Below are 57491 nucleotides of genomic sequence, written 5' to 3'. Positions count from 1 at the left end.
GGGCAAGAACACGGTGAGCATCAACGTGCGCCAGAACCTGCCACTCATTATCAACCCGCCTGGCCTGGCCAGCAAAAGCGACCCCTGGACCCTGCTCAAGTGGACGGTGCAGGGCCGCGCCCTGACCGTCAGCAACGACAGCCGCTACGTCGTACGTCTCAACGACCAGTTGCAGCTGCTGCCCGAGAAGCTGGCGCTGAAGCTGTCGCGCACCTACCTGCTGCCCGGCGAGACCTACCGCCTCGAGCTGCCGGCTAACAAGACCGTGACGGCCAAGGACAAGGTGCGGATCTATCCGGCCAGCCTGTATGGCGCCGAGATCGAACCCTACGACGCCCCGCTCACCTTCTAGTGAACCTGCTTCGGCAATCCGGATAAGGCGCTCTGCATGCCCTGCCCAAACGATACCTGCACACCTGTCAGCCCGGTGACGCGACTGCCACCGCGGATGCTGATCGCCGCCTTGTTCGTCTGCGGCACAAGCGCCGCGAACGCGAACGACGCGCGCACGCCCGCTGCCAAAGAAGCGCTGGCCAGCTTCAACCCGAGCCTGCTGAAAAGCCGCGGCATCGACTCGCGGGTCGCCGACTACTTCAGCCACACGCCTCGGTTCGCCGCCGGTACCCGCCGCATCTCGCTGCAGGTCAATGGCAATCCGCGCGGCACCCTCGACGCCCGCTTCGACAGCGATGGCCAGCTGTGCTTCGACAAGGCGCTGCTCGAACAAGCCGGGCTCAAGCTGCCCGAGGCCGGGTTACCCAACGCTGGCTGCGACGACTTCCTGGCCCGCTACCCCCAGACCCAGAGCACCCTGCGGCCCGCACGCCAGGAGGTGGAGCTGGTGGTGCCCGCCGCAGCACTGCGCGCGCCCGACGACGACAGCGGCCTGTATCACCGCGGGGGCGTGGGCGGGCTGGTCAACTATGACCTGCTCGGTCAAGCCAGCGAGTTCTCCGGCGACCGCAGACGCTACTACTCCAGCAGCACCGAGCTTGGCTTTAACGCCGACGACTGGATCGTGCGCAGCCGCCAGAGCTACACCGTGCAAAACGGAACACGCAATTTCCAGAACCTGTACACCTATGTGCAGAGAACCTTCGTCGAACACAAGGTGCTGGCCCAGGCCGGTGAGATCAACACTGCCAACTCGGTGTTTCCAGGCGCGTCGATCACCGGGCTCCAGGTGTTTCCGGAGCAGGCCCTGTATGGCAAGAGCAAGCAAGGCGCCACGGTGACAGGTATCGCCCAGGGCCAGGCCCGCGTGGAAGTGCGCCAGGCCGGTGCGCTGATCTACACCACGCTGGTGCCCCCCGGGCCGTTCAGCCTGACCGACATACCGTTGCTCAACAGCAATACCGACCTCGACGTACAGGTGATCGAAACCAACGGCGAGCGCCGCCGCTTCAACGTTCCGGCCGCCTCGTTGGTGCAGTTCAACAGCAGCGCGCCGGGCTACTCGTTCGCGGCGGGCAAACTGCGCACCTTCAACGCCAAGGGCATGCTCGCGCCGATGATGGCCACCGGTTCCGGCAGTTGGCGAGTGTCGCCCGCCAACCTGCTCTCCGCCGGAGTGATGCTGGCCGACAACGACTACTCGGCCGTTGCCTGGTCGTTGGGTTCACAGCTGACTGCGGACACCAGCCTCAACCTTCGCAACACCTTGTCCCACGCCGGGCAGCAGCAGCTCAAAGGCCATGAAGTCAGCGCCGCGCTGTCGACCCAGTTCACCGAGAGGTTCGCCGGTAACGTCAACGCCACCCGCCGCTCGACGGGTTACCGGGAACTGCTGGACACCACCTACACCCAAACCAGCCGGTATCGCCATGACCGGCGCGTCGACCAATACGGTCTCGGCCTGTCCTGGAGCAACCCGCTGCTGGGCGGATTCGGTCTGGGCTACAGCACCTCGCTGTCCGCCGGGAGCCATAAGTCCGAACGCCTCACCGCCTCGTGGAACAAAAACTTCGAGCACTTCAGTGTCAGCACCAACGTCGAGCACTCCCTGGGCCACCAGGCCCAGTCGGCCAAGGACCGCCGTGACAACCGCAACTACCGCGACTACCGCGACGACACAGCGGTGTACCTGAGCGTCAGCGTTCCCCTGGGCGGCAGTCGCAGCCTGCGCAGCTATGCCAACAAACGCGACGGCATCACCCGCCTGGGCGCGAGCTTCAACGACAACAGCAACGAGTTCGCCAGCTACAGCGTCTCGGCGGAACGCAACCAGCAGGGCAAGCGCGACGACCTTTCGGCCAACGCCAACCTGCTGCCGCGCTACACCAGCGTGAGCCTGGGCTATTCGCAGAGCGGCAACGACAGCACCAGCTACAACGGCCAGCTGCGCGGCGGCGTCGCGCTGCACGGTGACGGCGTGACCTTCTCGCCCTACCCGCTGAACGACACCTTTGCCGTAGCCAAGGTGGGAGATGTCCCGGGGGTCAGGCTCGACACCCCGAGCGGGCCGGTGTGGACCGACGGCACGGGCCGCGCCGTGGTCGCCCAGGTGCCCGCCTACCAACGCACCAACGTGGAGGTGCGCACCACCAGCCTGCCACGCAACCTCGATATCCAGAACGGCTACAAGACGGTAATGGCCGGGCGCGGCTCGGTGCAGGCGCTGGACTTCCCGGTGGTGACCTCGCGCCGCGTGCTGTTGACGATCGCCGCGTTGGACGGGGCCCCGCTGGGAAAAGGCTTACCGGTATTCGGCGCGGCCAATCGCTTCGTCACCACGACCGTCGAGGGCGGCAAAGCCTTCATCACCAACCACGACATCGAAGCCCCCCTGACGATGCACATGGCCAACGGCGGCGCTTGCCGTCTTGATTTCAGCCTGCCGGACAAGCCCGACCTGGAAGTCTATTTCGAGAAGGCGCAGGCCCGATGCACACCCCTCTGATCCCACGCCAAGGTGCTCCCTACATGACCACTACCACACGCGTCCCCCGTTCGACCTGGCTGGCCTGCGTGCTGCTGGCCTGCGCCGGCACAGCCCTGGCAGAACCGTGCGCCCTGTCGGTGTCGCAATCCAGGGTAGACCTGGGCGACCTCCTCTATCCCCAACGTGCGCCCGGCCACGCCACCGATGCGCCGCACGTGCTCGGCACCCGCCAGGTCGCCGTCCAGGTCCACTGCCCCACTGAGTCTTCGATCAGCGTAATGCTGCGCGGCATCCCCCAGGACAACGGTGTGCTCTTCGCCCAGCGCGGCGAGCTGGAGGTGCAGATGCACGATGCCGTGCTCGACGGCCGCCCGGTGATGCTGCAGGCCACGGACATGCTGCCAGCCGCACCGAATGCGGGCGCGGAGCGTACCCGGGTACTGCCGGGGCAGAAGGTGGTGCCGATGACCGCCGGGCAACCTGCCCGGGGCAGCAACCTGACCTTGCAGATGAGCCTCACCAGCACGGTACCGCTGGACGAACTGGTGGCGCGGGACAGCAAGACCTTGAGCGCGAGCATCAATCTTGAGGTGATCGGCCAATGAATGACAACTTGGAACCCAGCAAGGAACAGGCATGTGAACAGATCGAAAGCGGCATGCCTTGAAAATGCCACCGCACTGGTCATCGAGACCGATGGCACGTTGCGCGCTCAGGCCGTGGCACTGTTGAGGCAGGTGGGTTTCAGCAGCATCATCGAGCGTGCTGGCAGCCGAGGGGTACGCGCGTTGCCAATGCCAGCGTCCCTGACGCTGGTGCTCTGCGAGGCCGCCTCGCTGGTCGGTCTCGACGGTTTGCGGCTGATGCGCTGGATGGGCTCGCTGGAGATCTTCTGCGCAGTCACGCACCACGGCAAACTGCCCGCCGATACCTTGGGCAATATCCTTTCGACAGGCAGCCGGATGGGGCTGCACATGTTCGGCGAGTTACCCTCCCCGCCCAGCCAGACAGACCTGCATGTACTCATCGACGAATACCTGACTCATCGCCGCCGTGCGCGTGCCATGAACAACGCGGTCCTCTTCGATCCGCAGGAAATAGACGATGCGCTGGAAAAAAGACAGTTCATCGCCCACTACCGCCCACAATTCGGTATTGCCTTCACAGACAGACTGCGTGTCGACGCGGAGATGCAATGGCGCCGTGCAGACCGTACGTTGATGGCACAGGCCGAGTTCCTCAAATACTTTGACGCGCCCCAGCACTTCGACAAACTTTTTGTCAGCATGCTCAACCAGGTATTCTCGCTACAGCGCACCTTGAAAGATGAGCGCCATGATGTAACGATTACGTTGGCACTTTTTCCGCTGGCACTTTGTAGCGCCGACCTGCTTCGTACCGTTGCCGGCCTGGCCCTGCGTTATGGCATATCCCCCTTCGCCATCACCTTCGAAATCCAGGCCCGGGCGCTCGACGCCTGCACTGCCTCGGCACATCTGAACTTGCTGAAACTCAGGCGGATAGGCTTTGGCGTCTGCCTCAGGTGCGACGGGGTGGATGCCGCCATTGCAAAGGAGCGCATGGCGTGTCTGCCGGTCAGCGAAATCACCATCGACCTTCACTGCGCGACCAATCCTGCACGCCCGCCCGCCGTCTATGTGCACACCCTGAACAGCTGGAGCATTGTCAGTTACGCCCGGGCGCTGGGCCTGACTGTCGTTGGCGTGGTCGACGCTGTTCCGCGCGATATTTCTCAACTTTCCGAGCTGGGTTGCGACTTTATAAAGGACTCGGGGCGGACTAGAGCAAAGAGCGCCATCGACCTGATCGACACCTGCTGCCGGCTGCGCGATCAGCGCCGAGGGCGGACGTTCCTCGGCCCAGATCAATCCTGACTCACACTGTCGACTCAAGCGAGGTAACAACATGCAACGTGCCATTATCATCGACGATCATCCGGTCATTCGCATGGCGGTGAAAACCGTACTGCAGAACAGTGGATTTGAAGTGGTCGGTGAAGCCAGCAATGGCAAGGAGGGCATCCAGCTGGTTCGTGACTTGGCGCCGGACTTGTTGATACTCGATATCGGCATCCCCGAGATCGATGGCCTTGCCGTCATCCAGCGCCTGAAGCTGCAAGGCAGCCTGGCCAAGACCCTGGTCTTCACCTCGCAGCCGGCCGCCGTGTTTTCGCCGCGCTGCATGTGGGCGGGCGCCGCCGGCTTCGTCTGCAAGGCAGGCGACATGAGCGAGTTCAGCGGCGCCCTGGCGGCGATCAAGGCCGGTTACTCGTACTTCCCCAACCTGCCCTTGAGCAACCTGGTCACCAGCCCGAAGGCAAGGATCGGCACCAGTTGCCTCACCGCCCGCGAAATCGAAGTGCTGCGGCAGCTGGCCGCGGGCGCGACCAACAAGGAAATCGCCGATGCGATGATGCTCAGCAACAAGACCATCAGCAGCTACAAGCACCGGATCATGGACAAGCTCCAGGTCAATACCTTCGTGGACCTGCTCGATGTCGCCAGGCGGGACCTGATCGCATGATGCCCGCCCCGTCCTGGTTTAGCCTGCTGGTGGCCGTCGCAGGCTGCTCGACCGCCAGTACCGGTGCCCTTGCTGAAGAACCCCTGCGCTCTGCCCAATCCTTGAAGCTGGTCGAGCGTGCCTATGTCTCCGCCGCCGTGCCGCTGAGCGCTGAAGATCGCGCGTGGTTGAGCCGTAAGGCCGTCCTGCACATCGGCGTGTCCGCGCCAGACTACCCACCGCTGGACATCAGCATCAATGGCCTGATGTATGACGGCATCACCGCCGAGTACGCCGGCCTGATCGCCAAGATCCTGAAGATCGCCGTGCAGGTACGCCAGTACCCCTCGCGCGCCCGAGCGATCGAAGCGCTCAAGCACGGCGAAATCGACCTGCTGGGCAGCGCGAACAGCTTCGAGTCGGCCGACCCCGAACTGCTGCTGAGCCTGCCCTACCTGGACGACCAGCCCGTGCTGCTGACCCGGGTAGGTGAGGAAGTGTCGGTCAACACCCGCCTGGCGGGCAAGCGCATCGCCATGCTCAACCATTACCTTCCCGCGGCGGCCGTGCATGCGTTCTACCCGGAGGCCACCTTGCAATTGTTCCCGTCGACGGCAAGCGGGATCGGCGCCGTGGCCTTCGGCCAGGCCGACGTCTACCTGGGCGATCTGGTCAGCACCGGGCACTGGGCGGGCAACAGCTCGTTCAGGCAATTGCGCGCCGCCAACTTCTCCGCCATCCACGTGAGCAACTTCTCCTTTGCCATGAAAAGGGCCGACACCCCCTTGAAACGCCTGGTGGATACGGCACTGCTGTCGATCGCGACCAGTGACAGCATGCCCATCATCAGGCGCTGGGACGTCAATGGCAGTTACATCTTCGGCGCGCAGCGGGTCCAGTATTCGCAGACCGAACTGCAATGGATCGCCAACAACCCGGTGGTCCGGGTCATGGTCGAGGCCGATGACCTGCCCTTTTCCAAGGTCGTCAAGCGCGGCCAGGTCGAGGGTATCGTCAACGACTTGCTGGCGGTCATCAGCGCCCAGTCGGGCCTGTCGTTCAAGCTGCTGCCAGCCAGCGGGCTGACCGAACAACAACTGGTCGACGCCCTGGCCAGGCGCGAGTTCGACCTGGTCGGCGCGTTGAACCCCGACCTGATGCAAAACCCCAAGGTATCGTTCTCGCGACCGTACCTGGTGAGCACGCTGGTACTGGTGGCGCGCAAGGACAACACGGCCATCACCTCGGTATCGTCGCTGGCCGGCAAGACGCTCGCGACGGTACACGACAGCCGGGCGAGCACGCATATCCTCAAGGACATCCCGGACGTGAAACTGGTCCAGGTCGACACGATCGGCGAAGCCTTCGAGCGGGTGGCAATGGGCAAGGCCGACGCCGCCATCGACGTGCTGGTGTCGGCGCAGTACAAGATCCGCAACGGCTTCGACGGACTGCGGGTCGCCTCGGTGATCGGCGACACCTCCGAGACTGTCTCGTTCGCCAGCCTGCACGACAATGACATCCTCGCCTCCATCCTCGACAAGTCGCTGCTGGCCACACCGGCCCAGAAAATCGACGCCATCAATGATCACTGGACCGACGGGCCCCACACCGGGCCGTCGTTCTGGGTGCGCAACAAGACAATACTGCTGCAACTGGGCTCGCTCTTCACCTTGCTGCTGGTCGTGTCGCTCGGCTGGGCGCTGCATCTCAGGCGGCAGATCATCAAGCGCAGAAGTGCCGAACGCGCCCTGGGCGACCAGCTCGGGTTCATGAACAGCCTGATCGATGGCACGCCCAACCCCATTTACATCCGCGACAAGGCCGGCATCATGCTGCATTGCAATGCCTCCTACCTCGAAGCCCTGTCGCTGAAGCGCGACGAGGTCATCGGCAACAACCTCGACCAGGCCCCCTCCGCGACGCCCGCCGAGGAAGAACGCTACCTGCAGGATTACGCGCGGGTGATCCGCGAGGGTGCCCGCATCATTTCAGACCGGCGCATACGCTTGAGAGACAGCGGGGAAACACGTGATATCTACCACTGGATCCTGCCCTACCGCGACATCCAGGGGGAGATCCAGGGCGTCGTCGGCGGTTGGGTCGACATCACTGCGCGAAAGGTCCTGGAAGTCAGCCTGATCGCCGCCAAGGAACAGGCCGACATCGCCAACAAAGCCAAGACCACCTTCCTGGCCACGATGAGCCATGAGATCCGCACCCCGCTGAACGCGGTCATCGGCATGCTGGAAATGTCGTTGAAACAAGCTGACCAGGGCAATCTTGACCGCTTCGCCATCGAAGTGGCCTACGACTCGGCCAACGGGCTGCTCGAACTGATCGGCAACATCCTCGATGTAATCAAGGTCGAGTCCGGCCATCTGTCACTGGCACCCTCACGCGGCAATCTGGGCGCCATCGCCACGTCGGTGTTCCGGGTGTTCGAAGGGCTCGCCCGGCAGAAGAGCCTGGCCATCAGGCTGGAGCTGGACCCAGCGATCCAGGCCGATGTACTGGTCGATACCCTGCGGTTCAAGCAGATTCTCTCCAATCTGGTGGCCAACGCCATCAAATTCACCGAAAAAGGCAGTGTGCTGATCCGCCTGCAAGCGGTTTCCCTCCCCGAAGCACCGCACAACCAACTGACAGTGGCACTCAGTGTCAGCGACACCGGTATCGGCATACGCGCCGCCGACCAGCAACGCATCTTCGCGCCCTTCGTGCAGGTGGCCGATGGCCAGGGCACCCGCAAGCAAGGCACCGGGCTGGGGCTGGCGATCTGCAAGACCCTGGCCGAACTGATGGGCGGCAGGCTGACCATCAGCAGCGAACCGCACAAGGGCACGTGCGTCACCATCTGCCTGGTCTTGCCGACCCTCGAACAACTTCCGCTGATCCCCCAGGCATCCGAGTTGTTCGCCCAGCCGGCCAGGCGCGCGCTCACCGTGTTGATCGTCGACGACCACCCGGCGAACCTGACCTTGCTCGATCGCCAGCTCAGCTACCTGGGCCACCGAGTGCTGCAGGCCAGCACCTGCGCCCAGGCCTTCGCCGCCTGGAATGCGCAGCGGGTGGATGTCGTGATCACCGATTGCAACATGCCCGAAATGAGCGGCTACGACCTGGTGCGCGCCATCCGTTCGGCCGAAACCGCCCAGCAACGCCCCCGCTGCACGGTGTTCGGCTTCACCGCCAATGCCCTTGCCGATGAACGCGAGCGCTGCCTGGAGGCGGGCATGGACGACTGCCTGTTCAAACCTGCCCGGCTGGTCGACCTGGGCGAAAAGCTCGACACCATCGACACCCGTGTTGCCTGCCCTGCGCCTTGCGCGGATGCTCGCGAGCCGGCCCAGGCCGACTTCATCACCGACGAACTGTTGCACAAGCTGATCCTGGAAAACGAGAAGGACATCTGCGAGTTGCACGCCAGCCTCCACGGTGACCGCACGCAGCTTGAGAACATCGCGCACAAGATCAAGGGTGGGGCCAGGATCATCTGCGCGCAGGCGATCGTCCGGCAGTGCGAGTGCTTCGAGGACGCCTGTCGGTCAGGGGCTTCGAACGAGCAACTGGCGGCCCTTGCCGCCCAGATGGAGGAAGCGATCATGACCCTGCATGATGCCCTGCTCATCCAGCTCGGCGCCCGCGCCCGGGTCGATAGCTGACGGCCCGACCGTCCACGTTCCAGCCGTGCGCATCAGGGCGCCACCAACCGATACCCCACCCCCGCCTCGGTGATGATGAATCGCGGCGCGGTGGGGTCGTCGCCCAGCTTCTGCCGCAGATGCCCCACCACGATGCGCAGGTAGTGGGTGTCATCGACATGGGTCGGCCCCCAGATGTCCTTGAGCAGTTGCTGCTGGGTGATCACCCGCCCGGGATGCCCGGCCAGTTGCGCCAGCAGCGCGTACTCCTTGCGTGTAAGCGCCACTTCGACGCCCTCCAGGGTCACCTTGCGATAGGCAAAATCCACCACTAATGGCCCAAAGCTCGCCGCCGACGTGGCTGCACCCACCTGGGGCGCCTGGCGCAGCAACGCCCGCACCCGGGCGAGGAACTCCTGGATACCGAACGGCTTGGTCACGTAGTCGTTGGCCCCGCCGTCCAGCGCATCGACCTTCTGCACTTCGCTGGCACGCACCGACAGCACCATCACCGGCACCGTGCTCCATTCACGCAGCTCGCGCAGCACCTGCTGGCCGTCCATGTCCGGCAGGCCGAGGTCGAGCACCACCAGGTCGGGTTTGTTCAGGGCGGCCTGGGCCAGGCCCTCGCTACCGGTGCCGGCCTCGATCACCTTGTAGCCCTGGGACGCCAGGCTGATACGCAGGAACTTGCGGATCTGCGGCTCGTCGTCGATGACCAGCAGGGTGGCGGCTTGGCTCATGGGGCTTCACTTTCAGTGTCGGGTTGGGTCGGCAGCGGCAAGCATAGAGTGATGCGGGTGCCGTGGCCATCGATGCCATCGTCGACCAGGATGCGCCCGCCATGGGCACCGATCATGCCCTGGCAGATCGCCAGGCCCAGGCCGGTGCCCTGCCCGCCCCGATCGCCGCGGGCGGCGGTGTAGAACATGTCGAAGATCTTTTCGCGCTCGTCCTGGGGGATGCCGGGGCCCTCGTCGGCAACCGTGAGGCACAGCTGTTCGTCCTGCACCGAGACCTGCAATTGCAGCCGGCCATTGGCCGGGGAAAAGCGCGCGGCGTTTTCCAGCACGTTGATCAACGCCTGCTCGATCAACGCCGCATGCACGAACAGCAGCGGCAGCTCGGGCGGCACTTCGGTGTGCACCCGCAGGGGCGCCAGCACCACGCGCAGGCGGTTCAGGGCGCTGCCAACGATATCGGCCGGGGCTACCCAGTCGCGGGCCAGCTTGAGCGTGCCGTGGCCCAGGCGGGTCATGTCCAGCAAATTCTGGATGTAGCGATCCAGGCGCTCGGCTTCGTTGCGCGTGCCTTCCAGCAACTCGCGGCGGTCGTCTGGGGGAATCGCGTCGCCCAGCGCCAGCAGGCTGTCGATGCTGCCGCGCATCGACGTCAGCGGCGTGCGCAGGTCGTGGGACACCGAGGCGAGCAATGCGCTGCGCAGTTGCTCGGTTTCACCGTGCAGGCGGGCGGCTTCCAGTTGCTCGCCCAGGCGGGCGCGGGCCAGGGCCTGGGCCAGGGGCTGCGCCAGGGCCATCAACAACCGGCGGCGCGGGTCACTCAGTGGTTCGCCTTCGCGTGGGCGGATGCCGAGCAGGGCCAGGGGCTGTTCCTCCACGGCCAGCGGCCACCACCACCAGCGGCCGTGGGGCAAGGTGTCACTGCCGAAGCCCGCGGCCTGGCCATGTTGCCAGGCCCATTCGGCGGCGGCGCGTTCGTTGTCGGTGAAGGCTGGCGAGCCACCGCTGGCCACCTGCAGCAGGCCGTCGGCGCTGCGTTCGAGCAGACACACCTGCACACCCTGCCAGCCATCCATATGCTGGCCGGCAGCGTTGAACACCGCCTGGCGGTCGGTGGCCACGGTCAGGCGACGCGACAGGTCGAGCAACTGGCGAGTCTCTGCCTGGGTCTCGCGCAATGCCTGCAACTGGCGGCGCTGGCGCGCGGCGAGGTTGCCGGTGAGCGCGGCCATCAGCAGGAAGAACACCAGGGTCAGCACGTCTTCTTCGCGCTGGATGGCGAAGGAGAAGTTCGGTGGGATGAACAGGAAGTCGTAGGTGAGGAACGACAGCGCCGCGCACGCCAGCGCCGGCCCGAGGCTGCTGCGCACTGCCACCAGCAGTACGGCGGCGAGGAACACCAGGGAGATGTTGGGCAGCGCCAGCACACTCGACACGGCCCAGGCCAGGCCTGCGGCCAGCAGCGTGGCGACCAGCGCCAACACATAATGGCGCCACACCCATACGCGCTTTACAGCTGTGCGCGCCGCTGGCGGCTGGGCGTCGCGGTCGAGCACGTTGATCTCCAGGCCGTGGCTCTCACGCAGCAGGCGCGCCGCCACGCCGGCTCCGAACAGGCGACGACGCAACAGATCACGGGACTGGCCCACCAGCACCAGACTGGCGCGGCGCTCGGCGGCGTGCTGGATCAGCGTGCGCGCCACTTCGCCGGCGCGCAGCAGCACCACTTCGCCGCCGAGGCGCTCGGCCAGTTGCTGGGCGGCCTGCAAGCGATGGCGGGCCGTCTCGTCACGCAGGCGGCCGTTGTCGACGTGGACCACGCTCCATGGCAAATGGCGACGCTGGGCGACGCGGCAGGCATGGCGCACCAGGCGTTCGGCCTGCTCGTCGCCATCGATGCCCACCAGCAGCCGGCCGCGCAGGGCCGGGGCTTCCTGGCCGCGTTGGCGGTAGCCGCTGGCCAGGTCCGCGTCCACCTGGGCGGCGGCGGTCTGCATGGCCAGCTCACGCAGGGCGGTGAGGTTGGTCTGGGAGAAATAGGCCTCGATGGCCGCCCGCGCCTGCTCGGGCACGTAGACCTTGCCCTCGCGCAAGCGCTCGAGCAGCTCGCGCGGCGGCAGGTCGATCAGCACCAGTTCGAAGGCCTCCTGCAATACCCAGTCGGGCAACGTCTCGCGCACCTGCACGCCGGTGATATCGCGGACCTTGTCGTTGAGGCTTTCCAGGTGCTGGACGTTGACCGTGGTGTAGACGTCGATGCCGGCGGCGAGCAGTTCCTGCACGTCCTGCCAGCGCTTGGCGTGGCGGCAGCCGGGGGCATTGGTGTGCGCCAGTTCGTCGACCAGCACCAGCGGTGGCGCGGCCTTGAGCAGGCCGTCGAGGTCCATTTCCTCGAGCATCACGCCGCGGTATTCGCTGCGCAGCAGGGGTTGTTGGGTCAACCCGCCGAGCAGGGCCTCGGTCTCGGCGCGGCCGTGGGTCTCGACCACTCCGGCCACCACTTGCACGCCCTGGCGCTGCTGGGCGTGGGCGGCCTGGAGCATGGCAAAGGTCTTGCCGACCCCGGGCGCGGCGCCGAGGAACACCTTGAGCCTGCCGCGGCCTTCGCGGGGCAGGCCGGCCAACAGCGCGTCGGCGCGGGTGGGGTTGCTCATGTTCGATCCTTCAGAAATAGCAAATTCGGGCCTGCTGCGCAGGCCCGGCTTCAGTGGCTCGGAGCAAGGCGTTCAAGTGCCTGGTTCAGCGCCAGCACATTCACCACCGGCGGCCCGACCAATGGGCGCAGGGTGGCCCCATTCACCAACGCTTGCAAGCGCTCCTCCGAGACCTGTCGCGCCGCCGCCACCCGCGGCAGCTGGTAGGCGATCGCCTCGGGTGGCAGGTGCGGGTCGAGCCCGCTGCCGGAAGTGGTCAACAACGCCTGGGGCACCGGCCCCTGCTGCGCCTGGTACTGCACGGAGGCATCGGTCTTGACCCGTTCAGCCAGCGCCGGGTTGCTCGGCGCCAGGTTGCTCGCGCCACTGGCCACGGTGGCATAGGCGCCCGCAGAAGGCCGCGACTGGAACCAGCCGTCACCCTTGAACTCCTGGGCGATCAGCGCCGAGCCGCGCACCTGGCCACGGTCATCGCGCACCAGGCTACCGTTGGCCTGTTCAGGGAAAGCGACCTGGGCGATGCCGGTCACCGCCAGGGGATACAGCGCGCCGGTGACCACGGTCATCAGCAGGACCAGGCTCAGGGCCGGGCGTACGTAAGCGGTCATGTCAGTCTCCTCAGACCAGGTGCAGCGCAGTGAGCAGCATGTCGATCAGCTTGATCCCGGCGAACGGCACGACAATGCCGCCCAGGCCGTAGATCAGCAGGTTGCGCCGCAGCAAATGGGCGGCGCTGGCGGCCTGTACCCGCACCCCGCGCAGCGCCAGGGGGATCAGTACGATAATGATCAGCGCGTTGAACACGATGGCCGAGAGGATCGCGCTCTGCGGGCTGGCCAGGTGCATCAGGTTGAGCACGCCCAACTGCGGGTAGATGGCGGCAAACAGCGCCGGCAGGATGGCGAAGTACTTGGCCACGTCGTTGGCGATGGAGAAGGTGGTCAGCGCACCGCGGGTGACCAGCAGTTCCTTGCCCACCTGCACCACGTCCAGCAGCTTGGTCGGGTCGCTGTCCAGGTCGACCATGTTGGCCGCCTCGCGGGCCGCCTGGGTGCCGTCGTTCATGGCCATGCCGACATCGGCCTGGGCCAGCGCGGGGGCGTCGTTGGCGCCGTCGCCGCACATGGCCACCAGGCGGCCGTCGTTCTGCTCCTGACGGATCCGCGCCAGCTTCTTCTCCGGGGTGGCCTCGGCGAGCACGTCATCGACGCCCGCCTCGGCGGCGATGGCGGCGGCGGTCAGCGGGTTGTCGCCGGTGACCATCACGGTACGGATGCCAAGCTTGCGCAGTTCGGCGAAGCGCTCGCGGATACCGGGCTTGACCACGTCCTTGAGGTGGATCACGCCGAGCAGGTGCTTGTCGACGCACACCAGCAGCGGGGTACCGCCACTCTGGGCGATGCGCTCCACTTCACGGGCCAGGGCAGTGGGCAGCTCCAGGCGTTGCAGGCCACAGAAGGCCAGCACCGCGTCGACGGCGCCCTTGCGGTAGCGGCGCTGCTGGAAGTCGATACCCGAAAGTCGCGTCTCGGCGCTGAAGGCGATGGCTTCGTACTGGTTGCTCGCAGGTTCCGCGAAATCGTGCAACTGGCGCAGGTACTCGACGATCGACTTGCCTTCGGCTGTGTCATCGGCCAGCGAGGCGAGCAAGGCGCCCTCCCCCAGCTCCTTGGCGGTCACCCCGGAGGCTGCGTGCAAGGCGCTGCAACGGCGGTTGCCAAAGGTGATGGTGCCGGTCTTGTCGAGCATCAGCGTGTGCACGTCGCCTGCCGCTTCCACGGCGCGACCAGAGCGAGCGATCACGTTCAGGCGCACCAGGCGGTCCATGCCGGCGATGCCGATGGCCGACAACAGGCCGCCGATGGTGGTGGGGATCAGCGTCACCAGCAGCGCGGCGAGGAAGATCAGCGGCAGCTCGCCGCCGGCGAAGCGGGCGAACGGCTGCAGGGTCACCACCACGATCAGGAAGATCAGGGTCAGGCCGATCAGCAGGATGTCGAGGGCGATCTCGTTGGGGGTCTTCTGCCGCTTGGCGCCTTCGACCAGGGCGATCATGCGGTCCAGGGTCGATTCGCCGGGGTTGCTGGTAATACGGATCAGCAGCCAGTCGGAGACCAGGCGGGTGTTGCCGGTAACGGCCGAACGGTCGCCGCCGGACTCGCGGATCACCGGCGCGGACTCGCCGGTGATGGCCGCCTCGTTGACCGCGGCGATGCCTTCGAGCACCTCGCCGTCGCCGGGGATCAGCTCACCGGCCACCACGCGCACTACGTCGTCCTTGCGCAACTGGGTGGCGGCGACGGTCTCGAACGTACCGTCGCTCTTGCGGCGCTTGGCGGCCAGGCCCTGGCTGCCGGCCTTGAGGCTGTCCGCGCGGGCCTTGCCGCGGCCTTCGGCCAGGGCTTCGGCGAAGTTGGCGAACAGCACGGTGAACCATAGCCACACGGTGATCTGTACGGCCACTGCAGTGCTCACGCCACTTTCAGGGGCGAAGCAAAGCACGGTGGTCAGCATGGCGGTGAGTGCCACCACCAGCATCACCGGGGCGCGCCTGAGCTGGCGCGGGTCGAGCTTGACGAAGGCCTGCACCAGCGCCGGGCGCCACAGGGCGGCGAAACGGGTCTGGTCCTTGGCGCTATGACGCGCCTTCACTTCGGGAATGGGCATGTTCATGGTGTGTTCCTCAGAAACCCAGGCTCAGGTGTTCGGCAATCGGCCCCAGGGCCAGGGTCGGCAGGAAGGTCAGGCCACCGACCAGCAGGATGGTCACCAGCAGCAGCGTGGTGAACAGCGGGCCGTGGGTGGGGAAGCTGTTCAGGCCTTGCGGCGCGCTCTTCTTGGCGGCCAGGCTGCCGGCCAGGGCCAGCACTGGCAGGATGTAGCCGAAGCGGCCGATCAGCATGGCCAGGCCGATCATCACGTTGTGGAACGGCGTGTTGGCGCCGAAGCCGGCGAAGGCCGAGCCATTGTTGGCGGTGCCGGAGGTGTAGGCGTACAGCAGCTGGCTGAAGCCGTGGGCGCCGGGGTTGGTGACCGCGCCAGCCGGCCCTGGCAGGCTCGCGGCGATGGCGCCGAGTACCAGCACGCCCACCGGCATCACCAGCAGGGTCGCCACCAACAGCTGCACTTCACGGGCCTGCAGCTTCTTGCCCAGGTATTCCGGGGTGCGGCCGATCATCAGGCCGGCGAGGAACACGGCGATCAGCACGAACAGCAGCATGCCGTAGAGGCCGGCGCCAACGCCGCCGAAGATCACCTCGCCGAGCATCATGTTGATCATCGCCACCATGCCGGTCAGCGGGTTGAGACTATCGTGCATGGCGTTGACCGAACCGTTGGAGGCCGAGGTGGTGGTCACCGTCCACAGCACCGAACCGGTGGTGCCGAAGCGGCTCTCCTTGCCTTCCAGCGGCGCGCTCTGCTGCACCTGGGCGCTTTCCAGAGCCGGATTGGGCTGATGCTCCGACCACAGCGCGGTGCTGCCGCCGATCAGGAACAGCGCCAGCATGCAAGCGATGATCGCGCGGCTCTGGCGCAGATCCTTGACGTAATGGCCGAAGGTGAACACCAGGGCCACCGGGATCAGGATGATCGAGGCCACTTCGAACAGGTTGCTCCAGGCCGTGGGGTTCTCGAACGGGTGCGCCGAGTTGACGCCGAAGAAGCCGCCGCCGTTGGTGCCCAACTGCTTGATGGCGATCTGGCTGGCGGCCGGGCCCAGCGGGATGGTCTGGTCGGTGCCCTGCAGGGTCAAGGCGTGGATGTAGTCGGCAAAGGTCTGCGGCACGCCCTGCCAGACCAGCAGCAGCGCCAGCACCAGGCACAGCGGCAACAGGCCGTAGAGAGTGGCGCGGGTCAGGTCGACCCAGAAGTTGCCCAGGGTGCTGGCCGAGCGCCGTGCAATGCCACGACACAGGGCGACCAGTACGGCAAGGCCGGTGGCCGCGCTGACGAAGTTCTGCACGGTCAGGCCGATCATCTGCGTCAGGTAGCTGACCGAGGCTTCACCACTGTAGGCCTGCCAGTTGGTGTTGGTCATGAAGCTGACCGCAGTGTTGAACGCCAGCGACCACTCCTGGCCCGGCAGGTGCTGCGGGTTCAGTGGCAGCGAGCCTTGCAGCAGCAGCACGGCGAACAACAGCAGGAAGCCCGCGAGGTTGAACGCCAGCAGCGCCAGGGTGTACTGCTTCCAGCCCTGCTCCTGTTCGGCGTTCACCCCGGCCAGGCGGTAGCAGCCCCGCTCCACCGGGCCAAGGAGGGGAGACAGCCAGGTACGCTGGCCTTCCATCACCTTGTAGTAGAAGCGCCCGAGCCAGGGCGCCGGCAACAGCACGATGGCGAAGAACGCCAGCAGCAGCAGGTAATCGTAACTGTGCATGGTCGCCCCTTAGCCGCGATCGGCGCGCAGCAGCGCCACCAGCAGGTAAACCGCCAACGCCACCGCCAGAAGCAGTGACAGCCCGTCGAGCATGTACATGTGGAATCTCCCCTAGTTGCGGCGTGAAGGCCGCTTTGGGGAAATTGTCCGAGGGAGGGGCGTAAAGGGGCGAGATCGGGGGTGGGGCCCGGGCATAAAGAAAGCGTAAAGATCGCTGACGCATCGCGGGGCAAGCCCGCTCCCACGCTAGTTTCGTGGGAGACCACCCAACCCTTCCGGGTGCGCTGTCGCGCAGGGAACAGGGTTCCAGCGTGGGAGCGGGTTTGCCCCGCGATGGCGATCAGTGTTGTGGCGTGTGCTGCGCGGTATTGCGGCTCCAGTCCAGCAGCAGGCTGTACCCCACCGCCAGCAAGGTCGGCCCGATGAACAGCCCGATGAAGCCAAACGCGATCAGGCCGCCGAACACGCCGAGCAGCACGATGACCAGCGGCAGGTTACCGCCGCGACTGATCAGGTACGGCTTGAGCACGTTGTCCACGCCGCTGATGATGAAGGTGCCCCAGACGCCCAGGAATACCGCCATGCCGTAGTCGCCCTTCCAGACCAACCAGGCGGTGGCCGGTATCCAGGCCAGCGGCGGGCCCATGGGGATCAGGCTGAGCATGAAGGTCACCAGGCCCAGCACGATGGCCCCCGGCACGCCGGCGATCAGGAAACCGATCAGCGCCAGCAGGGCCTGGGCGGCAGCGGTGCCGATCACGCCGTTGACCACCCGCTGCACGGTGCCAGCGACCAGGTCGACGTAGTACTCGGCGCGTTCGCCCACCAGCCGTTGCAGCAGGCGGTGCACGAAGGCCGCCAGGCGTGGCCCGTCGCGGTAGAAGAAAAACACGAACACCAGGCTCAGGGTCAGCTCCAGCACTCCCCCGCCGATCTGCGCGCTGCGGGCCAGCAGCCAGTTGCCGACCTGACCGAGGTAGGGCTTGGCCGAGGCCAGCAAGGCCGCGCCCTGCTGGTCGAAGGACTCCCACCAGCCAACCAGGCGCTCGCCCACGAATGGAATACCGGCCACCCAGGCGGGCGCGTCCGGCAAGCCATCGACCTGCACATCACGAATGAACGCGGTGGCATCACGCACATGGTCGGCCAGGTTGAACCCCAGCCACACCAGCGGCAAGGCCACCAGCAGGATCCACACCGTGGTCAGCAGGCTCGCGGCGAGGGTTTCGCGGCCGCCCAGCACCCGGGTCAACAGGCGCATCAAAGGCCAGCTGGCAAAGGCCAGGATGGCGCCCCACAGCAGCGCCGAGATGAACGGTGCCATCACCCACAGCGCGGCACCCAGCAGGGTCAGCAGCAGGATCTGGATCAACAGGCGGTCATTGTTGGCCATGGTGGCGCTCACTCAACGGATCAGTTCCAGGTGCAGGCCTTCGGTCGGGGCGTCGCCCACCTCGAGCCGGGCGCTGCGCACGCCGGCCTTGACCAGTTGCTCACGCCAGGCTTCGGCGCCCTTGCCACTGAGGCTGGCGCGCAGGGTGCTGTCGAGGTTCAGGCTGCGCGCCAGCAACGCTGCCCAGGTGGCCTGGGGCTCGGCCAGATCAGGGTAGTCGAGCTTGCCGGTGTCGCGCAGTTCGCGCAGCACCGTGGCAGCGGTGGGCAACAGCTCGCCCAATGGACTGCCGGCAACGAACTCCTCGACATGCAGGTAGGCGCGGCGGTTGCCGCGGGTCACGCTGTACAGCGCCACCAGGGTGTCGCCTTCTTCGGCGGAGCGGCGCAGCAGGATGAATGCCTGCTGCTCGTCGCCGCCATTGAGCCGGGCATTGGCGAACACGTCGTTGGACCACAGGCTGGCCTCGCCGCAGTCGCGCCCCTGGCACCAGAACAACGGGTAGCCGCCGTCCTGCTGCAATGCCTCGCGGGCGCTGGTGAAGGCTTCGCGGGCGCTGCGCTCGACCGGCAGTTCGTAGGTCACGGAACTGACCTGGCCACGGCTCTCGACCTTGTCTTCAACCCTTAGCCGGCCGCTGATCTTGCGCAGCGGGCCCATGGGGTAGACCCGCTCCTGCTCCACTGCCGGGCGTTGGTCGACCACCTTGGCGTCTGCGGGTACCGGTAGGCTGCCAGCCCAGAGCAGCGGGCTGGCGATGGCGAGGCAGGCGGCGATGGCGCCGCGAACGAAAACAGGTGCGCTCATCGACCACCCTCGCAGGTGGCGGGGCAAGGTGCGTGGATGTCTGGCATGTACATGGTTGTCTCCCTTTCAACCCGCCAAGCCTCGACACTTGTCCGGTGCAAGTCAAGGAATGCCAAAGAAGCGATTGAAACAGTCTGCGACAAGGGCCGCGCCCTCGGCGTCATTCAGATGCAGATGGTGCCCGCCCGGCAAGGTCACCTGCTCGAAGGGTAGCTGCTCCAGCAGTTCCGTGTGGCGCGCCAGCATGCCATCGGCGGCAACCACCAGGCAGGCCGGGCAGGCGATGCGCTTGACGAAGGCCATCGCCTGGTCCTGGTTCAGCCGGGTTGGCGAAGGCAAGGTGAGGCGGCTGTCGCTGCGCCAGCTGTAGCCGCCGGGCACCGGCATCAGGCCGCGCTGGGCCAGCAGCTCAGCGGCTTCGCGGCTGACCGCGACCATGCCCTTCATGCGCGCCTCGACGCCCTCATCCAGGGTCGGGTACACCGATTTGCGCTTGCCCTCCAGGCGCAGCTGCGCCTGCAAGGCCAGCCCCAGGCGCTCGGCAGCGTCCTGTTCGCTGAGCGTCGGCGGAATCACCCCGTCGATCAGCGCCAGGTGACTGACCCGCTCGGGCAAGGCCCCGGCCAGCTGCACCGAGATGATCGCGCCGAGCGAATGACCGAGCAGGCCGAAACGCTCCCAGCCCAGTTGCTCGGCAACCCGCAACACGTCGTGGGCGTAGTCGGCCAGGGCATAGCCGGCACCGACCGGGCGATGCTCGGAGTAGCCATGCCCGGCCAGGTCCAGGGCGACGATGCGCAGCCCCTTCAGTTGCGGGGCCAGGCGGGCGAAGCTGTTGGCGTTGTCCAGCCAGCCATGCAGGGCGATCACCGGCAGGCCGTCGGCCGGGCCGAACAGGTGCGCGGCCAGTTCGATATGGCCCAGCGTCAGGCGGATCTCCTTGACCTGGGCGCTCATGCCTGGCTCCAGCGGTCGAACAGACCCTTGATCAGGCTGGCGGTGTCGGTGGGCCGCTCCAGCGGGAACATGTGCCCGCCCGGCAGGCTGTGATACTCGCCCTTGGCCATGGCGCGCACGGCCAGGGCATGGTGCTTGCGAATCACCCGGCTCTGGGCGCCGCGCACCATCGCCAGCGGCACCTGCAACTGACGTGGCCTGGCTGGGCTGACATGGGGAATGCTGCGGTAGATGCTGATTTCGGTGGCCGGGTCGAAGCGCAGGCGCAGACCGTCCTCGTCCTGCGCCAGGCCATGCTCCAGGTAGGCCTCCAGGCACTCCGGGTCGAAGTGGCGGAACAGAGTCTTGCCGGCAAAGTAGTTTCGGGCACTGTCGCGGTCGGGGAATGCCTCGCGCCGACCCAGGGTACGCCCGGCCGGGGTGATGCGGTCGATGAAACCCAGGCGCTTGGCGGCCTGGATCAGCCATTCGTCGGCGCGGGTCAGCACCGGCGAATCGAGCATCACCACCCCGCGGTAGAACTCTGGCCGGCGCAGCGCGGCATGCAGGTGCAGCACGCCGCCGAGGGAGTGGCCGACGCCCCAGACCGGCGCATCCTGCTGCTCGAGGTGATGAAGCAGCTCGTCCACCAGGTTCTGCCAGTTGTCGTTGACCGGAAAGCGCGGATCGTGGGCGTGCTGTTCCAGGTGATGCACCTGGTAGTCCGGCGCCAGCGCGGCGAACAGCTTGCCGTAGGTGGCCGAAGGGAAGCCATTGGCGTGGGCGAAGAAGATCTGCTGCGACATGGCCGCCTGCTCTGCACGGGGATGGATGGCTCATTGTCGGCAAGCGACCGGCTGGCGGCAACGTCCTGAACGGTCATCGCCAGTGACGATCAGGTCATCGCGGGTCGAAACTGGCCATTGAACGGTGCAAGCAGGCACGCATGTAGGCCAGTTGCCACTCAAGGGCTTCGCGGGCCAGCTGGCGGTCCTGCTGAGTATCCGCCAGCCGGCGCAGCGCCAGGCAACTGGATTGCAGCAGGTGCGCCATGCGGATGCCGGACTGGCGCAGTTGCTCGAGCTCGTACTGGCCTTCGAAGCGGCGCAGCAGCTGGTCGAGCTTGGCGTCGGCACAGTCGCGCAACAGACAGTACTCGGCGAAGTCCAGCGCAGCGGGGCTGTCCAGCTTGTCGATCACGCTCTGGGGATTGACGGAGCGCACCAGCTCCATGCGTTGCCTGCTCATCCATGCTTCCTTGCGCTGCGTTGTGATCATGCACGCCGCCACGCTAAGGCCCAGACGACCCGAACGGCAACTGGCATAAATGCCAGTTGCCAGGGGTCAGCCAGGGTGGTTGAGGCTGCGCAGGGTCATCAGGCCTGCCAGCGGCCAGTCGCCCTCCAGCTCAGCCAGACTGGCCGTGCTCAACGGTGCTGGCTGCTGGGCATGGCCGTGCTCAAGCTGACCAACCAGGTTGCCCACCAGGGGTTGGTGGCTGACCAGCAGGACATGCTCGAGCCCCAGGCGCTCGATCTCGCCGATCACCTGCTGCACATCGCTCTCTGGCGTCAGCCAGGGCACGGTACGCACCGGCTCGGAAAAACCGAGGGCGCCGTGCACCAGCGCGGCGGTCTGCTGGGCACGCACGTAGGGGCTGGCGATGATTGCCTGCAACGGCTGGCCCAACAGGTGCGCGGCGCTACGCAGCACCTGCTCGCGACCGTGGGTGGTCAGGCGCCGCTCGGCGTCGCTGTTGGCCCGTGGCTCGGCCTCACCGTGGCGCAGCACCCAGAGCTTCACAGCTTGGGCTCCTCGTCACGCACCGGGTGTGGCGCCGGGGCGACGGCGTGGGGCGCTTCGCCTTCCGGGGTGCGCGGGGTCGGCCAGTCGGCGAACGGCCAGGGTTTCTGGTCGCTGTGGAAGGTGCCGAAACGGCCGATCTGTGCCAGGTACTGGCTCAGGCTGTCACCGAAGTTCATCAGGCTGGCGCTGGGCGCGCCGTAGATCAGACGGTAGATCAGCTGCACCAGCACCAGGCCGCCAAGCAGCAGCTCGGCCAGTTGCCAGGCCACCAGGAGCACCAGCATCCACAGCACGCGCAGGATGATCGACTCGCGCTGGGCGCGCTCGGGGGTATCGTTCATACGTTGCTCCTTCAGTTGAAACCGCTGGTGGAAATGAAATCGACATCGGTCTTCGCCTCGGCGCGCATCAGGTGCTCGATCACCTGGTTCAACGTGCGGCCTTCGAACAGGATGGCATGCAGACCCGCCACCAGCGGCATGTACACGCCCACTTCCTGGGCCTTGGCCTTGAGCACCTTGAGCGTGTTGACGCCTTCGGCCACCTCGCCCAGGCGGCTGACCGCCTGTTCCAGGCTCAGGCCCTGGCCCAGCGCATGGCCGACCTGGTAGTTGCGGCTCTTGGGCGAGGAGCAGGTGACGATCAGGTCGCCGACCCCGGCGAGCCCGAGGAAGGTCATGGGGTTGGCGCCCTGGCTCACGGCGAAGCGGGTCATCTCGGCCAGGGCCCGGGTGATCAGCATGCTCTTGGTGTTCTCGCCCATCCCCAGGGCCACGGCCATGCCGGCGATGATGGCGTAGACGTTCTTCAACGCGCCGCCCAGCTCGACGCCGAAGCGATCACTGCTGGCGTAGACACGGAACGTGCGGCCATGCAGCACGGCCTGCACCTGCTGGCACAGCGCTTCGTCCTCGCTGGCGACCACGGTGGCGGTCAACGCATGCTCGGCAATCTCGCGGGCCAGGTTGGGGCCTGACAGCACGCCGATGCGTGCCTGGGGCGCGATCTCTTCGAGGATCTGGCTCATCAGCTTGAAGGTGTGCGCCTCGATGCCCTTGGTCAGGCTGACCAGGCCCTTGCCACGCAGCAGCTCGGCGTGGGGCGCCAGCACGCTGCGCAAGGCGCTGGAGGGCAAGGCGACAAAGATCAACTCGCTGCCCTGCAGAGTGGCGAGCAGGTCGTTGACCGGCTCGACGCCGTCATGCAGGCGGATGCCCTTGAGGTAGCGCGGATTCTCGCGGTCGACGCGCATTGCCTCGGCCTGCACCGGGTCGCGCATCCACTGCCGTACCGAATGGCCATTCTGTGCCAAGAGGTTCGCCACGGCGGTGCCGAAGCTGCCGCCTCCAAGAACTGCAACAGGTTGCTGTTCAGTCATATCCAATCCGTTAACCAATAAAGTAAGTGGCGACCGAGGCATTATACGGTGCCGTTGCGACAGAACCAGTGCACATGCATGGCGGGGACAGCCCTCTGCACACACAAACCTTAAAGGTAGGGAAAGCCCGCACTGCGGCAATGGGCCATCCGCCGATCACTGGCAAAAGCCGTAGGGTCGGTTAACATGCCTGATTCATTTCTGAAACAAGGCCGTTTCGTGTTCCCTGGCACGCCCCCGTACCCCCGCCTGCTGTTGCTGACTGCCCTGCTCGGCGGCCCGGCCGTGGCCGATGACCTGTTCATCGACAACCAGGACCTGCCGCAGGTTCTGACCGCCACGCGCCTGAAACAATCCCCGGCGGCGGTGCCGGGCAGCATGACCGTGCTCGACGACGAGCTGATCCGTGCCAGCGGTGCCCGCGACATCCCCGAGCTGCTGCGCCTGGTGCCAGGCATGATGATCGGTTACGGCGCCGGCAACCAGCCGACAGTCAACTACCACGGCAGCAACGTCAGCGACGCCCGGCGCATGCAGGTGCTGATCGATGGTCGTTCGGTGTACCGCGCGGGCCTGGCCACGGTAGATTGGAGCGATATCCCGGTGGCCATCGAGGATATCGAGCGCATCGAGGTGTTCCGCGGCCCGAACACCGTCAGCTATGGCGCCAACGCGCTGATGGCGGTGGTCAATATCCTCACCCGCAACCCGGCCGACAGCCATGGCACGCGGGTCAAGCTGACCCGCGGCCAGGATGGCATCAACGATTACTATGCAAGCCAAGGCTTCGGCTGGGACAGCGGCGACCTGCGCCTGTCGCTCTCCGGCCAGCAGGACGACGGCTTCGACCAGGACCAGTTCGGCCGCGACTACCGCGACAGCCGCCGTCTCAACCGCGTCAACATCAGTGCCAGCCACACCCTGGCGCCCAACCAGACGCTGGAATGGCAACTGGCGGCCAAGGAAGGCAGCAACCAGCGGCCCTATACCTACCAGCCGGTGTTCGGCAACTACCGGGCCGGCGACAACGCCGACGTCAACGCCAAGGACTACGCCGGCTCCGTGCGCTGGAACCTCGACCTCAACCCCGAGCACAGCCTGTACGTGCAGGGTTCGGCGCAGCACTTCGACCGCCAGCAGGTATGGCGCGCCTGCGATGCGGCAATTGCCTTCAGCCCCGAGCTGACACGCCTGTGGCAGCTCGACCCGAACTTCGCCGAGAAGGTCGCGCGCAACCTGTACACCGGCAACCTGCCCAGCACCAGCGACCCGGTGCTCGGCTCGCTGATGGGCCAGGTGCAGAACCAGTGGGCCAGCGGTGGCAGCAACACGATCTGCGGCAACGTCGACCAGAGTACCCGCGAAACCCGCTATGACCTGGAAATCCAGGACACCCTGAGCCTCACCGACAGCCTGCGCCTGGTCAGCGGCATGAACTACCGCTACGACCGCGCCGATTCGCAGACCTACTTCAACGGCAGCATCGACGACCAGACCTGGCGCCTGTTCGGCCAGCTCGAATGGCGCGCCGACGAGCACTGGATCCTCCAGGGCGGTGCCATGTACGAACACTCGCAGCTGTCGGGCAACTCGCTGACCCCGCGCGTGGCGGTGAACTACCTGATCACCCCTCGCCATGGCCTGCGCGCGGTGTATTCCGAGGCCATTCGCTCGCCGGACATGTTCGAGAACAACGTCAACTGGAGCTACACGGTCAAGAACCTCTCGCCCAACCTGTACGGGCTGCAGAACGGCGAGTATTTCGTCAAGACCCGCGGCCCCGGCAACCTCGACCAGGAACGCATGCGTTCGCGAGAACTCGGCTACAACGGTGCCTTCAGCGACATCGACCTGAACGTCGACGTGAAACTGTTCTACGACGAGATCACCGGCATGATCAGCGAGCCGTTGAAGAACAACCAGTTCATCGCCAGCAACGCCAACAAGGCCCGTTTCAGCGGCAGCGAGGCGCAGTTCGACTGGCGCGCCACCCAGCGCGACCGCCTGCGCCTGACCTATGCCTATGTCGACGCCTGGGCCAGCAACCCGGCCGATCGCCGCCTGAGTGCCCGCAACAGCGGCTCGGCCGGCTGGCTGCGCGACTGGGGCCAGGGCTGGTCCAGCGCCCTCTTCTATTACGGCGACGATGCCCTCAACCAGTACCGCTACGAGCGGCTCGACCTGCGCGTGGCCAAACGCTTCAAGATCCACGGCAGCAACCTGGAACTGGCCGCGCTGTGGCAGCAGCGCCTGGATGACGAACCGGTCACCCTCGAGCAGAACCGCTATGACAGCCGCCACCGCCTCAGCGTCAGCGCGGAGCTGGAGTTCTGATGGTGCGCCTGCTGCGCCTGCTGCTGTTGTGCCTGTGGCCCTTGGGATCGCTGTCGGCCAGCGAGATCCTGCTGGTCGGCGGCGAAGACCAGCCCGGCATCCGCAGCTTCGTCGCGGCCCTGGAAAAGCGCAGGCCCCACGACCAGGTGCGGTTCCAGACCATCGAACAGCTGCCTGGCCCGGGCAAGCTCAAGGCCGACACCCGCCTGGTGCTGCTCGACATCCCGGCCCTGGAATGGCGCCTGACGGAGGCAGCCGGGCCAGCGGCACTGGCGCTGCGCATCAGCCGGGTCCAGGCCGAGCAACGCCTGGGCGTGTCGCGCCCCGCCTATCTCACCCTGCTGTGGAGCGACCCACCGCTGGCCCGGCAACTGCGCCTGACTCGTTACCTGTTGCCGCAGGCGCGGCGCATCGGCGTGCTCTACGGCGAGCACAGCCGTTTCCTGCTCGACGAGCTGCGCCAGGCCGCCAGTTCACTGGGCCTGGAGATCGTCGCCCAGGACTGGCCCGACCTGCGCGACAGCCGCCCCCTACAAGACCTGCTGGGCAACAGCGACGTGCTGCTTGGCCTGGACGATCCCGACCTGTACAACTCCAAGTCGGCCAAGAACGTGCTGCTCAGCAGCTATGGCCGGCAGATGGCGCTGATCGGCCCGAACGTCGGCTTCGTCCGCGCCGGCGCCCTGGCCAGCACTTACAGCGACCAGGACGACTGGCTGGCGGTGCTCGGCCAGTTGCTCGACCTGCCGCCGGCCCGCTGGCCACGCAGCCTCTACCCCCCGCACTTCGGGGTCAGCGGCAACCAGCAGGTGGCCCGCGCCCTGGGCCTGGAAGCGATCGACCCGGACGCCGCCGCCCTGGCCCTTGCCGAAGGAGCCCCCACCCCATGAGCAAGCGCCTGAGCTGGGATATCCACACCCGCACCCAGATCATCAGCCTGGGCCCCGCCCTGTTGTTGACCCTGCTGCTGATCAGTTTCTTCACCTTCGTGCGCATCCAGGACTTGCGCCAGGAACTCAACCACACAGGCCAACTGATCGCCAACCAGCTGGCGCCGGCCTCAGAGTACGGCGTGATCTCGGGCAACAATGAAGTGCTCGAAAGCCTGATGCGCGCCACCCTGAGCATCCCCCACGTGCGTTTCCTCGAGGTGCAGGACAGCCGCAACCATATCCTGGTGTACGTCGAGCAGCCCGATGAAAGCCTCAGTCGCGCCCAGCGCGTCGAAGTGTTCCAGGCGCCGATCCGCCTGCAGCAGATCCGCCTGGACAACGACTTCCTGCAAGGCAAGGCGCCCGCGCCGAACATCGGCGACGATTATCTGGGCCGGGTGATCGTCGGCATGTCCGACGACGCCTTCAGCCAGCGCCAGCAGGAGATCGTGATCAAGGCCGCGATCCTCGCGCTGTTCGCCCTGCTGTTCACCTTCCTGCTGGCCCGCCGCCTGGCCACCAGCCTGTCCAGGCCGATCAGCGAGATGGGGCACGCGGTCCGCGCCATCCAGCAGGGCGACTTCAACGCGCCCCTGCCAGTGGTCGACGACAGCGAACTGGGCCACCTGGCCCGGCACATCAACAACCTGGCCAGCGCCCTGGACCAGGCCGCCCATGAACAACAACAGGCCATGGGCCAACTGATCCAGGCCCGCGAAGAGGCCGAGCAGGCCAACCGCGCAAAATCCGACTTCCTGGCCATGATGAGCCACGAATTGCGCACGCCCATGAATGGCGTGCTGGGCATGCTGCAGTTGCTCGAAACCACCGAACTGACCGGCGAGCAGGCCGAATACACCGCGGTGGCCAGCGAATCCACCGGGCACCTGCTCAAGGTGATCAACGATATCCTCGATTTCTCGCGGATCGAGCGCACCGCCCTCGAGCTGGAGCACATCGATTTCAACCTCGGCGACCTGATCACCAGCAGCGTGCAGTCGTTCCAGCACACCGCTCAGCAACGCAACCTCGACCTGCTCCTGCAACTGCCCCCCGGCATGCACCAACTGCAGGTGGTAGGCGACCCGACGCGGATCCGCCAGGTCCTGCTCAACCTGGTGGGCAACGCGCTGAAATTCACCGAGCGCGGCGAAGTGGCAATCGAGGCGCGCTGGCAAGTGCTTGACCGCCAACTGATCTGGCTGACCTGCACCGTGCGCGACACCGGCATCGGCATCGACAGCAACCGTCTGGAAATGATGTTCGTGGCCTTCCAGCAGGCCGACAACACCATCTCGCGCCGCTACGGCGGCACCGGCCTGGGCCTGTCGATCGCCCGCACCCTGGCCGAGCGCATGGGCGGCCAGTTGCGCGGCGAGAGTCGTGAAGGGCTGGGTTCGACCTTCACCCTGGAAATGCCGCTGGCACTGGCCAGCACACCCAGCGCCCTGCCCGGTGTCGCAACCCAGGACCAGGCGGCGGCGACGGAAGGCGGCGGGCGGATCCTGTTGGTGGAGGACAACCCGGTCAACCAGAGCGTCATCGAGGCCATGTTGCGTAGCCTGGGCTTCGAGGTCAGCCTGGCCATGGATGGCGCCCAGGCGATCGAACTGGTCGGCCAGCAACGGTTCGCCGCGGTGCTGATGGATTGTCGTCTGCCCCAGGTAGACGGATACGAGGCGACCCGCCGCATCCGCCTGCTGCCGCAGACCGAAGGGTTGCCGATCATCGCCCTGACCGCCAGCGCGTTGCAGGGCGACCGCGAACGCTGCCTGGCCGCCGGGATGAACGATTACCTGAGCAAGCCGTTCAAACGTACCGACCTGCAGCGCATCCTGCGCCGCTGGTTGCCCGGTCAGGCAGTTGCGACTGGCGATAAATGCTAAAGTGCGGCAGTCTTAAGGACTGGACAGGACCGCCTCAGGGCCGGAAAATAACATTTCAGTGCACACCTGTACTTCTTTTGCCAGGTGCGCTGTGACTTTCACCACAACGCAATAGTCTACCTGTAGGCTGCCGCCTCGGATGCAAAGCGCTTCGGGCCGGCCGGGAAGATTCGTCCCCTGCCACAGGGGGTTATTGAGGAGCTCGCATGACCAAACAAAACGCCTTTACTCGGGAAGACCTGCTGCGCTGCAGTCGCGGTGAGCTGTTCGGCCCCGGTAATGCGCAACTGCCCGCCCCGAACATGCTGATGGTCGATCGCATCACCCACATCAGCGAGGAAGGCGGCAAGTTCGGCAAAGGTGAATTGGTCGCCGAGCTGGATATCAATCCAGACCTGTGGTTCTTCGCCTGCCACTTCGAAGGCGACCCGGTGATGCCGGGCTGCCTGGGCCTCGACGCCATGTGGCAGCTGGTCGGTTTCTTCCTCGGCTGGCAGGGCCTGCCGGGCCGTGGCCGTGCGCTGGGTTCGGGCGAAGTGAAATTCTTCGGCCAGGTACTACCCACCGCCAAGAAAGTCACCTACAACATTCACATCAAGCGCGTCCTCAAGGGCAAGCTGAACATGGCCATCGCCGATGGCTCGGTCAGCGTCGACGGACGCGAGATCTACACCGCCGAAGGCCTGCGGGTCGGCGTGTTCACCTCCACTGACAATTTCTAAGGGTTATTCGCATGCGCCGCGTCGTTATCACTGGTCTGGGCATCGTTTCGTGCCTGGGCAATGACAAAGAGACCGTCACCGAAAACCTGCGCAACAGCCGTCCGGGTATCCGTTACAACCCGGAATACAAGGAAATGGGGCTGCGTAGCCAGGTTTCCGGTTCCATCGACCTGAACCTCGAAGAGCTGATCGACCGCAAGGTCTACCGCTTCGTCGGCCATGCCGCGGCCTACGCCTACCTGGCGATGCAGGACGCGATCAAGGACTCCGGCCTGAGCGAAGAGCAGATCTCCAGCCCGCGCACCGGCCTGGTGGCCGGCTCCGGCGGCGCTTCCACCCTGAACCAGATGGAAGCCCTGGACACCCTTCGCGAGAAAGGCGTCAAGCGCGTCGGCCCGTACCGCGTCACCCGTACCATGGGCAGCACCGTGTCGGCGTGCCTGGCCACCCCGTTCAAGATCAAGGGCATCAACTACTCGATCTCGTCGGCCTGCGCCACCTCCGCACACTGCATCGGCACCGCCATGGAGCAGATCCAGTGGGGCAAGCAGGACATCGTCTTCGCCGGCGGCGGTGAAGAAGAGCACTGGAGCCAGTCGTTCCTGTTCGATGCCATGGGCGCCCTGTCGACCAAGCGCAACGAAACCCCCGAGCTGGCCTCGCGCGCCTACGATGCCGACCGTGACGGCTTCGTCATCGCCGGCGGCGGCGGCATGGTCGTGGTCGAGGAGCTTGAGCACGCCCTGGCCCGTGGCGCCAAGATCTACGCCGAGATCGTCGGCTACGGCGCGACCTCCGATGGCTACGACATGGTCGCCCCGAGCGGCGAAGGCGCGATCCGCTGCATGCAGCAGGCGCTGTCCACTGTCGACACCCCGATCGACTACCTGAACACCCACGGCACCTCCACCCCGGTCGGCGACGTCGCCGAGATGAAGGGCGTGCGTGAAGTGTTCGGCGACAAGGCACCGAAAATCAGCTCGACCAAGAGCCTGTCGGGTCACTCGCTGGGCGCCGCAGGCGTGCACGAGGCGATCTACTGCCTGCTGATGATGGAAAACAACTTCATCGCCGGCTCCGCCAACATCGACGAGCTGGACCCGGAAGTCGCGGACCTGCCGATCGTGCGCAAGACCGAAGACGCCAAGCTCACCACCGTGATGAGCAACAGCTTCGGCTTCGGCGGCACCAACGCCACCCTGGTGCTCAAGCGCTGGGAAGGCAAGTGATCGGCTGACACGCTGAACGAGAACGCCCGGACCTTGGTCCGGGCGTTTTTGTTTGTGCCCTGTCGGCCTTCATCGCGGGGCAAGCCCGCTCCCACGCATCCACGTGGCCTTGAGCCGGTGGCGTGGGAGCGGGCTTGCCCCGCGAGGGTCGTTACACCGAGAAGCGCTGCACCAGAGTGTTGAGGTCCACCGCCAGCCGCGACAGCGCCTGGCTCGCTGCAGACGTCTGCTCGGCCCCCGCCGACGACTGATGCGCCAGGTCGCGGATGGTGGTCAGGTTACGGTCCACCTCCCGCGCCACCTGAGCCTGCTGCTCCGAGGCACTGGCGATCACCAGGTTGCGCTCGTTGATCTGGCCGATGGCCGCGGCGATCGCCTCCAGCGCCTGACCCGCGGCATGGGCGCCGTCGAGGGTCGAGCGAGCCTGGGCGTCGCTATGCTGCATGCCCTGCACGGCCCGCTCGGCACCGCTGCGGATGGCGACGATCATCTGTTCGATCTCCTGGGTCGAGCTCTGCGTACGATGGGCCAACGCCCGCACCTCGTCGGCGACCACGGCGAACCCGCGCCCGGCCTCGCCGGCCCGCGCCGCCTCGATGGCCGCGTTGAGCGCCAGCAGGTTGGTCTGCTCGGCGATCGAGCCGATCACATCCAGCACCTTGCTGATGTCGTGCACCTGCTGGGCCAGTTGCCCGACCTCCTCGGCATTGCCTGCCACACCAGTGGCCAACGCCTCGATGGCGGTAACCGTCGCCCGCACCTGTTCGCGCCCACGCCGGGCGATCTGGTCGGACTCGCGGGAAGCCTCGGAGGTGGCCACCGCGTTGCTCGCCACCTCCTCCACCGCCGCCGTCATCTGATTGACCGCCGTGGCGGCCTGCTCGATTTCCATGCTCTGCTGCTGCAGCCCACGGGTGGCGTCCTCGGTGACCGCGCTCAGCTCCTCGGAGGCCGAAGCCAGCTGGCTGGCCGAGTCGGAAATTCGCCCGATGGTCTCGCGCAGGCTCAGCTGCATGCTCTTGAGGGCCGCCAGCAGGCGCGCCGGTTCGTCATCACCTTGCACGGTGATCTGCGGGGTCAGGTCGCCGGTGGCGACCGTCTCGGCAACCTTCAGCGACTGGCCGAGCGGCCGCACGATGCTACGGGTCAAGGCCAGGGCGAGCACCACGGTGAGGCTCAGGGCGATCACCAGCAGCACGCCGACCCATACCTTCGCGCCGTTGTATACGGCCTCGGCCAGGTCGGTGGCTGAGTTGGCCTGATGGTTGTTCAGCTCGATCAGCTCGTTGAGGGTCGCCGTCATCTGGTCGGCCAACTGGTTCATCTCGCCGTTTACCAGCGCCGCCGCTGCCTGGACATGCCCGTCGGTGGCCAGTTGCACCACTTGCCCCTGCAAGGTCATGTATTGACGCTCGAGGCCCTGGTAGCGGTCGAACAACGTCCGCTCCTCAGGAAGCACGATCAAGGCATCGTAGTGGCTCTGAGCCTTGCTCAGGCCACCCTTGACCTCGTCGATGCGGGCACGGTTCTGCTGCTGCGCGGTCGGGTCGGTGTTGACCAGCAGGCGCAGCGTCAGGGCGCGGATGCGCAGCATGTCCTGGGTCATGCGGCCGACCGAGATCACGCTCGGCAGCCAGTTGTTGTCGACCTGCTCGGACTGCTGGCGCATGTTGGTCATCTGCTGCAGCGCGAAGCCGCCCAGCGCCACCACCAGCAGCGCCATGATGCCAAAGCCAAGGCCGGCGCGCGGCGCGATGTTCAAGCGTCTCAGGCTCATTTCCAGGATCCCTCCCAAGCGTGATATTCCGTTGCTTAAAAAAGGTATCGGGCCATCTGGAAATTGCGTAAGACGAAAAGGCGATATCAAAACGCTATCCGTGCATGAAACTCGCTATTTCGCGCTTTTTGGCAGCAGTTCGACAAAATTCCTCCGGCTCACGCGCTCTGCCACCGCTTCGGGCAAGGCATCGAGGAATGGATTGAAAGCGTGCATCTGCTCGCCGAGGCTGCCGAAGCGCCCCACCACATCGGACCCGAGCATGAAGCGCTCGGGAAAGCGCACGACCAGCTCGACCCAGGCCTTGCGTGGCACGCCCTGCTCATCCAGCAGGTAGGGCTCGAGCACGCTCCAGGACAGGTCCACGTAAAGGTTCGGGTAGTCCTCAAGCAGGCGCGCAAGCACCGGCAGGAGAAAATCCATGCGTTCCTGGTGCCGGTGAATCTCCATGCTGCTGCCGGCATGGGCCCAGATGAAACGGGTATGCGGGTGGTTACGCAACGGCTCTTCGATTTCCGCCAGGTACAGCGGGTTACGCTCGCGCTTGGAGGTGATGTTCGAATGCAACAACACCGGCAGGTCGCGCTCGGCAGCCAGGTGGTAGATGCGGGTCATGGCTTCGTTGTTGGCCCGCGGCGTGTCGCCGCTGGTCAGCGCGGTGAGGTCGTCATGGCGGGTGAACACCYCGCCGATGCCCTGCCACAGCCCCGGATAGAGTTCGAGCATGCGCTCGATATGGCTGACGGCATTCTTGTCCACCGGGTTGAAGCCGGTGAGGAACGGGTGGAAGCGCCTGCGCTGTTCGACGGGCAGCTTTTCCAGCGCGGCGGCGACGTACAGGTCGGTGGCGCTGTACCAGTAGGCATCGGCATCGTCGCCGGCGTAGTAGCGCGGGCGCTTGGGTTCGTCCTCGTGCCATTTCTTCGCCACCGGGATACCGGAGATCATCGACTGCTCCACACCAGCCTCGTCCATGGCCTTGAGCAAGGCCGGCATGCCTTCGGTTTCCTGGAAGAAATCCACGTAGTGCAAGTGCGCATCGCTGTAGCGGTAGTCGCGGGCTTGCACGCTGTCGAACAAGCCCGCGCTCAACAGCAGGCAGGCCAATGTGCGGGCGATCATCTCAGGCTCCTTTGTCGATACCGCAAGAGTAGACATGGCACCCGCACAGACGGTTCAGCCGCGCGCCGCGAACCGCTATGCTTGCAGGCGTCCCCTGCCCGCCCGGAGTTTCGCCATGAGCAGCCCCCTGGTCATCCGCCCACGCGCCGAATCGGTCGAGGGCCAGCCGATCCTGCGCCCGCTGCCCTCGGCGCAGTGCCGCAGCGTAGGCCCTTTCGTGTTCTTCGACCATATGCTGGAAACCGACTACGCGCCGGGTCATGGCATGGACATTCGCCAGCACCCGCATATTGGCCTGTCCACCCTTACCTACCTGTTCGAGGGTGAAATCCAGCACAAGGACAGCCTCGGCTCGGACCAGCGCGTGCGGCCCGGAGATGTCAGCTGGATGACCGCTGGGGCTGGCGTGGCGCATGTCGAGCGCACGCCGGCCGAGGTGTTCGAGCGCGGCTCGCGGCTGCATGGGTTGCAGGTCTGGCTGGCCTCGCCGGAGTCCGACGAGCAGGGCCCGGCAAGCTACAGCCATCACCCGGCCGAGAGCCTGCCGGTCAGTGACAACCTCGGCGTGCGGATCCGCATGATCGCCGGCACAGGCTTCTGCCTGGCCTCGCCGGTACCGGTGCTCTCTCCCACGCTTTACGCCCAAGTGCACATGCAGGCGGCCACCACCCTGATCGTGCCAACGGAACACGCGCAGCGCGCGCTGTATCTGCTCGAAGGTGAGTTGATGCTGGATGACGAGGAAGTCGAGCCTTGCAGCCTGGTCGTGCTGCCCGAGGGCGAAGAGGTGGTGTTGTTTGCCGAGCAAACGTGCCAGCTGGTGCTGCTCGGCGGCGCGCCGCTGGACGGGCCGCGGCGGATGAACTGGAACTTCGTGGCCAGCGATCCGGCATTGATAGAACAAGCCCGGGCGCGCTGGGCGGCTGGGGATTGGCCGGTGGTGCCTGGGGAAAGCGGGCGGATCGAACTGCCGCGCTGATTGGGGCCGCTTAGCGGCCCCTGAGCCTTCAGCTTGCGAACACTTCCTTGAGCAAGTTATGCATCGAGCGGAATGCCCGCTCCGAGGTGCGCCGGTCATACTGCATCTTGCCCGGCACATTGGCGTTCGGATCGGTGAACGAGTGCACCGCCCCGCCATAGCTGAGCAACTGCCAATCAACCTTGGCAGCGTTCATCTCTTCCTCGAAGGCTGGCAACTGCTCCCTTGGCACCAGTGGATCCGAGGCGCCATGCAGCACTAGCACCGAGCCCTTGATGCGCCTGGCATCCTCGGGGTTCGGCGTATCCAGCGTGCCGTGGAAAGAAACGGCGGCCTTCAGATCGGCACCGGTGCGGGCCAGTTCCAGGGCACAGCAGCCGCCGAAACAGAAACCGAACGTCGCGACCTTGCCTGGCTCGAGCAGCGCCTTCGACTGCCCCAGCAATTGCGCCAGCGCTTCGTGCATGCGCTTGCGCAGTTCGGCGCGGTCGTTCTTCAGCGGCATCATCGCCGTACCGGCTTCATCAGCATTGGACGGCCGCACCGACTGGCCATACAAGTCGGCAATCAGCACCACATAGCCTTGCTCGGCCACTTCCTTGGCGATACGTTCGGCGCCCTCGCCGATACCCATCCAGTTCGGCGCCATCACCAGCCCCGGCTGCGGCAGCGCGCCCGGGGCGTAGACCAGGCGGCTTTCGTAAGCCTTGCCTGACAGGTGATAGACCAACGACTCGACGATGACCTTGCTCATTCAGCTCTCCTTGGGCGTTCACGGGTCAGGACAGGATAGATGTATTCGTGGGAACGGCAGACATGAAAAAGCCCGCCGAAGCGGGCTTTTCTTGCCTCAGGTCAAGCCGACAGCTCGACCAGCAGCTTGTTGAGACGGCGTACGTAGGCCGCCGGATCCTTCAAGCTGTCACCGGCCGCCAGGGCCGCCTGGTCGAACAGGATGTGCGAAAGCTCGGCGAAGCGGTCTTCGCTCTGCTCGCCATCGAGCTTCTCGATCAGCGGGTGGCTCGGGTTGAACTCGAAGATCGGCTTGGACTCTGGCACTTTCTGCCCGCTGGCCTCGAGGATCTGGCGCATCTGCAGGCCCAGGTCCTGTTCGCCGATGGCGAGGATCGCCGGCGAGTCGGTCAGGCGGTGCGAGACACGCACCTCGGCCACGCTGTCACCCAGCGCGCCCTTGAGGCGCTCGACCAGGCCTTCCTTGTCCTTGGCGACTTCTTCCTGGGCCTTCTTGTCCTCTTCGGAATCCAGCTTGCCCAGGTCCAGGTCGCCGCGGGCGACGTCGACGAAGGCCTTGCCATCGAACTCGTTGAGGTAGCTCATCAGCCACTCGTCGATACGGTCGGTCAGCAGCAGCACTTCGATGCCTTTCTTGCGGAAGACTTCCAGGTGCGGGCTGTTCTTGACCTGGGCGTAGGATTCGCCGGTCAGGAAGTAGATCTTGTCCTGGCCTTCCTTGGCGCGGGCCAGGTAGTCGGCCAGGGCAACGCTCTGCTCGCCGCTGTCATCATGGGTGGAGGCGAAGCGCAGCAGGCTGGCGATCTTCTCCTTGTTGGCGAAGTCTTCGGCCGGACCTTCCTTCAACACCTGGCCGAAGTTCTTCCAGAAGCCCTTGTACTGCTCGGGCTCGTTCTTCGCCAGCTTCTCCAGCATGTCCAGCACGCGCTTGGTCAGCGCGGTCTTCATCGAGTCGATGATCGGGTCTTTCTGCAGGATCTCGCGGGAAACGTTCAGCGACAGGTCGTTGGAATCGACCACGCCCTTGATGAAGCGCAGGTACAGCGGCAGGAATGACTCTGCCTGGTCCATGATGAACACGCGCTGTACGTACAGCTTCAGGCCGCGTGGCGCTTCGCGCTGATACAGGTCGAACGGCGCGCGGGCCGGCACGTACAGCAGCGAGTTGTACTCGAGCTTGCCTTCGACCTTGTTGTGGCTCCAGGCCAGCGGGTTCTCGAAGTCATGGCCGATGTGCTTGTAGAACTCCTGGTACTCCTCGTCCTTCACCTCGGTGCGCGAACGGGTCCACAGGGCACTGGCGCGGTTGACGGTTTCCCATTCCTGCGCCGGCTTTTCCTCGCCTTCGGCGGCTTCGGCCTGCTCCTTGGGCAGCTCGATCGGCAGGGCGATGTGGTCGGAATACTTCTTGACCACGTTGCGCAGACGCCAGCCATCGGCGAACTCATCCTCGCCCTTCTTCAGGTGCAGGACGATACGGGTGCCGCGCTGCGGCTTGTCGACGGTGGCGACTTCGAACTCGCCCTCGCCTTTCGACGACCAGTGCACGCCCTCGGCGGCCGGCAGGCCGGCGCGACGGCTGAACACGTCGACCTTGTCGGCGACGATGAACGCGGAGTAGAAGCCCACGCCGAACTGACCGATCAGGTGCGAGTCCTTCTTCTGATCGCCGGTGAGGTTCTTCATGAAGTCGGCAGTGCCGGACTTGGCGATGGTACCCAGGTGCGCGATCACGTCTTCGCGGCTCATGCCAATGCCGTTGTCCTCGAGGGTCACGGTATTGGCGGCCTTGTCGAAGCTGACGCGGATCTTCAGGTCGGCGTCGCCTTCGAGCAGCTCAGGCTTGGCCAGGGCCTCGAAGCGCAGCTTGTCGGCGGCGTCGGAGGCGTTGGAGATCAGCTCGCGCAGGAAGATCTCCTTGTTCGAATACAGGGAATGGATCATGAGGTGCAGCAGTTGCTTCACCTCGGTCTGAAAGCCCAGGGTTTCTTTTTGAGTCTCCACACTCATGGTCTTCAAAACTCCAATCTGTTGGTTGGTGGCGCCTGGCGGCCAGCGGGCCGGTTTTTGATGGCGGATGTCCAGCAGATGGGGGCAGCCCTGACTATTTCAAGGGCTTTTCGGGTTCAATCTTGAAATGCGCACGCGCTGTGGCGATCGGCGTGTCGCGATCGCCCTGCCAGGCGGTAATGGCAACGTTGGTCACCCGCCGCCCCTGGCGCCACAGCTGGCACTGGGCGTAGGTATCGCGGTAAAGGCCGGCACGCAGGTAATCGATGGAGAAATCGATGATCTTCGGGATGCTCGCGCTTTCGCTGTAGATCAGCAAGTAGAGTGCCGCCGACAGCTCCATGAACCCGGCGATCACGCCGCCATGGATCGCCGGCAGCAACGGGTTGCCGATGTTGCCCGGATTGGCCGGCAGACGGAACAGCAGGTCTTCGCCCTGGCGCTCGCATTCGATGCCGATCAGCCCGGCATACGGGATCAATGCCAGCAGCGGCTGGTAGTCGCCGCGAGCATGGGCCTGGTTCAACTGTTGACGGATATCGGCAGGGATCACGCGCGGCGCTCCTTGAGGCTGTTACCGAAGCGGATGCCGCCTTTGACGTCCTGCCCCAGGCGCATGAAGGTGCCGACGACCTGGCAGATCGGTTGCGTAGGGTCATCCTGGTAGGCCGCGCCCCGGGTGAAGATGACATCGCGGGTCACCCGGTAGCACTGGGCATGGCCGTAGATGTCCTTGCCCCCCTCGGCCGGGTGCATGTAGTCGATGCGCAGGTCCAGGGTCGGGCATACCTCGAAGCTGGGCAGCGCGCAGAGCGTGGCCATGCCGCAGGTGGTGTCCATCAGCGTGGTCAGCACACCACCATGCACCGCGCCATTCTGCGGATTGCCGACAATGGCCGGCGACCAGGGCAGCACCAGGGTCATGCCATCGGCGTCGGCATGCTGCACGCGCATCTGTAATACCTGGCAATGTTTCAATGCCGACAGAAAGCGCTCGGCCATCGCCATCAAGGGAGTCTCGTTCATTGTCCGCCGCCGCATAAAATGGGTAAAAAGTCTATATAGGCCGGGCAGTTATATATCTGTAACCTGGGTTGAACTTATTCGCCGGTGGCGTACTCGAAGGAACATACAAAGTTATTCCACCCAGGAGAAACACCCCATGCGTAAACCTTTTGCTTTTGCTCTGATGCTGGCCGCTGCCATGGGCCTGGCTGCTTGCGATAAAGCGAGCGAAGACAAAGCCCAGGACGCACAGCAACATGCCGAGCAAGCCCAAGAGAAGATGGGCGAAGCTCAGGATAAGATGAACGACGCCGCCAAGGAAAACGCCGAAGCCGCCAAAGATCAGGCCGAAGCGCAGCAGAAGGCCGCCGAGGAAGCCGCGCCTTCCACTCCAGCGCCGACCACTGCACCTGCCGAGCCTGCCAAGCAGTAATCTCGCGGTATAAAAAAACCCGACAATGTCGGGTTTTTTTATGTCTGCCATTTAAAGCTGAAAGGCTTCAGCCTGCACTGTCGGAAGTGTCCCTACCCGCCTCTACCGGTGCACTTTCGGTGGGCGTGAACACCATCACTTCCAGTACATGGGAGTGGAACTCACGGCGATACAGAATGAACACCACGCCCACACTCATGGCCATGAACAGCCAGGGGCTGATGAACCAGCTCAACATGGCCATGCCGAAGTAATACGAGCGCAAGCCCAGGTTGAACTGGTTGGCGGCCAACGACAACACCCGCGCCGCGCGGGAGGCGAAAGCCTTGCGCTCGAGTTCGTTGACCTGACGTTCGCCTATCATCGGCGCCGAGCCCACCAATACGGCGGCGAAGTTGTATTGACGCATGCACCAGCTGAAAGTGAAGAACGCATAGACGAACACCGTGGCCAGGCACAGCAGCTTGATTTCCGACATGCCTTGGGACGCCTGCTGCACCAGCGGCAGGTCGGCCAGCAGCGATAATGCACGGTCGGACGCGCCGAGCACGGTGAGAATACCGGCAAGAATGATAAGGGTGCTGGAGGCGAAGAACGATGCATTGCGCTCCAGGTTGCCGATCACGCTGGCATCGGCGATGCGGTTGTCGCGCAGCAGCATGCGGCGCATCCAATCCTCGCGGTAAAGGTGCAACACACTGGCCAGGCACGCAGTATCACGCCCCTTCCAGGTGGCATAGCGGGTGTAGCCGCCCCAGCAGATGGCGAACCAGCAGACGGCCAATAGGTTGCCCAGGTTGTTTTGGATGAAGGTCATGCAGGAATCCCGTGAAAGAGAAACAGACCGGTTTTCGACGCCCGGATTCGTTAAAAGACACGCGAAAGCGTCGGTACAGGCCACAAAAAACCCCGCACCTTTCGGCAGCGGGGTTTCGATATCCACCTTGACGGGGGCCCTTCGGCTTTTGGCCAGCGCCCCGTCCATCAGGTATCAATCCATCAGGCCAATGCCTCGCGGGGCTTGCCCAGCATGCGGTCGCAGACCACGGCGACAGCCAGGGTGACCACCGAAGGCACCAGCCAGGCCATGCCTTCGTTGCTGAACGGCAGGTGAGCCAGGGCGTCAGGCAGTACGTGGGCGAAGCTGCTGCCCTTGATGGCGTCGACAACACCGAACACCAGCGACACCAGCATGACTGGCGCCAGGATGCGGGTTGGCGAGTTCCACAGGTCCTTCACGAAGCTCAGGCCCACGACCACGATGCACGGCGGGTAGATCGCCGTCAGCACCGGAATCGAGAACATGATCAGCTTGGTCAGGCCCAGGTTGGAGATCACCAGCGAGAAACCAGCCAGGATCACCACCAGGGCACGGTACGACAGTGGCAGGATCTGGCTGAAGTATTCGGCGCAGGCGCAGGTCAGACCCACGGCGGTGACCAGGCAGGCCAGTGCGATCAGTACCGCCAGGAAACCGCTGCCCAGCGAACCGAAGGTGTGCTGCACATAGGCATGCAATACCATCGCACCGTTGGTGGCATCGGCTGCGATGTCATGGCTGCCCGCGCCGAGGCGGAACAGGCTGACATACACCAGGACCAGACCCAGGCCGGCAATCAGGCCCGCAATGATGGCATAGCGGGTGATCAGCTTCGGCGACTCGACGCCACGCGAACGGATGGCATTGACGATGACGATACCGAAGACCAGTGCCCCCAGCGTGTCCATGGTCAGGTAACCATCGGAGAAACCTTTGGAGAACGCAGCGGCGGCGTAGGCAGGCTGGGCCTCGCCAATCGTGCCGGCCGGCAATGCGAACGCCGCGATGCCCAGCACAGCCAGGGCGATGATCTTCAACGGCGCGAGGAAACGCCCCACGGTGTCGAGCAGCTTGCCCGGGTACATGGACACTGCCAGGACCACCGCGAAGTACACCACGCTGTAGATGAGCAGAGCCAGCGGGCTTTCACCGGTCAGCGGCGCCACGCCTACTTCGAACGACACGGTCGCGGTGCGCGGAGTGGCGAACAGCGGGCCGACCGAGAGGTAGCACACCGCCGCCAGCAGGCCGCCGAAGAACTTGCCGATCGGGCTGCTCAGGGCGTCCATGCCGCCACCGACCTTGGCCAGGGCGATCACGGTGATGACCGGCAGGCCCACGGCGGTGACCAGGAAGCCAAGCGCGGCCATCCATACGTGCGGGCCAGACTGCAGGCCGACGATGGGCGGGAAGATGATGTTGCCGGCGCCTACGAAAAGCGCAAACGTCATAAAGCCAAGCGCCAGGATATCCTGGCCTTTTAACACTTTCATTTAAGGAAATACCACACTGCTGAAATCGGGAGTCGGAGGGGATTTCCCATAGGATGAAGGGAAATGCTGCCCGGCTTGGTGAGCCAGACCCGTTTAGCGTGTCGTTCCCTTTTGGGGTACGGGCACAGAGTGAACGCGTAGCCTACCTGTTTTACCCGGCAAACGCACTGGCCCAGTGCTGCTTGTCCGATGTGCGTATGTGTTTGTCGTCTTGTTGAACGAGTTAGGCGACCATTTATTGCGTATTCAAACGAATGTCTGGTTGAAAATCCTGATAGCGATCATCGGAGTTTCCGCAGGTGTGCAGCCCCAGCCCCAAGCGATCCCCATTAACGACAAAGGCCACCCGAAGGTGGCCTTTGTGCGCGTGGGGGGTATTGCGTGTTACTTACTTCTTGACTTCCCAGCCAGTCAGCTCGGCCAGGGCCTTGCCGATGTCAGCCAGGGAACGCACGGTTTTCACACCGGCGTCCTGCAGGGCGGCGAACTTCTCGTCCGCAGTACCCTTGCCACCAGAAATGATGGCGCCAGCGTGGCCCATGCGCTTGCCCGCAGGTGCGGTAACACCGGCGATGTAGGAAACGACAGGCTTGGTCACGTTGGCCTTGATGTAGGCCGCGGCTTCTTCTTCAGCGGAACCGCCGATCTCACCGATCATGACGATCGCTTCGGTCTTCGGGTCTTCCTGGAACAGCTTCAGGATGTCGATGAAGTTGGAGCCCGGGATCGGGTCACCGCCGATGCCGACGCAGGTCGACTGGCCGAAGCCGGCGTCGGTGGTCTGCTTGACAGCTTCGTAGGTCAGGGTGCCGGAACGCGAAACGATACCGACCTTGCCTGGCAGGTGGATGTGGCCTGGCATGATGCCGATCTTGCACTCGCCCGGAGTGATCACGCCTGGGCAGTTAGGGCCGATCAGGGTCACGCCCAGCTCGTCGCACTTGACCTTGGCGTCCAGCATGTCGAGGGTAGGGATACCCTCGGTGATGCAGACGATCAGCTTGATGCCACCGAAGGCGGCTTCCAGGATCGAGTCCTTGCAGAAAGGAGCCGGTACGTAGATCACCGACGCGTCAGCGCCGGTGGCTTCTACAGCTTCTTTCACGGTGTTGAACACCGGCAGGCCCAGGTGGGTGGTGCCACCCTTGCCCGGGGTGACGCCGCCAACCATCTTGGTGCCGTAGGCGATGGCTTGTTCGGAGTGGAAAGTACCCTGCGAGCCGGTGAAGCCCTGGCAGATGACTTTGGTGTCTTTATTGATCAGGACGCTCATTACTTGCCCTCCGCAGCTTTGACAACTTGTTGAGCAGCGTCGGTCAGGCTGGTTGCCGCAATGATGTTCAAACCGCTTTCTGCCAGTACTTTAGCGCCCAGTTCGGCGTTGTTGCCTTCGAGGCGAACGACGACCGGAACCTTGACGCCGACTTCTTTCACCGCGCCGATGATGCCTTCGGCAATCATGTCGCAGCGAACGATGCCGCCGAAGATGTTGACCAGTACGGCCGCGACATTGCTGTCGGACAGGATGATCTTGAACGCTTCGGTAACGCGCTCTTTGGTAGCGCCGCCGCCAACGTCGAGGAAGTTGGCAGGCTTGCCGCCGTGCAGGTTGACGATGTCCATGGTACCCATGGCCAGGCCGGCACCATTGACCATGCAGCCGATGTTGCCTTCGAGGGCAACGTAGTTCAGTTCGAACTTGGCGGCGTGGGCTTCACGGGCGTCGTCCTGCGACGGGTCGTGGAAGGTCTTCAGCTTAGGCTGACGGTACATGGCGTTGGCGTCGATGTTGATCTTGGCATCGAGGCAGTGCAGATCGCCATCGGCCTTGATCACCAGCGGGTTCACTTCCAGCAGGGCCAGATCGTGATCCTTGAACAGCTTGGCCAGGCCTACGAAGATCTTGGCGAACTGCTGAACTTGCTTGCCTTCCAGGCCCAGCTGGAACGCCAGCTCGCGACCCTGGAACGGCTGAGCGCCGACCAGCGGATCGATGGTGGCCTTGAGGATCTTCTCAGGAGTGTCGTGAGCGACTTTCTCGATGTCCACGCCACCTTCGGTGGAGGCCATGAACACGATGCGGCGGCTCGAACGATCGACTACAGCGCCCAGGTACAGCTCTTTGGCGATGTCAGTGCAGGATTCGACCAGGATCTTGGAAACTGGCTGACCATTGGCGTCGGTCTGGTAGGTAACCAGGTTCTTGCCAAGCCACTGGGCAGCGAACGCCTTGGCGTCTTCCTTGCTGCGAACCAGCTTGACGCCGCCCGCTTTACCACGACCACCAGCGTGAACCTGGGCTTTTACAACCCACTCGGAACCGCCGATCTTGTCGCAGGCTTCTGCTGCAGCTTCAGGGGTGTCGACTGCGAAACCCTTGGAAACTGGCAGGCCGTATTCAGCGAACAGCTGCTTACCCTGATACTCGTGAAGATTCATGCTTTTTACCGTCTTCGTTAGGTACTGCGCTTCGGCGCTGCGCCATTACTGGCGCCGCACCACCTGTGACCGTTGACCCCGGGTTTTCCCATGTGATCCGGTCCGGCGGACGTTCCGCGGTGAGTCTTGCACGCAAGACCCACGACGGGCAGACCGCCGTGGTTTCTTATAATTAACGCTTCTTACGGTTGGCGACGTGAATGGCACCGCCATTCACCGCCAGCGCTGCTTCATGCAACGCTTCGGACAGGGTCGGATGGCTGAAGACCATCATGCCCAGATCCTCGGCACTGGTGCCGAATTCCATTGCGATTGCGCCCTGCTGCACCAGTTCGGCAGCCGATGGGCCAATCACGTGAACACCCAGGACGCGGTCGGTCTTGGCGTCGGCGATGACCTTGACGAAACCACCGGTATCGTTGGCTGCCATCGCACGGCCGCTGGCCGCGAACGGGAAGGTGCCTACGTTAACCTCAACACCCTCGGCCTTCAAGGCTTGTTCGGTCTTGCCGACCCACGCGATTTCCGGGTGGGTGTAGATGACCGACGGGATCAGGTCGTAGTTCATCTGGGCCTTGTGGCCCTTGATGCGCTCGACGACCATGATGCCCTCTTCCGAGGCCTTGTGCGCCAGCATCATGCCACGCACCACGTCACCGATGGCGAATACGCCCGGAACGCTGGTAGCGCAGTGGTCGTCGACGAAGATGTAGCCACGCTCGTCGATGGTCACACCGCTGTCGGCAGCCAGCAGGTCAGTGGTCACCGGACGACGGCCGACCGCGACGATCAGCTTGTCGAAGGTGATCTTCTGCTCGCCTTCGGCGTTGGTGTAGGTGACTTCGACTTCGTTGCCGTTGACTTTCGAGCCGGTGACGCGAGCGCCCAGCTTGATGTCCAGGCCTTGTTTGGTCAGGGTCTTCTGGGCTTCTTTCGACACGGCAGTGTCGGCAGCCATCAGGAAGGTGTCCAGGGCTTCCAGGACGGTGACTTCGGCACCCAGGCGAGCCCAGACCGAGCCCAGCTCCAGGCCAATCACGCCGGCACCGATGACGCCCAGGCGCTTCGGTACGGTCTGGAATTCCAGGGCGCCGGTGGAGTCGACGATGACGTTCTGGTCGACCGGAGCCGGAGGAATGTCGATCGGACGCGAGCCGGAAGCCAGAATCACGTTGTCGGCTTCGATGACTTCGGTGGTGCCGTCAGCCTTGGTGACTTCGACTTTCTTGCCGGCCAGCAGCTTGCCGTGGCCCTGGATCGAAGTGACGCCGTTGGCCTTGAACAGGGTGGCAACACCGCCGGTCAGGTTCTTGACGATGCCGGCCTTGCGGCCAACCATCGCGGCGACGTCCATCTTCACTTCACCAGTGGAGATACCGTGGACGTTGAAGCTCTCTTTGGCTTCCTTGTACTTCCAGGAGCTGTCCAGCAGCGCCTTGGAAGGAATGCAACCTACGTTCAGGCAGGTGCCGCCCAGGGCCAGCTTGCCCTCGGCGTCGGTGTACTTCTCGATACAGGCAGTCTTCAGACCGAGTTGGGCAGCCTTGATGGCGGCAACATAGCCGCCAGGACCTGCACCAATCACCACTACGTCGAATTTCTGGGTCATAAAAGATTCCTTATCAGCTACAAGCTACAAGCCGCGTACCGCACGGCCCCGTCTCTTGCGAAGAGCGGGGCCGGCGGCGCGCAGCTAGTTGATTAGATGTCCAGCAGCAGGCGAGACGGATCTTCCAGCAGGTTCTTGATGGTCACCAGGAAGGTTACCGCTTCCTTGCCGTCGATCAGGCGGTGATCGTACGACAGCGCCAGGTACATCATCGGACGGATCACGACCTGGCCATTGATGGCCATCGGGCGCTGGATGATGTTGTGCATGCCCAGGATGGCAGCCTGCGGCGGGTTGACGATCGGGGTCGACATCATCGAGCCGAAGGTACCACCGTTGGTGATGGTGAAGGTACCGCCGGTCATCTCTTCGATCGACAGCTTGCCGTCACGGGCCTTCTTGCCGAAGGTGGCGATGCCGTTCTCGATTTCGGCCAGCGACATCGACTCGGCGTTGCGCAGGACCGGAACCACCAGGCCGCGATCGCTGGAGACGGCAACGCCGACGTCAGCGAAACCGTGGTAGACGATGTCGTTGCCGTCGATCGAGGCGTTGACCGCAGGGAAGCGCTTCAGCGCCTCGGTGGCAGCCTTGACGAAGAACGACATGAAGCCCAGGCGCACGCCATTGTGGGTCTTCTCGAACAGGTCCTTGTACTTCGAACGCAGGGCCATGACTTCGGTCATGTCGACTTCGTTGAAGGTGGTCAGCATCGCCATGTTCGACTGGGCTTCGACCAGACGCTCGGCGATCTTGGCGCGCAGGCGGGTCATCGGCACGCGCTTCTCGGTGCGGTCGCCGGCGGCAACGACAACCGGGGCAGCGGCAGCAGCGGCAGGCTTGGCAGCTGGAGCTGCGGCAGGCGCGGACTTCTTGTTGGCAACAGCCGCAACCACGTCTTCCTTGGTGATGCGACCGCCCTTGCCGGTGCCGGCAACGGTAGCCAGGTCGATGCCGTTCTCTTCAGCCAGCTTGCGCGCGGCAGGCGCGGCAACCGGGTCGTCTTCGCCAGCGTCGGCGGCGGCAGCGGCGGCCGGAGCAGCAGCGGCAGGCGCGGCAGCCGGAGCTGCGGCGGCGCCGCCGCCTTCAACGATCGAGCCCAGCACTTCGTCGGACAGGACGGTGTCGCCCTCGCCCTTGACGATGGCGCCCAGCACGCCGTCGGCGGTGGCCAGGACTTCCAGCACGACTTTGTCGGTTTCGATGTCGACGATCAGCTCGTCACGCTTGACAGCGTCGCCCGGCTGCTTGTGCCAGGTGGCAACGGTGCCATCGGCAACCGATTCCGGGAAGGTTGGGGCTTTGATCTCGATAGCCATTATCTGTGTTTCCTTAAATTCGGTTTCAGGTGCGCGAAGGCGTTAGACAGTGAAGGCGTCTTGCAGCAGTTTTTCCTGCTGTTCGGCGTGCTTCGAAGCGTAACCACAGGCTGGCGCGGCGGAAGCGTCGCGGCCGGCGTATTCCAGGACCAGTGCCTTGTTGTGGCGGCCCAGGATACGGCGCATGTGGTGCTGGCTGCTGTACCAGGCGCCCTGGTTCATCGGCTCTTCCTGGCACCATACGGCGTGCTTGAGGTTGCTGTATTGCGCCAGGATTTCGACCAGGTCGTCTTCCGGGAACGGGTACAGCTGTTCGAGACGCAGGATGGCGATGTCTTCGCGGCCTTCGGCACGGCGTTTTTCCAGCAGGTCGTAGTAGACCTTGCCGCTGCACAGGACGATGCGTTCGACCTTGGCCGGATCGAGGGTATCGATTTCCGGGATCACGGTCTGGAACGAGCCTTCGGCCAGGTCTTCCAGGGTCGAGATGGCCAGCTTGTGGCGCAGCAGCGACTTTGGAGTGAGCACGACCAGCGGCTTGCGCAGCGGGCGAATGACCTGGCGACGCAGCAGGTGGTAGATCTGGGCCGGCGTGGTCGGCACGCACACCTGGATGTTGTGCTCGGCGCACAGCTGCAGGTAACGCTCCAGACGCGCGGAGGAGTGCTCCGGGCCCTGCCCTTCATAGCCGTGTGGCAGCAGCATGGTCAGACCGCACAGGCGGCCCCACTTGTGCTCGCCGCTGGTGATGAACTGGTCGATCACCACCTGCGCGCCGTTGGCGAAGTCGCCGAACTGGGCTTCCCAGATCACCAGCGCGTTCGGCGTGGTGGTCGAGTAGCCGTATTCGAAGGCCAGTACCGCTTCTTCCGAAAGGAAGGAGTCGTACAGGTCGAAACGCGGCTGGCCCGGGAACAGGTTCTGCAGCGGGATGTAGGTGCTGGCGTCCTTCTGGTTGTGCAGCACCGCGTGACGGTGCGAGAAGGTGCCACGGCCGATGTCCTGGCCGGTCATGCGGATCGGGTGACCTTCGAACTGCAGGGTGGCGTAGGCCATGGTCTCCGCGTAACCCCAGTTGATCGGCAAGCCACCGGCCTGCATCTTCTGGCGGTCTTCGTAGATCTTCGACACCTGGCGCTGGACGACGAAGCCTTCCGGCAGCTCGAGCAGCTTGGCCGACAGTTCCTGCAGGGTCTTGAGGTCGAAGCGGGTATCGTGGCGCGCGGTCCAGGCATGGCCCAGGTAAGGGCGCCAGTCGACGAACAGCTCGCGGTTCGGCTCCTTGACCAGGCTCTTGACCACGTGCAGGCCGTTGTCCAGCGCGTTGCGGTAGTCGTCGATCTTGGCCTGGGCGCGCTCGGCATCGATGCGGCCGGCCTGGATCAGGGCGTCGGCATACAGCTCACGGGTGGTGCGCTGCTTGCTGATCTGCTGGTACATCAGCGGCTGGGTACCGTTTGGCTCGTCAGCCTCGTTGTGGCCGCGGCGACGGTAGCAGACCAGGTCGATGACCACGTCACGCTTGAACTGCATGCGGTAGTCGATGGCCAGCTGGGTGACGAACAGCACCGCTTCCGGGTCATCGCCGTTCACGTGCAGGATCGGCGCCTGGATCATCTTGGCAACGTCGGTGGCGTACTCGGTGGAGCGCGCGTCCAGCGGGTTGCTGATGGTGAAACCAACCTGGTTGTTGATCACGATGTGCACGGTGCCGCCGGTCTTGAAACCGCGGGTCTGCGACATCTGGAAGGTTTCCATGACCACGCCCTGGCCGGCGAACGCTGCGTCGCCGTGGATCGAGATCGGCAGGACCTTGTCGCCAACGGTGTCGTTGCGGCGATCCTGGCGGGCGCGAACCGAACCTTCCACCACTGGCGAGACGATTTCCAGGTGGGAAGGGTTGAACGCCATGGCCAGGTGAACTTCGCCACCGGCGGTCATCACGTTGGAGGAGAAGCCCTGGTGATACTTCACGTCACCGGAGCCCAGCTCGTTCATCTTCTTGCCTTCGAACTCGTCGAACAGCTCGCGCGGGTTCTTGCCGAAGGTATTGACGAGCACGTTCAGGCGGCCGCGGTGGGCCATGCCGATCACGACTTCCTTGGTGCCGTACGAGCCGGAGCGCTGGATCATTTCGTCCAGCATCGGGATCAGGCTTTCGCCGCCCTCGAGGCCGAAGCGCTTGGTGCCCGGGTACTTGGTGCCCAGGTACTTCTCCAGGCCCTCACCGGCGGTGACGCGCTCGAGCAGGTGGGCCTGCACGTCAGCGGAGAATTCCGGACGGCCACGCACGCTTTCCAGACGCTGCTGGAACCAGCTGCGCTGCTCGGAATCGACGATGTGGGTGAACTCGGCGCCAATGGTGCGACAATATGTCTTCTGCAGCGCTTCGGAGATTTCGCGTAGGCTCGCTTCCTCTTTGCCGATGAACAGGTCGCCGGCACGGAAGGTCGTATCAAGATCGGCATTGGTCAAGCCGTAGTGATTGATCGACAGGTCTACGGGCGCAGGACGCTGCCACAACCCCAACGGGTCGAGCTTGGCAGCCTGATGGCCGCGCATACGATAGGCCTGGATCAGTCGCAGCACTTCAACCTGCTTCTTCTCGTGTTCACTGCTCACGCTCCCGGCGGAAACCGGTTGGGCGCGGCGCTGGTTCTTTGCCAGCAGTACGAAATGGTCGCGGATCGTCGAGTGCGATACATCGGTAGCGGTGCTGCCGTCGGCGGGCAACTTCTGGAAGTAGGTGCGCCACTCTTCTGGCACAGCGTTAGGGTCGTGCAGGTAGAGCTCATAAAGCTCTTCCACATATGCAGCGTTACCACCTGAAAGGTGGGCGCTTTCCCACATGCGCTGCATCACGCTTTCTTGCATGCTTGGTCACCCTCGGTTAGGGGACTGATCGGCGAGAGCCACAGCAAACCTGGAAAAGTCCGAACACAGCGACTGAACCACGCCACTTGGATCCTGCTGATTTTCCGGGTACCAGCCCGGAAAGCCCCTGCTGGTCTCATATCTTCATAGGTAATGAGCGCGGGCTTTGTGGGCCCTTGCTCGGGTTTTACCTCAGTGCGGGCTCACCGCCCGCACCTCGGCTTACTGCAGGTACAACGCTTTGGATCAGGTGCCGCTTTGCAGCAGCATGTTACGTACGTGGCCGATCGCCTTGGTCGGGTTCAGACCCTTCGGGCAAACGTTCACGCAGTTCATGATCCCGCGGCAGCGGAACACGCTGAACGGGTCATCCAGGGACGCCAGGCGCTCCTGGGTTTTGGTGTCGCGGCTGTCGGCCAGGAAACGGTAGGCCTGCAGCAGTGCGGCAGGGCCCAGGAACTTGTCAGGGTTCCACCAGAACGACGGGCAGGAAGTCGAGCAGCAAGCGCACAGGATGCACTCGTACAGGCCGTCCAGCTTGTCACGTTCTTCTGGCGACTGCAGACGCTCGATGGCCGGGGCCGGAGTATCGTTCTGCAGGAATGGCTTCACCTTCTCGTACTGCTTGTAGAAGATGCTCATATCGACGACCAGGTCACGAATGACCGGCAGGCCCGGCAGCGGGCGCAGCACCAGCTTGTTGCCCTTGACCACGCCCGACAGCGGGGTGATGCAGGCCAGGCCGTTCTTGCCGTTCATGTTCATGCCGTCGGAACCACACACGCCTTCACGGCAGGAGCGGCGGTACGAGAAGCCCTCGTCCTTTTCCTTGATCAGTGCCAGCACGTCCAGAACCATCAGGTCCTTGCCGCCGGTATCGACGTCGAACGACTCCATCTTGGGGGCCGAGTCGGTGTCGGGGTTGTAGCGGTAAACTTCGACTTTCAACATAGCAGCCACCCTTAGTAAGTCCGGATTTTCGGCTCGAAGGCCGGAACGGTCTTCGGCGCAAAGTTGACGCCGCGCTTGGCAACGCGCTTCTCACCCGGGTAGTACAGGGTGTGGCACAGCCAGTTCTCGTCGTCACGGTCTTCGAAGTCTTCACGGGCGTGCGCGCCGCGGGACTCTTTACGGGCTTCGGCCGCGATGGCGGTAGCTTCTGCGACTTCCAGCAGGTTCTGCAGCTCCAGCGCTTCGATACGCGCGGTGTTGAAGGCCTGGGACTTGTCGTTGATCTTGACGTTGGCGATGCGGTCACGCAGGCCAGCCAGCTGCTCGATACCCTTCTGCATGTATTCGCCGGTACGGAATACACCGAAGTAGTTCTGCATGCAGCTCTGCAGTTCGCGCTTCAGGCTTGCCACGTCTTCGCCGCTGCTACGCTCGTTGAGCTTGTTCAGGCGGTTCAGGGCAACATCGACGTCGGTGTCGCTGGCATCGCGGTACTCGACGCCTTCGGTCAGCGCCTTTTCCAGGTGCAGGCCGGCGGCACGGCCGAACACCACCAGGTCGAGCAGCGAGTTGCCGCCCAGGCGGTTGGCGCCATGGACCGATACGCAAGCCACTTCACCCACGGCGAACAGACCCGGGATGATGTGGTCCTTGCCTTCGGCGTCCATGGTGATGGCCTGGCCATGAATGTTGGTGGCAACGCCGCCCATCATGTAGTGGCAGGTCGGCACGACCGGAACCGGAGCGACCACTGGGTCGACGTGGGCGAAGGTCTTGGACAGCTCGCAGATACCTGGCAGGCGGCTGTGCAGCACTTCCTCGCCCAGGTGATCGAGCTTCAACAGTACGTGGTCCTTGTTCGGACCCACGCCGTTGCCGGCGATGATTTCCTTGACCATGGAACGGGCGACCACGTCGCGGCCGGCCAGGTCTTTCGCGTTCGGCGCGTAACGCTCCATGAAGCGCTCGCCGTGGGCGTTGATCAGGTAGCCACCTTCACCGCGGCAACCTTCGGTGACCAGTACACCGGCGCCGGCGATGCCGGTCGGGTGGAACTGCCACATCTCGATGTCCTGCACCGGCACGCCGGCACGCAGGGCCATGCCGATACCGTCGCCGGTATTGATCAGGGCATTGGTGGTGGAGGCGTAGATACGGCCAGCGCCGCCAGTCGCCAGTACGGTGGCCTTGGACTTGATGTACATGGTTTCGCCGGTTTCGATGCAGATCGCGATCACACCGACGAACGCGCCGTCCTGGTTCTTCACCAGGTCAACGGCGTAGTACTCGTTGAGGAAGGTGGTGCCTGCCTTCAGGTTGCCCTGGTACAGGGTGTGCAGCAGCGCGTGACCAGTACGGTCGGAGGCTGCGCAGGTACGGGCAGCCTGGCCGCCCTTGCCGAAGTCCTTGGACTGACCACCGAACGGACGCTGGTAGATACGACCGGTTTCGGTACGCGAGAACGGCAGGCCCATGTGGTCCAGCTCGAATACCGCGGCCGGGCCTTCCTGACACATGTATTCGATAGCGTCCTGGTCACCGATGTAGTCGGAACCCTTGACGGTATCGTACATGTGCCAGCGCCAGTCGTCGTTCGGGTCGGCCGAAGCGATGGCGCAGGTGATGCCGCCCTGGGCGGATACGGTATGCGAACGGGTCGGGAACACCTTGGTGACTACGGCGGTCTTGTGGCCGCCTTGAGCCAGTTGCAGTGCTGCGCGCATGCCCGCGCCGCCGCCACCGATGATGATGGCGTCGAAGGAAATGGTTGGAATGTTAGCCATGAATCAGATACCCCAGAGAATCTGCACACCCCAGACGAAGTAAGCGAACATCGCAACGCCGCATACCGCCTGGAACAGGAAACGAATCGCAGTCGCCGACTTGCCGAACGCCATCGGCGTCAGGTAGTCGGTGGCAATGGTCCACATGCCGACCCAGGCGTGGGCGCCCAGGGCAACGAGGGCCAGCAGACTGAAGATGCGCATCGCGTTGTTGGTGAACAGAGCGTGCCACTGGGCGTAGTCGATGCCCGGGTGGGCAGCGAGGTAGCCGATCAGGAAAATGAAGTAAGCCGCGAGAACGACCGCCGAGACGCGCTGCGCCATCCAGTCGTAGAGGCCCGAACGCGACAGGTTCGTGACGTTAGTTACCATACCCAAACTCCTGCCAGAACGATCAGCACCACGGAGATGACGATCACGATTTTCGAGCCCAGCTTGCCGCCTTCCAGCGTCTCACCGACACCCATGTCCATGATCAGGTGGCGCACACCTGCCACGAGGTGGTACAGCAGGCCGGACAGCAGGCCCCAGGTCACCAGTTTGGCCAGCGGACTGGTCAGACACGCCTTCACCTCGGCAAAGCCTTCCTCCGAACCCAGCGACTTGCCCAGTGCGTACAGCATGATGGCAAGGCCGAGGAAGAGGATGACGCCGGAAATACGGTGAAGAATGGACGTGTACGCGGTGATCGGGAGTTTGATGGTCCTTAGGTCTAGGTTTACAGGTCGTTGGCTTTTCACGGCTTTTTTCACACTGAAGAGCCCCTAGCTAACAGGGCAAAGTTGTTGGTAAGTGTACTGGTCAGGTACCCACCACCCAGGAGAGCGACGACACCCAGCAGGGCGGGCTTGAAAGCCCCTGGGAGTCGGCTGCCGAGTATAGACAGTTAGGCTGCTTATGACAACGTGAGGGGCTAGCCCAAATAGCGCATTGCCTTTAAGGGACAAAAGGCGTAAACGGGCGAGAATTTCGTGAAAAATCAGGCCTCAGAGGGCGTTTCAACCAGCCTTTAGGCAAATTGACATTCGAATTTATCCCTCTATAGTGGTGCGGGCCCTGCGTGGGGGGTCTGTCTGATGATTTCAAGCATTAATAGGAGGCCACATGGCTGACAAAAAAGCGCAGTTGATCATCGAGGGCGCTGCCCCCGTCGAGCTGCCCATTTTAACCGGCACCGTTGGTCCCGATGTTATCGACGTCCGCGGGTTGGGGGCATCAGGCCACTTCACCTTCGACCCTGGTTTCATGGCGACCGCCTCGTGCGAGTCGAAGATCACCTACATCGATGGCGACAAGGGCGTGCTGCTGCACCGCGGCTACCCGATCGAACAGCTCGCCGAACAGTCGGACTACCTCGAGACCTGCTACCTGCTGCTCAACGGCGAACTGCCGAATGCCGAGCAGAAGGCCCAGTTCGTCAGCACCGTGAAGAACCACACCATGGTTCACGAGCAGCTGAAGTCGTTCTTCAACGGCTTCCGCCGCGACGCCCACCCGATGGCGGTGATGTGCGGCGTGGTCGGCGCCCTGTCGGCGTTCTATCACGACTCGCTGGACATCAATAACCCGCAGCACCGCGAAATCTCCGCGGTACGCCTGGTCGCGAAAATGCCGACCCTGGCCGCGATGGTCTACAAGTACTCCATGGGCCAGCCCATGATGTACCCGCGCAACGACCTGTCGTACGCGGAAAACTTCCTGCACATGATGTTCAACACGCCGTGCGAGATCAAACCGATCAGCCCGACACTGGCCAAGGCGATGGACCGGATCTTCATCCTCCACGCCGACCACGAGCAGAACGCCTCCACCTCCACCGTGCGCCTGGCGGGCTCCTCGGGCGCCAACCCGTTCGCCTGTATCGCCGCCGGCATCGCCGCACTGTGGGGCCCGGCCCACGGCGGTGCGAACGAAGCCGTACTGACCATGCTCGATGAAATCGGCGATGTCTCGAACATCGACAAGTTCATCGCCAAGGCCAAGGACAAGAACGACCCGTTCAAGCTCATGGGTTTCGGTCACCGCGTGTACAAGAACCGCGACCCGCGTGCCACCGTGATGAAGCAGACCTGCGACGAAGTGCTCAGCGAACTGGGCATCAAGAACGATCCGCAGCTGGAACTGGCCATGCGCCTGGAAGAGATCGCCCTGACCGATCCGTACTTCGTCGAGCGCTCGCTGTACCCGAACGTCGACTTCTACTCGGGTATCATCCTCAAGGCCATCGGTATTCCGACCAGCATGTTCACCGTGATCTTCGCCCTGGCACGGACCGTCGGCTGGATCTCGCACTGGAAGGAAATGCTCTCCAGCCCGTACAAGATCGGCCGCCCGCGCCAGCTGTACACCGGCTACGAGCAGCGTGACATCGTCGAGCTGAAAGACCGCAAGTAAGCCTTTTCGGCCGAACGCAAAAAAGGCTGCCCTCGGGCAGCCTTTCTTGTTTCTGCGTTACCGGCGCCGATCACTGCTTCTCGGCACGCTCCTTCAACCCCTTCAGGGTATTGAACGGCGCATCCACCACGAACTTGTTGGCCAGCCAGGACGGCACGCTACCACCTGGCTCAGTGTGCACCTGGTAGGTCACCTCGGTGCTGTCACCCTTGGGCACCAGCTTCCAGTAGCCCTCTACCTGGGCGACGCGCACGAAGCCCTTCTCCTCCGGCAGATATTTCGGCTGCTCCTCAAGCTTGCGGGTCAGGCTGCCATCAGCCTCCTGGACCGTAGTCACATGCAGGACGGAATCGCGCGGCGTCACCGGCCATGGTGTATTGAACTGGGTGTAGGTCCAGCTCTGGTCGCCCTCGCTCTTGAGCAGTTTCTGCGACTTGCACTCGTGAATCCAGGCGCAGGCCCCGGCCACGTCCTCTTGCAGCGCCTTGACCTTGGCCAGCGGCGCCTTGATCACAGTCACGCCACGGTAGGCCTTGTACTTGGAACCAGCCACCTCGCTGAGGGACACCTTGATCCCCTCCTCGTCCTTGGCCACCTGCCAGTTCTCGGCCCAGGCCGTCGGTGCCAGCACGACACCCATGCCGCACAGCAGTGCAATACGTTTGATCGATCTCATCATCTTGTTCCTTGTTGTCGAGGATCCAACCTGTCACGCCGCCGTCATCTGCTCCAGCCACCCGATGATGCGGATGGCCTCGTCACGATCGTTGCCACAAATGTCCGCTTCCGCCTTGAAGCCGCCACACACCTGCGGTCGCTCGGGCTTGCCGAACAGCGCACAGAGGTTTTCGACATTAAGGTGCAGGCAGCGTTCGCCGGCAGGCTTACCCTGCGGCATGCCGGGGATAGGCGAACTGATGGACGGGGCGATGCAGCAGGCACCGCAGCCCTCGCGGCATTTCATGACAACAGGACTCCCAGGAGCAAAACGGGACGAACGTCCCTGGATACTAACCGCTCAAACATATGTTTGAAATTGCCGAGCGAATGAAAAAGACCGTGACCCGTCAGTCAGTTGCGGAATTCGAAATCGATCGCCGCGCCGTCGACATCGCGCCGGCTATCGTTACGCATCTGCAACTGCATTTCGTTGCTGATCAACCGCCCGTTGAGCTGGAACGGGCTGCTGTCGGCTTCCGGCTTGGTGGGGAACATCGACGGCAGCAGAGGCTTGCGCACCACCGGCCCGTCACCCAGGTCCGGCTCGAGATGCCTGACCATCTCACTTGGCAGGCTCAGGTCGATCTTCTGTTTGGGCAGCGGTTTGGCGACAGCCTTGCTGACGGGCTTGGCCTTCACCTTGGGCTTCACCTTTGGCTTGGCCTTTGGTTTGGCTACCGGCTTGGCTGCAGCCTTGGCCGCCGACTTGTGCACCACCTGCGCCTTGGCAGCAGGCTCGGCAGCCTGCACTGCTCCGGCCGGCAGCCAGGGCAACGCGCAACACAGGGCAATGACAAGGGGACGAAACAGGTTCATGGGTACCGGGAGCGTAATCTGCAAAACGCGTATGCTCCCTGTTCCCCGCTCATCTGACAAGCCTACAAAAGTGAACCTGTCGGCTCGCGGCACAATTGCTGGGCCAACAACCCCAGGGTCATCACCGCGCGCTCCGCTTCGCGGTTCCAGGGAATGCCGCAATTAAGCCGGATACAGTGGTTGAATTGCTCGGTATTACTGAAGATCAGCCCTGGCGCGATACTGATCCCCTGCTCCAATGCCCGCACGTGCAGCTCCTGGGTATTGACCCGCCCCGGCAGGCTGACCCAGAGGATGAAGCCACCGGTGGGCCGGGTCATCTGCGTGCCTTCCGGGAAATGCTGCTGCACCGCCAGCTGGTAGGCACTGAGGTTCTTGCGATATTCCTGGCGAATGTAGCGCAGGTGCCGATCGTAACCCCCGTTCTCCAGGTAGGCGGCCACTGCCATCTGCGTGACACTGCAGGCCGAGTGCGTGGTGAAGGTCTGCAGGCGCTGGATCTCGTCCTGGTAGCGCCCGGCGATCATCCAGCCGACCCGCACCCCTGGCGACAGGGTCTTGGAGAAGCTCGAGCAGTAGATCACCCGATCGAGGCGATCGAACGCCTTGAGCGCCTTGGTGCGTCCCTGCTCGAACATCAGTTCGCCGTAGATATCATCCTCGACGATCTGTATGTCGAAGTCCGAGGCCAGGCGCAGCAACTGCTTCTGCCGCTCCTCGGGGATGGTGCCGCCCAAGGGATTGCTCAAGCGCGCCGTCAGCACCAAGGCCTTGATCGACCACTGGTTGGCGGCCAGTTGCAGGGCCTCCAGGCTGATACCGGTAGACGGGTCGCTGGGAATCTCGATGACCTTGAGCCCCAGCAGATCGGCCAGCTGCAGCAGGCCATAGTAAGTGGGCGACTCGGCCGCGATCAGGTCGCCCGGCCGGGTCAGCACCCGCAGCGCCATCTGCAGGGCATCGACACAGCCGTGGGTGACCACCACCTCACGCGGATCGACCAGTACACCGGCATCGCGCATGCGGATGGCGATCTGCCGACGCAGCGGTTCGAAACCCGGGCTGAACATGTAGCTGAAGGCACGCGGGCTGTGGAAGCGCGTCACCTTGGCCAACTGCTGATGCAGGGCACGCACGGGCAGGTAGTCGACATGCGGCACCGCGGCGCCGAAGGGGAAAACCCCATCGCGTCGCGCCTCGACCAGCACTTGCTGGATGATGCTTGCCCGGGTGACCAGGCCCGGCCGCTCGACCCGCGCGATATCCGGGGTCTGCGCCGTCAATGCCGGGGTCTGGTGGACGTAGTAGCCGGACTGCGGCCGGGCACGTATCAGGCCCTGGTCCTCGAGATTGGCGTAAGCCTGCAGCACGGTGGCATGGCTGACATTGAGCTGCGCGCTCATCTTGCGCACCGACGGCACCCGCTCCCCCGGCTGGTAGACACCCCGGCGGATGTCATCGGCCAGTTGCTGGGCAATGCGCTGGTACAGCAGCAGGTTGGTCATGGCGTGTTCTCGAAGCGCTGACGGGTCATTGTTCTTGTGTGGCTCATTGCAGGGCCAGAATACCGTAACAGTTACGAAGTGTACTGGGACAGATCGGAGAATAGCCAACAATACACTTGCGTGACAGAGAAGTATCAGCCGACAGCGTCGGCGCCCCGACGAACGCTCGAACTGCCTTTGATTTTGACTTTGCCGTTGCCGTTGCCGTTGCCGTTGCCGTTGCCGTTGCCGTTGCCGTTGCCGTTGCCGTTGCCGTTGCCGTTGCCGTTGCCGATCAAGAGTCTAGCGCCATACCCAGCTAGCGACAGCTGCGTAGGCCCAGGCGCCGCCCGTAACTTCGCGACTTCAGGAGGCCGAACGCAGGTCTTGCGGAGGGAGGTGACGGGCATGGATGCCCGTCAAGCGCTGCGCCCCAGGATGGGGCGTTCAGCGCGGTCCTCCCGGG

Annotated in this window: 50 protein-coding genes (1 of these 50 running past the window's edge); 14 read left to right on the top strand and 36 right to left on the bottom strand. The window is 64.2% G+C overall.

What is annotated here, in order from left to right:
* The 6 genes in view from ABZO33_RS22880 to ABZO33_RS22855 are tightly spaced (at most 36 nt apart) and all read left to right on the top strand, a layout consistent with a single transcriptional unit that may run on beyond the window.
* On the top strand, positions 1-352 hold the 3' portion of the coding sequence (locus ABZO33_RS22880; RefSeq protein ID WP_414537889.1) for a fimbria/pilus chaperone family protein. The gene continues 362 nt to the left of window position 1, outside the view; only the last 352 of its 714 coding nucleotides appear in the window; the start codon falls outside the window, past its left edge; the stop codon is at positions 350-352.
* Positions 353-388: 36 nt separating this feature from the next.
* Positions 389-2899 carry a fimbria/pilus outer membrane usher protein gene (locus ABZO33_RS22875; protein WP_414537888.1) on the top strand — a complete coding sequence of 837 codons (2511 nt, stop codon included), beginning with the start codon at positions 389-391 and terminating at the stop codon, positions 2897-2899.
* Positions 2900-2922: 23 nt separating this feature from the next.
* Positions 2923-3486, top strand: coding sequence for a hypothetical protein (locus ABZO33_RS22870; RefSeq protein WP_414537887.1), 564 nt, complete (start codon positions 2923-2925; stop codon positions 3484-3486).
* A gap of 33 nt (positions 3487-3519) precedes the next feature.
* Positions 3520-4776 carry an EAL domain-containing protein gene (locus ABZO33_RS22865; protein ID WP_414537886.1) on the top strand — a complete coding sequence of 419 codons (1257 nt, stop codon included), beginning with the start codon at positions 3520-3522 and terminating at the stop codon, positions 4774-4776.
* 31 nt (positions 4777-4807) lie between these two features.
* Positions 4808-5425: a response regulator gene (locus tag ABZO33_RS22860; RefSeq protein WP_414537885.1), complete on the top strand. Its 618-nt coding sequence runs from the start codon at positions 4808-4810 to the stop codon at positions 5423-5425.
* Positions 5422-9069: an ATP-binding protein gene (locus ABZO33_RS22855; RefSeq protein ID WP_414537884.1), complete on the top strand. Its 3648-nt coding sequence runs from the start codon at positions 5422-5424 to the stop codon at positions 9067-9069. The genes ABZO33_RS22860 and ABZO33_RS22855 overlap by 4 nt, the downstream gene beginning before the upstream one ends.
* Positions 9070-9101: 32 nt before the next feature.
* Here ABZO33_RS22855 and ABZO33_RS22850 read toward each other — a convergent pair whose 3' ends face one another.
* From ABZO33_RS22850 to ABZO33_RS22785, 14 genes are all read right to left on the bottom strand, one after another.
* Positions 9102-9791 carry a response regulator gene (locus tag ABZO33_RS22850; RefSeq protein ID WP_414537883.1) on the bottom strand — a complete coding sequence of 230 codons (690 nt, stop codon included), beginning with the start codon at positions 9789-9791 and terminating at the stop codon, positions 9102-9104.
* Positions 9788-12442 (bottom strand): DUF4118 domain-containing protein, encoded by a 2655-nt coding sequence (locus ABZO33_RS22845; RefSeq protein ID WP_414537882.1) that lies wholly within the window; start codon positions 12440-12442, stop codon positions 9788-9790. The genes ABZO33_RS22850 and ABZO33_RS22845 overlap by 4 nt, the downstream gene beginning before the upstream one ends.
* A 50-nt stretch (positions 12443-12492) precedes the next feature.
* Positions 12493-13050, bottom strand: a complete 558-nt coding sequence (kdpC, locus tag ABZO33_RS22840) for a potassium-transporting ATPase subunit KdpC (protein WP_414537881.1) — start codon at positions 13048-13050, stop codon at positions 12493-12495.
* 10 nt (positions 13051-13060) lie between these two features.
* Positions 13061-15115 carry a potassium-transporting ATPase subunit KdpB gene (gene kdpB, locus ABZO33_RS22835; RefSeq protein WP_414537880.1) on the bottom strand — a complete coding sequence of 685 codons (2055 nt, stop codon included), beginning with the start codon at positions 15113-15115 and terminating at the stop codon, positions 13061-13063.
* Positions 15116-15125: 10 nt separating this feature from the next.
* The gene (kdpA, locus tag ABZO33_RS22830; RefSeq protein ID WP_414537879.1) at positions 15126-16820 is read right to left on the bottom strand and encodes a potassium-transporting ATPase subunit KdpA; all 1695 of its coding nucleotides are present in this window, start codon (positions 16818-16820) and stop codon (positions 15126-15128) included.
* A 9-nt stretch (positions 16821-16829) separates the two neighbouring features.
* Positions 16830-16919, bottom strand: a complete 90-nt coding sequence (kdpF, locus tag ABZO33_RS22825; RefSeq protein ID WP_011534724.1) for a K(+)-transporting ATPase subunit F — start codon at positions 16917-16919, stop codon at positions 16830-16832.
* A gap of 241 nt (positions 16920-17160) precedes the next feature.
* Entirely contained in the window at positions 17161-18213 is a 1053-nt protein-coding gene (locus tag ABZO33_RS22820; protein ID WP_414537878.1) for an AI-2E family transporter, read from the bottom strand.
* 12 nt (positions 18214-18225) lie between these two features.
* Positions 18226-19020 carry a DUF4892 domain-containing protein gene (locus tag ABZO33_RS22815; RefSeq protein ID WP_414537877.1) on the bottom strand — a complete coding sequence of 265 codons (795 nt, stop codon included), beginning with the start codon at positions 19018-19020 and terminating at the stop codon, positions 18226-18228.
* Positions 19021-19122: 102 nt separating this feature from the next.
* Positions 19123-19977 carry an alpha/beta hydrolase gene (locus tag ABZO33_RS22810; protein ID WP_414537876.1) on the bottom strand — a complete coding sequence of 285 codons (855 nt, stop codon included), beginning with the start codon at positions 19975-19977 and terminating at the stop codon, positions 19123-19125.
* A complete protein-coding gene (locus ABZO33_RS22805) occupies positions 19974-20762 on the bottom strand; it encodes an alpha/beta fold hydrolase (RefSeq protein WP_414537875.1) in 789 nt (262 codons plus the stop codon). Before ABZO33_RS22805 ends, ABZO33_RS22810 begins: the two co-directional genes overlap by 4 nt.
* A 94-nt stretch (positions 20763-20856) precedes the next feature.
* Positions 20857-21204, bottom strand: a complete 348-nt coding sequence (locus ABZO33_RS22800) for a hypothetical protein (RefSeq protein ID WP_414537874.1) — start codon at positions 21202-21204, stop codon at positions 20857-20859.
* Between the two features lie 96 nt (positions 21205-21300).
* Positions 21301-21759 (bottom strand): phosphohistidine phosphatase SixA, encoded by a 459-nt coding sequence (sixA, locus tag ABZO33_RS22795; protein WP_414537873.1) that lies wholly within the window; start codon positions 21757-21759, stop codon positions 21301-21303.
* Complete coding sequence (locus tag ABZO33_RS22790; RefSeq protein WP_414537872.1) at positions 21756-22103, bottom strand: DUF4389 domain-containing protein; 348 nt, start codon at positions 22101-22103, stop codon at positions 21756-21758. Before ABZO33_RS22790 ends, sixA begins: the two co-directional genes overlap by 4 nt.
* A gap of 11 nt (positions 22104-22114) precedes the next feature.
* Positions 22115-23140, bottom strand: coding sequence for an NAD(P)H-dependent glycerol-3-phosphate dehydrogenase (locus ABZO33_RS22785; protein WP_414537871.1), 1026 nt, complete (start codon positions 23138-23140; stop codon positions 22115-22117).
* A gap of 186 nt (positions 23141-23326) precedes the next feature.
* Here ABZO33_RS22785 and ABZO33_RS22780 point away from each other — a divergent pair, with 186 nt between their 5' ends.
* The 5 genes from ABZO33_RS22780 to fabB all read left to right on the top strand — a co-directional run bounded on the left by ABZO33_RS22780 (position 23327) and on the right by fabB (position 30243).
* A complete protein-coding gene (locus ABZO33_RS22780; protein WP_414537870.1) occupies positions 23327-25474 on the top strand; it encodes a TonB-dependent receptor plug domain-containing protein in 2148 nt (715 codons plus the stop codon).
* Positions 25474-26364 (top strand): ABC transporter substrate-binding protein, encoded by an 891-nt coding sequence (locus tag ABZO33_RS22775; protein ID WP_414537869.1) that lies wholly within the window; start codon positions 25474-25476, stop codon positions 26362-26364. Before ABZO33_RS22780 ends, ABZO33_RS22775 begins: the two co-directional genes overlap by 1 nt.
* Positions 26361-28292, top strand: a complete 1932-nt coding sequence (locus ABZO33_RS22770; protein ID WP_414537868.1) for a response regulator — start codon at positions 26361-26363, stop codon at positions 28290-28292. Before ABZO33_RS22775 ends, ABZO33_RS22770 begins: the two co-directional genes overlap by 4 nt.
* Before the next feature lie 206 nt (positions 28293-28498).
* Positions 28499-29014: a 3-hydroxyacyl-[acyl-carrier-protein] dehydratase FabA gene (fabA, locus tag ABZO33_RS22765; protein WP_023631260.1), complete on the top strand. Its 516-nt coding sequence runs from the start codon at positions 28499-28501 to the stop codon at positions 29012-29014.
* An 11-nt stretch (positions 29015-29025) separates the two neighbouring features.
* Positions 29026-30243, top strand: coding sequence for a beta-ketoacyl-ACP synthase I (fabB, locus tag ABZO33_RS22760; RefSeq protein WP_046854777.1), 1218 nt, complete (start codon positions 29026-29028; stop codon positions 30241-30243).
* A gap of 151 nt (positions 30244-30394) precedes the next feature.
* Here fabB and ABZO33_RS22755 read toward each other — a convergent pair whose 3' ends face one another.
* Positions 30395-32020, bottom strand: a complete 1626-nt coding sequence (locus ABZO33_RS22755; RefSeq protein WP_414537867.1) for a methyl-accepting chemotaxis protein — start codon at positions 32018-32020, stop codon at positions 30395-30397.
* 114 nt (positions 32021-32134) lie between these two features.
* Complete coding sequence (locus ABZO33_RS22750; protein ID WP_414537866.1) at positions 32135-33142, bottom strand: amidohydrolase family protein; 1008 nt, start codon at positions 33140-33142, stop codon at positions 32135-32137.
* 115 nt (positions 33143-33257) lie between these two features.
* On the opposite strand from ABZO33_RS22750, the gene ABZO33_RS22745 reads away from it, so the two are divergent.
* Positions 33258-34121: a pirin family protein gene (locus ABZO33_RS22745; RefSeq protein WP_414537865.1), complete on the top strand. Its 864-nt coding sequence runs from the start codon at positions 33258-33260 to the stop codon at positions 34119-34121.
* A 28-nt stretch (positions 34122-34149) separates the two neighbouring features.
* Here ABZO33_RS22745 and ABZO33_RS22740 read toward each other — a convergent pair whose 3' ends face one another.
* From ABZO33_RS22740 to ABZO33_RS22725, 4 genes are all read right to left on the bottom strand, one after another.
* Positions 34150-34875, bottom strand: a complete 726-nt coding sequence (locus ABZO33_RS22740) for a dienelactone hydrolase family protein (RefSeq protein ID WP_414537864.1) — start codon at positions 34873-34875, stop codon at positions 34150-34152.
* Positions 34876-34976: 101 nt separating this feature from the next.
* Positions 34977-36884, bottom strand: a complete 1908-nt coding sequence (gene htpG, locus ABZO33_RS22735) for a molecular chaperone HtpG (protein WP_102684712.1) — start codon at positions 36882-36884, stop codon at positions 34977-34979.
* 94 nt (positions 36885-36978) lie between these two features.
* Positions 36979-37437, bottom strand: a complete 459-nt coding sequence (locus ABZO33_RS22730) for a PaaI family thioesterase (RefSeq protein ID WP_414537863.1) — start codon at positions 37435-37437, stop codon at positions 36979-36981.
* Positions 37434-37910 (bottom strand): PaaI family thioesterase, encoded by a 477-nt coding sequence (locus ABZO33_RS22725; RefSeq protein WP_414537862.1) that lies wholly within the window; start codon positions 37908-37910, stop codon positions 37434-37436. The genes ABZO33_RS22730 and ABZO33_RS22725 overlap by 4 nt, the downstream gene beginning before the upstream one ends.
* A 136-nt stretch (positions 37911-38046) precedes the next feature.
* Between ABZO33_RS22725 and ABZO33_RS22720 the strand changes: the two genes are divergently transcribed.
* Positions 38047-38322 carry a hypothetical protein gene (locus ABZO33_RS22720; protein ID WP_023629625.1) on the top strand — a complete coding sequence of 92 codons (276 nt, stop codon included), beginning with the start codon at positions 38047-38049 and terminating at the stop codon, positions 38320-38322.
* Positions 38323-38389: 67 nt separating this feature from the next.
* On the opposite strand, the gene ABZO33_RS22715 is transcribed toward ABZO33_RS22720, so the two are convergent.
* The 11 genes from ABZO33_RS22715 to sdhC form a co-directional block, all read right to left on the bottom strand.
* Entirely contained in the window at positions 38390-39139 is a 750-nt protein-coding gene (locus ABZO33_RS22715) for a DUF599 domain-containing protein (protein ID WP_414537861.1), read from the bottom strand.
* A 182-nt stretch (positions 39140-39321) separates the two neighbouring features.
* Entirely contained in the window at positions 39322-40635 is a 1314-nt protein-coding gene (gene brnQ, locus ABZO33_RS22710; protein ID WP_367858322.1) for a branched-chain amino acid transport system II carrier protein, read from the bottom strand.
* 388 nt (positions 40636-41023) lie between these two features.
* On the bottom strand, positions 41024-41908 hold the full coding sequence (sucD, locus tag ABZO33_RS22705) for a succinate--CoA ligase subunit alpha (protein ID WP_004376004.1): 885 nt from the start codon (positions 41906-41908) through the stop codon (positions 41024-41026).
* Positions 41908-43074, bottom strand: a complete 1167-nt coding sequence (gene sucC, locus ABZO33_RS22700) for an ADP-forming succinate--CoA ligase subunit beta (protein WP_023629628.1) — start codon at positions 43072-43074, stop codon at positions 41908-41910. The genes sucD and sucC overlap by 1 nt, the downstream gene beginning before the upstream one ends.
* Before the next feature lie 172 nt (positions 43075-43246).
* On the bottom strand, positions 43247-44683 hold the full coding sequence (lpdA, locus tag ABZO33_RS22695) for a dihydrolipoyl dehydrogenase (protein ID WP_046854767.1): 1437 nt from the start codon (positions 44681-44683) through the stop codon (positions 43247-43249).
* 92 nt (positions 44684-44775) lie between these two features.
* Positions 44776-46002, bottom strand: coding sequence for a 2-oxoglutarate dehydrogenase complex dihydrolipoyllysine-residue succinyltransferase (gene odhB / locus ABZO33_RS22690; RefSeq protein WP_414537860.1), 1227 nt, complete (start codon positions 46000-46002; stop codon positions 44776-44778).
* Positions 46003-46044: 42 nt separating this feature from the next.
* Positions 46045-48876 (bottom strand): 2-oxoglutarate dehydrogenase E1 component, encoded by a 2832-nt coding sequence (locus ABZO33_RS22685; RefSeq protein WP_414537859.1) that lies wholly within the window; start codon positions 48874-48876, stop codon positions 46045-46047.
* 246 nt (positions 48877-49122) lie between these two features.
* Positions 49123-49827 carry a succinate dehydrogenase iron-sulfur subunit gene (locus tag ABZO33_RS22680; RefSeq protein ID WP_008091906.1) on the bottom strand — a complete coding sequence of 235 codons (705 nt, stop codon included), beginning with the start codon at positions 49825-49827 and terminating at the stop codon, positions 49123-49125.
* Between the two features lie 11 nt (positions 49828-49838).
* The gene (sdhA, locus tag ABZO33_RS22675) at positions 49839-51611 is read right to left on the bottom strand and encodes a succinate dehydrogenase flavoprotein subunit (RefSeq protein WP_414537858.1); all 1773 of its coding nucleotides are present in this window, start codon (positions 51609-51611) and stop codon (positions 49839-49841) included.
* Positions 51612-51614: 3 nt separating this feature from the next.
* The gene (gene sdhD, locus ABZO33_RS22670) at positions 51615-51983 is read right to left on the bottom strand and encodes a succinate dehydrogenase, hydrophobic membrane anchor protein (protein WP_023628896.1); all 369 of its coding nucleotides are present in this window, start codon (positions 51981-51983) and stop codon (positions 51615-51617) included.
* Positions 51977-52363, bottom strand: coding sequence for a succinate dehydrogenase, cytochrome b556 subunit (gene sdhC / locus ABZO33_RS22665; protein WP_023628897.1), 387 nt, complete (start codon positions 52361-52363; stop codon positions 51977-51979). The genes sdhD and sdhC overlap by 7 nt, the downstream gene beginning before the upstream one ends.
* A gap of 352 nt (positions 52364-52715) precedes the next feature.
* On the opposite strand from sdhC, the gene gltA reads away from it, so the two are divergent.
* On the top strand, positions 52716-54005 hold the full coding sequence (gltA, locus tag ABZO33_RS22660; RefSeq protein WP_414537857.1) for a citrate synthase: 1290 nt from the start codon (positions 52716-52718) through the stop codon (positions 54003-54005).
* A 70-nt stretch (positions 54006-54075) separates the two neighbouring features.
* Here gltA and ABZO33_RS22655 read toward each other — a convergent pair whose 3' ends face one another.
* The 5 genes from ABZO33_RS22655 to ABZO33_RS22635 all read right to left on the bottom strand — a co-directional run bounded on the left by ABZO33_RS22655 (position 54076) and on the right by ABZO33_RS22635 (position 57324).
* Entirely contained in the window at positions 54076-54681 is a 606-nt protein-coding gene (locus ABZO33_RS22655; RefSeq protein ID WP_110704459.1) for an START domain-containing protein, read from the bottom strand.
* Between the two features lie 33 nt (positions 54682-54714).
* Positions 54715-54969: a YkgJ family cysteine cluster protein gene (locus ABZO33_RS22650; protein WP_023628900.1), complete on the bottom strand. Its 255-nt coding sequence runs from the start codon at positions 54967-54969 to the stop codon at positions 54715-54717.
* 107 nt (positions 54970-55076) lie between these two features.
* On the bottom strand, positions 55077-55541 hold the full coding sequence (locus tag ABZO33_RS22645) for a hypothetical protein (protein ID WP_414537856.1): 465 nt from the start codon (positions 55539-55541) through the stop codon (positions 55077-55079).
* Between the two features lie 62 nt (positions 55542-55603).
* Complete coding sequence (locus tag ABZO33_RS22640) at positions 55604-57046, bottom strand: PLP-dependent aminotransferase family protein (protein ID WP_038706507.1); 1443 nt, start codon at positions 57044-57046, stop codon at positions 55604-55606.
* 134 nt (positions 57047-57180) lie between these two features.
* A complete protein-coding gene (locus tag ABZO33_RS22635; protein ID WP_414537855.1) occupies positions 57181-57324 on the bottom strand; it encodes a hypothetical protein in 144 nt (47 codons plus the stop codon).
* Positions 57325-57491 lie beyond the last annotated feature (167 nt).

The organism is Pseudomonas sp. CAM1A (assembly GCF_047501685.1).
Taxonomy (GTDB): Bacteria; Pseudomonadota; Gammaproteobacteria; order Pseudomonadales; family Pseudomonadaceae; genus Aquipseudomonas.
The sequence above is the reverse complement of the archived record's forward strand: the minus strand, read 5'-3'. Positions and strand labels throughout refer to the sequence as shown.

What these genes read in the sequence shown, in the direction of transcription:
- kdpC (WP_414537881.1), bottom strand. Translation starts at nt 13,050, where the DNA reads ATGACCGCTTACGTACGCCCGGCCCTGAGCCTGGTCCTGCTGATGACC.
- kdpF (WP_011534724.1), bottom strand. Translation starts at nt 16,919, where the DNA reads ATGTACATGCTCGACGGGCTGTCACTGCTTCTGGCGGTGGCGTTGGCG.
- gltA (WP_414537857.1), top strand. Translation starts at nt 52,716, where the DNA reads ATGGCTGACAAAAAAGCGCAGTTGATCATCGAGGGCGCTGCCCCCGTC.
- sdhA (WP_414537858.1), bottom strand. Translation starts at nt 51,611, where the DNA reads ATGGCTAACATTCCAACCATTTCCTTCGACGCCATCATCATCGGTGGC.
- ABZO33_RS22785 (WP_414537871.1), bottom strand. Translation starts at nt 23,140, where the DNA reads ATGACTGAACAGCAACCTGTTGCAGTTCTTGGAGGCGGCAGCTTCGGC.
- ABZO33_RS22740 (WP_414537864.1), bottom strand. Translation starts at nt 34,875, where the DNA reads ATGAGCAAGGTCATCGTCGAGTCGTTGGTCTATCACCTGTCAGGCAAG.
- htpG (WP_102684712.1), bottom strand. Translation starts at nt 36,884, where the DNA reads ATGAGTGTGGAGACTCAAAAAGAAACCCTGGGCTTTCAGACCGAGGTG.
- brnQ (WP_367858322.1), bottom strand. Translation starts at nt 40,635, where the DNA reads ATGAAAGTGTTAAAAGGCCAGGATATCCTGGCGCTTGGCTTTATGACG.
- sucC (WP_023629628.1), bottom strand. Translation starts at nt 43,074, where the DNA reads ATGAATCTTCACGAGTATCAGGGTAAGCAGCTGTTCGCTGAATACGGC.
- ABZO33_RS22810 (WP_414537876.1), bottom strand. Translation starts at nt 19,977, where the DNA reads ATGAGCGCCCAGGTCAAGGAGATCCGCCTGACGCTGGGCCATATCGAA.
- odhB (WP_414537860.1), bottom strand. Translation starts at nt 46,002, where the DNA reads ATGGCTATCGAGATCAAAGCCCCAACCTTCCCGGAATCGGTTGCCGAT.
- ABZO33_RS22640 (WP_038706507.1), bottom strand. Translation starts at nt 57,046, where the DNA reads ATGACCAACCTGCTGCTGTACCAGCGCATTGCCCAGCAACTGGCCGAT.
- ABZO33_RS22720 (WP_023629625.1), top strand. Translation starts at nt 38,047, where the DNA reads ATGCGTAAACCTTTTGCTTTTGCTCTGATGCTGGCCGCTGCCATGGGC.
- ABZO33_RS22815 (WP_414537877.1), bottom strand. Translation starts at nt 19,020, where the DNA reads ATGAGCGCACCTGTTTTCGTTCGCGGCGCCATCGCCGCCTGCCTCGCC.
- fabA (WP_023631260.1), top strand. Translation starts at nt 28,499, where the DNA reads ATGACCAAACAAAACGCCTTTACTCGGGAAGACCTGCTGCGCTGCAGT.
- lpdA (WP_046854767.1), bottom strand. Translation starts at nt 44,683, where the DNA reads ATGACCCAGAAATTCGACGTAGTGGTGATTGGTGCAGGTCCTGGCGGC.
- ABZO33_RS22805 (WP_414537875.1), bottom strand. Translation starts at nt 20,762, where the DNA reads ATGTCGCAGCAGATCTTCTTCGCCCACGCCAATGGCTTCCCTTCGGCC.
- ABZO33_RS22800 (WP_414537874.1), bottom strand. Translation starts at nt 21,204, where the DNA reads ATGAGCAGGCAACGCATGGAGCTGGTGCGCTCCGTCAATCCCCAGAGC.
- sdhD (WP_023628896.1), bottom strand. Translation starts at nt 51,983, where the DNA reads ATGGTAACTAACGTCACGAACCTGTCGCGTTCGGGCCTCTACGACTGG.
- ABZO33_RS22685 (WP_414537859.1), bottom strand. Translation starts at nt 48,876, where the DNA reads ATGCAAGAAAGCGTGATGCAGCGCATGTGGGAAAGCGCCCACCTTTCA.
- kdpB (WP_414537880.1), bottom strand. Translation starts at nt 15,115, where the DNA reads ATGAACATGCCCATTCCCGAAGTGAAGGCGCGTCATAGCGCCAAGGAC.
- ABZO33_RS22650 (WP_023628900.1), bottom strand. Translation starts at nt 54,969, where the DNA reads ATGAAATGCCGCGAGGGCTGCGGTGCCTGCTGCATCGCCCCGTCCATC.
- ABZO33_RS22755 (WP_414537867.1), bottom strand. Translation starts at nt 32,020, where the DNA reads ATGAGCCTGAGACGCTTGAACATCGCGCCGCGCGCCGGCCTTGGCTTT.
- ABZO33_RS22855 (WP_414537884.1), top strand. Translation starts at nt 5,422, where the DNA reads ATGATGCCCGCCCCGTCCTGGTTTAGCCTGCTGGTGGCCGTCGCAGGC.
- ABZO33_RS22870 (WP_414537887.1), top strand. Translation starts at nt 2,923, where the DNA reads ATGACCACTACCACACGCGTCCCCCGTTCGACCTGGCTGGCCTGCGTG.
- ABZO33_RS22780 (WP_414537870.1), top strand. Translation starts at nt 23,327, where the DNA reads ATGCCTGATTCATTTCTGAAACAAGGCCGTTTCGTGTTCCCTGGCACG.
- ABZO33_RS22875 (WP_414537888.1), top strand. Translation starts at nt 389, where the DNA reads ATGCCCTGCCCAAACGATACCTGCACACCTGTCAGCCCGGTGACGCGA.
- ABZO33_RS22645 (WP_414537856.1), bottom strand. Translation starts at nt 55,541, where the DNA reads ATGAACCTGTTTCGTCCCCTTGTCATTGCCCTGTGTTGCGCGTTGCCC.
- sucD (WP_004376004.1), bottom strand. Translation starts at nt 41,908, where the DNA reads ATGAGCGTCCTGATCAATAAAGACACCAAAGTCATCTGCCAGGGCTTC.
- ABZO33_RS22775 (WP_414537869.1), top strand. Translation starts at nt 25,474, where the DNA reads ATGGTGCGCCTGCTGCGCCTGCTGCTGTTGTGCCTGTGGCCCTTGGGA.
- ABZO33_RS22655 (WP_110704459.1), bottom strand. Translation starts at nt 54,681, where the DNA reads ATGAGATCGATCAAACGTATTGCACTGCTGTGCGGCATGGGTGTCGTG.
- ABZO33_RS22845 (WP_414537882.1), bottom strand. Translation starts at nt 12,442, where the DNA reads ATGAGCAACCCCACCCGCGCCGACGCGCTGTTGGCCGGCCTGCCCCGC.
- ABZO33_RS22860 (WP_414537885.1), top strand. Translation starts at nt 4,808, where the DNA reads ATGCAACGTGCCATTATCATCGACGATCATCCGGTCATTCGCATGGCG.
- ABZO33_RS22745 (WP_414537865.1), top strand. Translation starts at nt 33,258, where the DNA reads ATGAGCAGCCCCCTGGTCATCCGCCCACGCGCCGAATCGGTCGAGGGC.
- fabB (WP_046854777.1), top strand. Translation starts at nt 29,026, where the DNA reads ATGCGCCGCGTCGTTATCACTGGTCTGGGCATCGTTTCGTGCCTGGGC.
- ABZO33_RS22725 (WP_414537862.1), bottom strand. Translation starts at nt 37,910, where the DNA reads ATGAACGAGACTCCCTTGATGGCGATGGCCGAGCGCTTTCTGTCGGCA.
- ABZO33_RS22715 (WP_414537861.1), bottom strand. Translation starts at nt 39,139, where the DNA reads ATGACCTTCATCCAAAACAACCTGGGCAACCTATTGGCCGTCTGCTGG.
- ABZO33_RS22770 (WP_414537868.1), top strand. Translation starts at nt 26,361, where the DNA reads ATGAGCAAGCGCCTGAGCTGGGATATCCACACCCGCACCCAGATCATC.
- ABZO33_RS22680 (WP_008091906.1), bottom strand. Translation starts at nt 49,827, where the DNA reads ATGTTGAAAGTCGAAGTTTACCGCTACAACCCCGACACCGACTCGGCC.
- ABZO33_RS22790 (WP_414537872.1), bottom strand. Translation starts at nt 22,103, where the DNA reads ATGAACGATACCCCCGAGCGCGCCCAGCGCGAGTCGATCATCCTGCGC.
- ABZO33_RS22850 (WP_414537883.1), bottom strand. Translation starts at nt 9,791, where the DNA reads ATGAGCCAAGCCGCCACCCTGCTGGTCATCGACGACGAGCCGCAGATC.
- kdpA (WP_414537879.1), bottom strand. Translation starts at nt 16,820, where the DNA reads ATGCACAGTTACGATTACCTGCTGCTGCTGGCGTTCTTCGCCATCGTG.
- ABZO33_RS22820 (WP_414537878.1), bottom strand. Translation starts at nt 18,213, where the DNA reads ATGGCCAACAATGACCGCCTGTTGATCCAGATCCTGCTGCTGACCCTG.